General features: G+C 59.3%; 53 protein-coding genes and 1 other RNA gene (2 of these 54 only partly in view). 21 read left to right on the top strand and 33 right to left on the bottom strand.

Annotated elements, in window-relative coordinates:
• The 7 genes from ssuC to QFW87_RS28190 all read right to left on the bottom strand — a co-directional run.
• On the bottom strand, positions 1–97 hold the start of the coding sequence (gene ssuC / locus QFW87_RS28160) for an aliphatic sulfonate ABC transporter permease SsuC (RefSeq protein WP_283189366.1). 686 nt of this gene lie to the left of the window's left edge; the window shows 97 of its 783 coding nt (coding positions 1–97); it begins with the start codon at positions 95–97; its stop codon lies beyond the left edge, outside the window.
• Positions 98–105: 8 nt separating this feature from the next.
• Positions 106–1254 (bottom strand): FMNH2-dependent alkanesulfonate monooxygenase, encoded by a 1149-nt coding sequence (ssuD, locus tag QFW87_RS28165; RefSeq protein ID WP_008026018.1) that lies wholly within the window; start codon positions 1252–1254, stop codon positions 106–108.
• A 25-nt stretch (positions 1255–1279) separates the two neighbouring features.
• Positions 1280–2245, bottom strand: a complete 966-nt coding sequence (locus tag QFW87_RS28170; RefSeq protein ID WP_283189367.1) for a sulfonate ABC transporter substrate-binding protein — start codon at positions 2243–2245, stop codon at positions 1280–1282.
• Positions 2246–2335: 90 nt separating this feature from the next.
• On the bottom strand, positions 2336–2929 hold the full coding sequence (ssuE, locus tag QFW87_RS28175; protein WP_008150435.1) for an NADPH-dependent FMN reductase: 594 nt from the start codon (positions 2927–2929) through the stop codon (positions 2336–2338).
• A gap of 332 nt (positions 2930–3261) precedes the next feature.
• A complete protein-coding gene (locus QFW87_RS28180) occupies positions 3262–3900 on the bottom strand; it encodes a peroxiredoxin (protein WP_283189368.1) in 639 nt (212 codons plus the stop codon).
• Positions 3901–4193: 293 nt separating this feature from the next.
• Positions 4194–5567, bottom strand: a complete 1374-nt coding sequence (locus QFW87_RS28185; protein WP_283189369.1) for an OprD family porin — start codon at positions 5565–5567, stop codon at positions 4194–4196.
• A gap of 350 nt (positions 5568–5917) precedes the next feature.
• A complete protein-coding gene (locus QFW87_RS28190) occupies positions 5918–7255 on the bottom strand; it encodes an OprD family outer membrane porin (protein WP_283189370.1) in 1338 nt (445 codons plus the stop codon).
• Between the two features lie 351 nt (positions 7256–7606).
• Between QFW87_RS28190 and tauA the strand changes: the two genes are divergently transcribed.
• Positions 7607–8596, top strand: a complete 990-nt coding sequence (tauA, locus tag QFW87_RS28195; protein ID WP_283189371.1) for a taurine ABC transporter substrate-binding protein — start codon at positions 7607–7609, stop codon at positions 8594–8596.
• 125 nt (positions 8597–8721) lie between these two features.
• Here the strand turns inward: tauA and argA are convergent, their stop codons facing one another.
• A complete protein-coding gene (gene argA / locus QFW87_RS28200) occupies positions 8722–10020 on the bottom strand; it encodes an amino-acid N-acetyltransferase (RefSeq protein WP_283182106.1) in 1299 nt (432 codons plus the stop codon).
• A 136-nt stretch (positions 10021–10156) separates the two neighbouring features.
• The gene (gene argE / locus QFW87_RS28205; RefSeq protein ID WP_283182107.1) at positions 10157–11314 is read right to left on the bottom strand and encodes an acetylornithine deacetylase; all 1158 of its coding nucleotides are present in this window, start codon (positions 11312–11314) and stop codon (positions 10157–10159) included.
• Positions 11315–11471: 157 nt separating this feature from the next.
• Here argE and QFW87_RS28210 point away from each other — a divergent pair, with 157 nt between their 5' ends.
• Complete coding sequence (locus QFW87_RS28210; RefSeq protein ID WP_283189372.1) at positions 11472–12839, top strand: CYTH domain-containing protein; 1368 nt, start codon at positions 11472–11474, stop codon at positions 12837–12839.
• A 109-nt stretch (positions 12840–12948) separates the two neighbouring features.
• Here the strand turns inward: QFW87_RS28210 and QFW87_RS28215 are convergent, their stop codons facing one another.
• Positions 12949–13413 (bottom strand): Lrp/AsnC family transcriptional regulator, encoded by a 465-nt coding sequence (locus QFW87_RS28215; protein WP_046045137.1) that lies wholly within the window; start codon positions 13411–13413, stop codon positions 12949–12951.
• 126 nt (positions 13414–13539) lie between these two features.
• Here QFW87_RS28215 and QFW87_RS28220 point away from each other — a divergent pair, with 126 nt between their 5' ends.
• The 4 genes from QFW87_RS28220 to QFW87_RS28235 all read left to right on the top strand — a co-directional run bounded on the left by QFW87_RS28220 (position 13540) and on the right by QFW87_RS28235 (position 17074).
• Positions 13540–13878 (top strand): hypothetical protein, encoded by a 339-nt coding sequence (locus QFW87_RS28220; RefSeq protein ID WP_283182109.1) that lies wholly within the window; start codon positions 13540–13542, stop codon positions 13876–13878.
• Between the two features lie 90 nt (positions 13879–13968).
• Entirely contained in the window at positions 13969–15753 is a 1785-nt protein-coding gene (locus QFW87_RS28225; RefSeq protein ID WP_283189373.1) for a GspE/PulE family protein, read from the top strand.
• Positions 15754–15878: 125 nt separating this feature from the next.
• A complete protein-coding gene (locus tag QFW87_RS28230) occupies positions 15879–16196 on the top strand; it encodes a DUF2388 domain-containing protein (protein WP_283182111.1) in 318 nt (105 codons plus the stop codon).
• 212 nt (positions 16197–16408) lie between these two features.
• The gene (locus QFW87_RS28235) at positions 16409–17074 is read left to right on the top strand and encodes an outer membrane beta-barrel protein (RefSeq protein WP_283182112.1); all 666 of its coding nucleotides are present in this window, start codon (positions 16409–16411) and stop codon (positions 17072–17074) included.
• A 66-nt stretch (positions 17075–17140) separates the two neighbouring features.
• On the opposite strand, the gene gcvP is transcribed toward QFW87_RS28235, so the two are convergent.
• The 10 genes from gcvP to QFW87_RS28285 form a co-directional block, all read right to left on the bottom strand.
• Positions 17141–20014 carry an aminomethyl-transferring glycine dehydrogenase gene (gene gcvP, locus QFW87_RS28240; protein WP_283189374.1) on the bottom strand — a complete coding sequence of 958 codons (2874 nt, stop codon included), beginning with the start codon at positions 20012–20014 and terminating at the stop codon, positions 17141–17143.
• A gap of 132 nt (positions 20015–20146) precedes the next feature.
• Positions 20147–20530 (bottom strand): glycine cleavage system protein GcvH, encoded by a 384-nt coding sequence (gene gcvH, locus QFW87_RS28245; RefSeq protein ID WP_283189375.1) that lies wholly within the window; start codon positions 20528–20530, stop codon positions 20147–20149.
• 50 nt (positions 20531–20580) lie between these two features.
• Positions 20581–21663 (bottom strand): glycine cleavage system aminomethyltransferase GcvT, encoded by a 1083-nt coding sequence (gcvT, locus tag QFW87_RS28250; RefSeq protein WP_283189376.1) that lies wholly within the window; start codon positions 21661–21663, stop codon positions 20581–20583.
• Between the two features lie 156 nt (positions 21664–21819).
• The gene (locus QFW87_RS28255) at positions 21820–23436 is read right to left on the bottom strand and encodes an iron ABC transporter permease (RefSeq protein ID WP_283189377.1); all 1617 of its coding nucleotides are present in this window, start codon (positions 23434–23436) and stop codon (positions 21820–21822) included.
• Between the two features lie 260 nt (positions 23437–23696).
• Positions 23697–24701, bottom strand: a complete 1005-nt coding sequence (locus QFW87_RS28260) for an extracellular solute-binding protein (RefSeq protein WP_283189378.1) — start codon at positions 24699–24701, stop codon at positions 23697–23699.
• Between the two features lie 118 nt (positions 24702–24819).
• Positions 24820–26037 (bottom strand): 2-octaprenyl-3-methyl-6-methoxy-1,4-benzoquinol hydroxylase, encoded by a 1218-nt coding sequence (locus QFW87_RS28265; RefSeq protein ID WP_283184649.1) that lies wholly within the window; start codon positions 26035–26037, stop codon positions 24820–24822.
• A gap of 9 nt (positions 26038–26046) precedes the next feature.
• On the bottom strand, positions 26047–26199 hold the full coding sequence (locus QFW87_RS28270) for a hypothetical protein (protein ID WP_283182117.1): 153 nt from the start codon (positions 26197–26199) through the stop codon (positions 26047–26049).
• Complete coding sequence (ubiH, locus tag QFW87_RS28275) at positions 26192–27379, bottom strand: 2-octaprenyl-6-methoxyphenyl hydroxylase (RefSeq protein WP_283182118.1); 1188 nt, start codon at positions 27377–27379, stop codon at positions 26192–26194. Before ubiH ends, QFW87_RS28270 begins: the two co-directional genes overlap by 8 nt.
• Positions 27376–28710: a Xaa-Pro aminopeptidase gene (gene pepP / locus QFW87_RS28280; protein ID WP_283189379.1), complete on the bottom strand. Its 1335-nt coding sequence runs from the start codon at positions 28708–28710 to the stop codon at positions 27376–27378. The genes ubiH and pepP overlap by 4 nt, the downstream gene beginning before the upstream one ends.
• A 27-nt stretch (positions 28711–28737) precedes the next feature.
• On the bottom strand, positions 28738–29298 hold the full coding sequence (locus QFW87_RS28285) for a YecA family protein (protein WP_283182120.1): 561 nt from the start codon (positions 29296–29298) through the stop codon (positions 28738–28740).
• Between the two features lie 128 nt (positions 29299–29426).
• Between QFW87_RS28285 and QFW87_RS28290 the strand changes: the two genes are divergently transcribed.
• The 4 genes from QFW87_RS28290 to QFW87_RS28305 all read left to right on the top strand — a co-directional run bounded on the left by QFW87_RS28290 (position 29427) and on the right by QFW87_RS28305 (position 30851).
• The gene (locus QFW87_RS28290; RefSeq protein WP_007982902.1) at positions 29427–29636 is read left to right on the top strand and encodes a TIGR02449 family protein; all 210 of its coding nucleotides are present in this window, start codon (positions 29427–29429) and stop codon (positions 29634–29636) included.
• Positions 29633–29950: a cell division protein ZapA gene (locus QFW87_RS28295; RefSeq protein ID WP_007942435.1), complete on the top strand. Its 318-nt coding sequence runs from the start codon at positions 29633–29635 to the stop codon at positions 29948–29950. The genes QFW87_RS28290 and QFW87_RS28295 overlap by 4 nt, the downstream gene beginning before the upstream one ends.
• A gap of 30 nt (positions 29951–29980) precedes the next feature.
• Positions 29981–30159: non-coding RNA, 6S RNA (gene ssrS, locus QFW87_RS28300), on the top strand.
• An 86-nt stretch (positions 30160–30245) separates the two neighbouring features.
• Positions 30246–30851, top strand: coding sequence for a 5-formyltetrahydrofolate cyclo-ligase (locus QFW87_RS28305; RefSeq protein WP_140675317.1), 606 nt, complete (start codon positions 30246–30248; stop codon positions 30849–30851).
• Positions 30852–30883: 32 nt separating this feature from the next.
• On the opposite strand, the gene QFW87_RS28310 is transcribed toward QFW87_RS28305, so the two are convergent.
• Entirely contained in the window at positions 30884–31036 is a 153-nt protein-coding gene (locus QFW87_RS28310; RefSeq protein ID WP_283189380.1) for a hypothetical protein, read from the bottom strand.
• A gap of 201 nt (positions 31037–31237) precedes the next feature.
• Between QFW87_RS28310 and QFW87_RS28315 the strand changes: the two genes are divergently transcribed.
• Positions 31238–31690, top strand: coding sequence for an EVE domain-containing protein (locus tag QFW87_RS28315; protein WP_283182122.1), 453 nt, complete (start codon positions 31238–31240; stop codon positions 31688–31690).
• A gap of 125 nt (positions 31691–31815) precedes the next feature.
• On the opposite strand, the gene QFW87_RS28320 is transcribed toward QFW87_RS28315, so the two are convergent.
• Complete coding sequence (locus tag QFW87_RS28320) at positions 31816–32223, bottom strand: flagellar basal body-associated protein FliL (protein WP_283182123.1); 408 nt, start codon at positions 32221–32223, stop codon at positions 31816–31818.
• A gap of 150 nt (positions 32224–32373) precedes the next feature.
• Here QFW87_RS28320 and QFW87_RS28325 point away from each other — a divergent pair, with 150 nt between their 5' ends.
• Both QFW87_RS28325 and glpT read left to right on the top strand, forming a co-directional pair.
• On the top strand, positions 32374–33351 hold the full coding sequence (locus QFW87_RS28325; RefSeq protein ID WP_283182124.1) for an NADPH:quinone oxidoreductase family protein: 978 nt from the start codon (positions 32374–32376) through the stop codon (positions 33349–33351).
• A 386-nt stretch (positions 33352–33737) separates the two neighbouring features.
• A complete protein-coding gene (gene glpT, locus QFW87_RS28330) occupies positions 33738–35087 on the top strand; it encodes a glycerol-3-phosphate transporter (RefSeq protein WP_283189381.1) in 1350 nt (449 codons plus the stop codon).
• On the opposite strand, the gene QFW87_RS28335 is transcribed toward glpT, so the two are convergent.
• From QFW87_RS28335 to QFW87_RS28360, 6 genes are all read right to left on the bottom strand, one after another.
• A complete protein-coding gene (locus QFW87_RS28335; RefSeq protein WP_033060635.1) occupies positions 35063–35731 on the bottom strand; it encodes a gamma-glutamylcyclotransferase in 669 nt (222 codons plus the stop codon). The two genes, glpT and QFW87_RS28335, sit on opposite strands and share 25 nt — an antisense overlap.
• A gap of 221 nt (positions 35732–35952) precedes the next feature.
• Complete coding sequence (locus QFW87_RS28340; RefSeq protein WP_283189382.1) at positions 35953–36921, bottom strand: CDP-6-deoxy-delta-3,4-glucoseen reductase; 969 nt, start codon at positions 36919–36921, stop codon at positions 35953–35955.
• Positions 36921–38387 (bottom strand): 4-hydroxy-3-polyprenylbenzoate decarboxylase, encoded by a 1467-nt coding sequence (ubiD, locus tag QFW87_RS28345; protein ID WP_056738783.1) that lies wholly within the window; start codon positions 38385–38387, stop codon positions 36921–36923. Before ubiD ends, QFW87_RS28340 begins: the two co-directional genes overlap by 1 nt.
• Before the next feature lie 139 nt (positions 38388–38526).
• A complete protein-coding gene (gene rho, locus QFW87_RS28350) occupies positions 38527–39786 on the bottom strand; it encodes a transcription termination factor Rho (protein ID WP_007942421.1) in 1260 nt (419 codons plus the stop codon).
• Between the two features lie 248 nt (positions 39787–40034).
• Positions 40035–40364 carry a thioredoxin TrxA gene (gene trxA / locus QFW87_RS28355; protein ID WP_008150340.1) on the bottom strand — a complete coding sequence of 110 codons (330 nt, stop codon included), beginning with the start codon at positions 40362–40364 and terminating at the stop codon, positions 40035–40037.
• Between the two features lie 120 nt (positions 40365–40484).
• Positions 40485–41192, bottom strand: coding sequence for a FadR/GntR family transcriptional regulator (locus QFW87_RS28360; RefSeq protein WP_283182127.1), 708 nt, complete (start codon positions 41190–41192; stop codon positions 40485–40487).
• A gap of 256 nt (positions 41193–41448) precedes the next feature.
• Between QFW87_RS28360 and QFW87_RS28365 the strand changes: the two genes are divergently transcribed.
• From QFW87_RS28365 to ppx, 5 genes are all read left to right on the top strand, one after another.
• Positions 41449–42234: a transporter substrate-binding domain-containing protein gene (locus QFW87_RS28365; protein WP_283189383.1), complete on the top strand. Its 786-nt coding sequence runs from the start codon at positions 41449–41451 to the stop codon at positions 42232–42234.
• Between the two features lie 21 nt (positions 42235–42255).
• Complete coding sequence (locus tag QFW87_RS28370) at positions 42256–42936, top strand: amino acid ABC transporter permease (protein WP_283189384.1); 681 nt, start codon at positions 42256–42258, stop codon at positions 42934–42936.
• A complete protein-coding gene (locus tag QFW87_RS28375) occupies positions 42933–43583 on the top strand; it encodes an amino acid ABC transporter permease (protein ID WP_283182130.1) in 651 nt (216 codons plus the stop codon). Before QFW87_RS28370 ends, QFW87_RS28375 begins: the two co-directional genes overlap by 4 nt.
• Positions 43570–44307, top strand: a complete 738-nt coding sequence (locus tag QFW87_RS28380) for an amino acid ABC transporter ATP-binding protein (RefSeq protein WP_283189385.1) — start codon at positions 43570–43572, stop codon at positions 44305–44307. Before QFW87_RS28375 ends, QFW87_RS28380 begins: the two co-directional genes overlap by 14 nt.
• Positions 44308–44523: 216 nt before the next feature.
• A complete protein-coding gene (ppx, locus tag QFW87_RS28385; RefSeq protein ID WP_283182132.1) occupies positions 44524–46026 on the top strand; it encodes an exopolyphosphatase in 1503 nt (500 codons plus the stop codon).
• A 64-nt stretch (positions 46027–46090) separates the two neighbouring features.
• Here the strand turns inward: ppx and ppk1 are convergent, their stop codons facing one another.
• Positions 46091–48313 carry a polyphosphate kinase 1 gene (gene ppk1 / locus QFW87_RS28390; RefSeq protein ID WP_283182133.1) on the bottom strand — a complete coding sequence of 741 codons (2223 nt, stop codon included), beginning with the start codon at positions 48311–48313 and terminating at the stop codon, positions 46091–46093.
• Positions 48314–48331: 18 nt separating this feature from the next.
• Entirely contained in the window at positions 48332–49345 is a 1014-nt protein-coding gene (gene hemB / locus QFW87_RS28395) for a porphobilinogen synthase (protein WP_008150323.1), read from the bottom strand.
• Positions 49346–49553: 208 nt separating this feature from the next.
• Here hemB and QFW87_RS28400 point away from each other — a divergent pair, with 208 nt between their 5' ends.
• The gene (locus QFW87_RS28400) at positions 49554–50177 is read left to right on the top strand and encodes a DedA family protein (protein WP_283189386.1); all 624 of its coding nucleotides are present in this window, start codon (positions 49554–49556) and stop codon (positions 50175–50177) included.
• Here QFW87_RS28400 and QFW87_RS28405 read toward each other — a convergent pair.
• Positions 50158–51393 carry a sterol desaturase family protein gene (locus QFW87_RS28405; RefSeq protein ID WP_283189387.1) on the bottom strand — a complete coding sequence of 412 codons (1236 nt, stop codon included), beginning with the start codon at positions 51391–51393 and terminating at the stop codon, positions 50158–50160. The two genes, QFW87_RS28400 and QFW87_RS28405, sit on opposite strands and share 20 nt — an antisense overlap.
• A 115-nt stretch (positions 51394–51508) precedes the next feature.
• On the opposite strand from QFW87_RS28405, the gene elbB reads away from it, so the two are divergent.
• Positions 51509–52177, top strand: coding sequence for an isoprenoid biosynthesis glyoxalase ElbB (elbB, locus tag QFW87_RS28410; RefSeq protein ID WP_095126974.1), 669 nt, complete (start codon positions 51509–51511; stop codon positions 52175–52177).
• 118 nt (positions 52178–52295) lie between these two features.
• Here the strand turns inward: elbB and QFW87_RS28415 are convergent, their stop codons facing one another.
• A complete protein-coding gene (locus QFW87_RS28415) occupies positions 52296–52751 on the bottom strand; it encodes a YaiI/YqxD family protein (protein WP_084320266.1) in 456 nt (151 codons plus the stop codon).
• A gap of 64 nt (positions 52752–52815) precedes the next feature.
• Positions 52816–54714, bottom strand: a complete 1899-nt coding sequence (locus QFW87_RS28420) for a cytochrome c/FTR1 family iron permease (RefSeq protein WP_283189388.1) — start codon at positions 54712–54714, stop codon at positions 52816–52818.
• Between the two features lie 330 nt (positions 54715–55044).
• On the opposite strand from QFW87_RS28420, the gene QFW87_RS28425 reads away from it, so the two are divergent.
• On the top strand, positions 55045–56159 hold the 5' portion of the coding sequence (locus tag QFW87_RS28425) for a hypothetical protein (protein ID WP_283182137.1). It continues 280 nt past the right edge of the window; 1115 of the gene's 1395 nt are visible here — the first part of the coding sequence; the start codon lies at positions 55045–55047; its stop codon lies off the right edge, out of view.

Consider the following 56159-nt stretch of genomic DNA (forward strand, 5'->3'; position numbering starts at 1 on the left):
GTGTCGACAACCAGCCCGCCGACACCGACAACTGCCACACCGCCAGCAGCAAAACAGGTAACGCCCAGGGCGCAAGGCTATGGATAAGTTTCTTCATGGCGCGCCTCAGCTCTGCGACGCGGCTTTGGGAAGAATGTCGTTAGCGACCATCTCACCAAACGGGCTGACGTAACCGGCGCTTTTCGGCAATTCCGGACGTTCGATGTCCAGATGCGGGAACAGCAATTCGGCGACGCGGTACGACTCTTCCAGGTGTGGGTAACCGGAGAAGATGAACGTGTCGATGCCCAGGTCCGCGTATTCCTTCACGCGAGCGGCCACGGTCGGACCATCGCCCACCAATGCTGTACCGGCACCGCCACGCACCAGGCCAACACCGGCCCACAGGTTGGGGCTGACTTCCAGGTTGTCACGGCTGCCGCCGTGCAATGCGGCCATGCGTTGCTGACCGACCGAGTCGAAGCGCGCCAGAGAAGCCTGGGCGCGAGCGATGGTGTCGTCGTCCAGATGAGAGATCAGCCGATCCGCCGCTTGCCAGGCTTCGGCATTGGTTTCACGAACGATCACATGCAAACGAATGCCGAAGCGCACGGTGCGCCCGAGCTTCGCGGCTTTGGCGCGCACTTGTTCGATCTTCTCGGCAACGGCTGCCGGAGGTTCGCCCCAGGTCAGGACCATCTCGACCTGTTCTGCCGCGAGGTCTTGCGCCGCTTCCGAAGAACCGCCGAAGTACAGCGGCGGACGCGGTTGCTGAATCGGCGGGTAGAGCAACTTCGCGCCCTTCACGCTGATGTGCTGACCGTCGTAATCGACGGTTTCGCCTTCCAGCACGCGGCGCCAGATGCGGGTGAATTCCACCGAGGCTTGATAGCGCTCTTCGTGAGTGAGGAACAAACCGTCGCCGGCCAATTCTTCCGGATCACCGCCGGTGACCAGGTTGAACAACGCACGACCGCCGGACAGGCGATCCAGCGTCGCAGCCTGACGCGCTGCCACCGTCGGGGAAATGATCCCGGGGCGCAGGGCGACGAGGAACTTCAAACGCTGGGTCACCGGGATCAGCGACGCGGCCACCAGCCACGAATCTTCGCAAGAGCGACCCGTAGGAATCAGCACCCCGCCGAAGCCCAGCCGATCCGCCGCTTGCGCGACTTGTTGCAGATAACCGTGATCGACGGCGCGAGCGCCTTCGGCGGTGCCAAGGTAATGGCCGTCACCGTGGGTAGGCAGGAACCAGAAGATATTGAGGCTCATGGAGTGGTCTCCTTAGGGATTCGAATTACTGAGCTTTGGCAACGGCCGCCGGTGGCGTCCAGATCACGTCTTTGATGCTCAGCGGCTTTGGAATCAGCTTGAGCTGGTAGAAGCTATCGGCGATTTTCTGTTGCGCGGCGACCACTTCAGGCGTGAGGAACAGCGCGCCGTAGCCCTGGCGTTTCACCGACGTCAGGGTGATGTCCGGCGGCAGGCCGAGCAGTGGCGAGACTTGTTTGGTCACGTCTTCGGGATTGGCCTTGGACCATTCGCCGACGGCGCGCACTTCTTCCACCAAGGTCTTGATCACCTCAGGATTTTTCTGCGCATAAGGCTTGGTCGCGAGGTAGAACTGATGGTTGTCGACGATGCCTTGGCCATCACGCAGGGTGCGTGCCTGCAGCTGTTGTTCGGCGGCGGCCTGGTACGGGTCCCAGATCACCCAGGCATCGACGCTGCCACGTTCGAACGCAGCGCGAGCATCGGCCGGCGGCAGGAATACGGTCTGGATGTCGGTGTATTTGAGGCCGGCATCTTCCAGTGCGCGGACCAACAGGTAGTGCACGTTGGAGCCTTTGTTCAGGACGACTTTCTTGCCCTTGAGGTCCTGCACCGATTTGATCGGTGAGTCCTTCGGCACCAGGATCGCTTCGCTGTGAGGCGCAGGCGGTTCGTAGGCGACGTAGAGCAGATCGGCGCCGGCGGCTTGAGCGAATACCGGTGGAGTTTCACCCGTAACGCCGAAGTCGATGGAGCCGACGTTCAGGCCTTCGAGCAGTTGCGGGCCGCCGGGGAATTCAGTCCATTGCACGTCCACGCCTTGGGCGGCGAGGCGCTTCTCGAGTGTGCCTTTGGCTTTTAGCAGCACCAGCGTGCCGTATTTTTGATAGCCGATTCGCAACTTCTCGGCTTGAGCTTGAGAAACAACGCCGAAGGACACAGCCGCAGCAAACAGAGCGACCAGACCACGACGCAAAATGACAGTGCGCATGGCGCTCTCCTTTTTGCAGTTGGGTTTTGGCTGCACCTGCTTGCCCGTTAGCGGGCCAGTAAGGTGAGTACTTCAAATTCGGGTAAGGGTTTAAATGCTCCAGCGAGCACTCAACAAACGTTCATTCAACAGGTTCGGATCGATCGGCTTGGGCCGTCGGGCCATGGCGCTGAAAAACAGCTCCAGTGATTCATTCAGTCTTTCTTCCAGCTCCGGTGCCAACTGCGCCTGGACGCTGCCTTCGCCGTAAGCGATCTGGCTGTCTACGGCGAAAATCCCGTGGAGCATTTCCTGGGCTTTCAACGCCGACAACACCGGCTTGAGCGCGTAATCCACCGCCAGCATGTGAGCGATGCTGCCGCCGGTGGCCATTGGCAAAACCACTTTGTGAGCCAGAGCACGCTCGGGCAGCAGGTCCAGCACGGTCTTCAAGGCGCCGGAGAACGACGCCTTGTACACCGGCGTGGCGATCAGCAGGCCATCGGCGTTTTCAATCTGTTGCAGCAGGTCGATCACCTTCGGGCTGTCGAAGCGTGCATGCAGCAAGTCTTCGGCCGGGAAGTCCCGTACCTGGTAACTCACCACTTCCACACCTTGCTCCTGCAACCAGCGTTGGGAGCGCTCCAGCAGCACCCCGGAACGGGAGCGTTGGCTGGGACTGCCACCGAGTGAGACAACCAGCATTCAGACGATTCCTTGAACGGTGTTGGCGATTCGCGGTTTGCGATCTCGCTTTGATAGAAGTGACCTTAACAGGTGATTGTTATATCCATAAATCATATTTATTCATTTGGTTATTCCTTACAGATCTATACGGAATGTCTTTTCCCAGGCAAAAAAATAGGCCGTAAAAACGGCCTGAAATCCCCCTGCTTAATGGATACGGTTCAATCTGAATTATGCGGCGCCTGTCATGCCGTCTTCGCGAGCAAGCCCGCACACATTGGATCGAGCTTTACCTGTGGGAGCGGGCTTGCTCGCGAAGGCGATTTCAGCCACACCTAAAATGCTATGGATTACCTGTTCGGCTGTGGCGTCAGACGCAGGTACGGCTTCACCTCGCGATAACCCTTGGGAAAGCGTTTCTTGATTTCGTCTTCATCCTTGAGTGACGGCACGATCACTACTTCATCCCCGTCCTGCCAGTTGGCCGGGGTGGCCACCTTGTAGTTGTCGGTGAGTTGCAGCGAGTCGATCACTCGCAGAATTTCATGGAAGTTACGGCCGGTGCTCGCCGGGTAGGTGATGGTCAGCCGAACCTTTTTGTTTGGGTCGATCACGAACAGCGAACGCACGGTCAGGGTGTCGTTGGCATTCGGATGGATCAGGTCGTAGAGGTCCGAGACCTTGCGGTCGGCGTCGGCAATAATCGGGAAGTTGACGAGGGTGTTCTGGGTTTCGTTGATGTCTTCGATCCACTTGTGGTGCGAATCCACCGGATCCACGGACAGGGCAATGGCTTTCACACCGCGCTGGGCAAATTCGTCCTTGAGCTTGGCAGTGAAGCCCAACTCGGTGGTGCACACCGGGGTAAAGTCCGCTGGGTGGGAAAACAGCACGCCCCAGCTATCGCCCAGCCATTCGTGGAAACGGAGGGTACCGGCGCTGGAATCCTGTTCGAAGTCGGGGGCGATATCGCCCAGTCTGAGGCTCATGGTGCTGCTCCTGGTGAGTGCTTGTTGAGGTCAACTGTGCCTGCATTTCTTATTCATTAAAAAGAATAGATATCGATGTGTTTAGATTAAATGAATATTAAAAATGTGTTCACTGGACCTCGGCGACGATCAGGACGACTATCGCTCGCAAGGTTCGAGAAGGCCTTGAGTTGCTGCACAAAGAGGGAAATTTCGAGGAGGGTTTACGGGGGTGAGCCTGACTTGAAAACGCAAAAGCCCCGCCCGGCGTGATACCGGGCGGGGCTTTTTTTACTTCGGTTACGCGAGTGCTATTACAACAGCGGGATCGAGTAGCTGACGATCAGACGGTTTTCGTCCTGGTCGCGTTGGCCCGGGACGTCGTTGCGCCACATGGCATTTTTCCACGTGAGGCCCAGGTTTTTCAGTGGGCCGCTCTGGACTACATAGGCCAGGGTCAGGTCGCGTTCCCATTCGGAACGGCCGGAGCCGGCCACTGCGGTGCTGGAGCTGCTGATGGTGTCGATGTTGTCACCGCGCAGGTAAACGATGCCAGCAGTTGCGCCTGGCAAGCCAACCTTGGCGAAGTCATACGAGTAGCGTGCCTGCCAGGTACGTTCACCGGCACGGGCGAACTTGGCGATCTGGCTGTCGGTAGTCAGGTAAGCCGACGAGCCGTCACCCTGGTTCAACCAAGGGAAGTCGCTGCTGCCGTTGCTGACCTGATAGCCGCCGCCGAAGGTGTGGCCGGCAACGGTATACAGGAACAAGCCGCTGTAAAGGTTGTTGTCAACTTTGCCCCGGCCAGCGCGGAAGCCCTGATAGTTACCGGAACTGAAGTAAGTCGAGTCGTGGCCGTTGGCACCATCGTCAGAGCTGTTGAAGTAACGCAAGTCAGACTTCAGTACACCAGGACCGATCGACCAGTTGTGAACCAGACCCAGGAAGTGTTGTTTGTAGAAGTCTTCCAGGTTGCCGTAGTAGTACTGGGCAGTCAGGTCTTTGGTGATTTTGTAGTCGCCACCACCGTAGATGAACTTGTTGCTGTCACGGCCATTTGCAGTACGACCGTTAGCACCAGCGATCGACAACTCTTCGTTGTTGCTGGAGTTACGACCCTTGACGTGCTCGATCTGACCACCGACCAGTGTCAGGTCCTTGATCTCGTTCGAAGTGATCTGACCGCCCTGGAAGGTTTGCGGCAGCAGACGACCGTCGTTGGTCACGATCACCGGCAGTTTTGGCTGCAGGGTGCCCAATTTCAGTTCGGTCTGGGAAATCTTGGCTTTAGCAGTCAGGCCCAGGCTAGAGAAGTTATCAACTGCTTCGCCGTTGGACTTGCTTGGAAAAACAGTACCGCCATAAGAACCATAGTTCGATGCGGTTGCAGGGCTCGCACCATTAGTGCCACCACCAGAATCCAGACGCACACCCAGCAGGCCGATAGCATCGATACCGAAGCCGACAGTGCCTTGGGTGTAACCGGAGATGAAGCGCAGGTCGAAGCCTTGGCCCCATTCTTCAGCTTTGCTCTGGGTGGTATGAGCACCGGAATCACGGTTATCGTTGTTAATGTAGAAGTTACGCAGCCCCAAAGTAGCCTTGCTGTCTTCGATGAAACCGGCGGCGCCTGCCTGCTGCGCCAAAACCCCTACGGCCACAGCCAGGGCCAAGGTGGACTTGTTCATTTGTTTCGCTCCTATCGTTTCTAATTCTTGAGGTCCTGGGTCGAATGCCCTGGATCCTGAAATGCTCGGTTAGCGCCAGACCTTGTGACTACGGCGATGGCCTGACCCTGTGATTTTGGCCCGCATAATAAACACAAAAGGAATTATTTCATCATTTTTCATGCCATTCAGGAATATAGCTTCGCACTATTACTCTGAGTCGGGACACAAGGTATCGGCTCATAAGCCACCCACTTTAGGCGCTTGGCCTAAAAGCCAAAAAGAATAAAAAATTACTACGTAAGCTCTATTTGGAATATTGAAAAACACAAAAAAAGCGTCGCTTGCGGACGAGGCTTTTCCTGGTGGCTTTAGAGGAAGCTGTAGGTGTAGTTGAAGATCAGACGGGTCTGGTCCTTGTCGGCGAGGCCGGCTGCGTCGCCACGGTAGACGCCATGACGCACCGTTGCGCCTAAGCCTTTGAGCGCGCCCTGCTGAATGGTGTAGTCCACCCGCATGTCGCGCTCCCACTCGGACGCATCGCTGCCACCGGTTGCGGATTTGATGTTTTCGCCCTTCAAGTAAGCCACGGACGCTTTCAGACCCGGCACACCCGCAGCGGCGAAATCGTAGGTGTATTGACCGAAGGTGGTGTTTTCACCGGCACGGACAAAACCGTTGATCATGGCATCGGTGAACAGGTAGAAGCTGGTACCACCGTTACCTTCCGGACGACCATTGCCGTCAACCACGCTGCCCTGGTTCAGATAGACGAAACCGCCGTAATCGCTGACGCGCTGGTGACCGAGCAAGAAAGCATTGCCACCCAAGGTGTAGGTGAACATGGCGCTCCAGGTCTTGTTATCGACCTCGCCCGGGGTCTTGGCGAAACCACCGTTGTTGTTGAAGCGGTAACCGGCGTCGCCGTTCTTGCCATCGGAGCTGCTGTCAAAATAGCGCAGGTCTGTCTTGAAGGACTGTTTGGCGTCGATCGGGAAAACGTGAATCAAGCCAAGGAAGTCCTGCTTGTAGTAATCCTTCAGATTCGAGTGGTAGTACTGCAGGGTGAGGTCCTTGGTGACCTTCCAGTCAGCACCGGCGTAACGGAACTGGTTGCTGTCCTGAGTTCCGCCAGCCACGGCCAGGCCGGTGGAGTTTGAAGAGGCGCGACCTGCCGAGTGCTCCAACTGACCCAGGTTAAAGGTCACGTTGTCGATCTCCTTCGAGGTGATGGTGCCACCGTCAAAGGTCTGTGGCAGCAGGCGGCTGTCGTTCGCGACCAGGATCGGCATGTTCGGTTGCAGAGCGCCACCCAGGTGGGCTTCGGTCTTCGAGGAGCGGGCCTTGACGTTAGCGGCCACACGGCTCCACTCGTCCACAGCCGAACCATCGGTGTCGCTTGGGAAAAACGTGTTGTTGTTGGCTGGGTGGTGACCTTTGCCGCCGTCCAGATGGATACCCACGAGGGCCTGGGCGTCGATACCGAAGCCGACAGTACCTTGGGTGAAACCGGACAGATAATCGAACTTGAGGCCTTCAGCGGTCTCTCTCTGATCCGTACCACCGGAATCGCGGTTATCGTCGTTGTAATACATGGTGCGAGAACTGACGGAAGCTTTGCTGTCTTCGATGAAACCCGCGGCGCCTGCCTGCTGCGCCAGAACCCCGACGGCCACGGCCACACCCAGAGCCAAGGTGGACTTGTTCATTGTTTCGCTCCTCTCGTTTCTAATTCTTGTGTTCCTGGTCCTGGGTCGTATGCCCGGGCTCCTAAGATCCGCGATTAGCGCCAGACCGTGACTCACAAGTCAATCGTAACTATGTGTGTCTACGACCATGGTCTAACCCCCAACAAATTCCTTCCTAAGCCGGGCCATAAACCCAAAAAGAATCACCCAGTTCTTTTTCATACCGTTTAGGAATTTAGCTCCGCACTATTCCTTGAGCCGGGACACGGGCGCCGGCTCATAAGCTAATTCCTAAAGGGTATTTGTTAGCCTTTTTTTAGATCGATTAGCTTTGATGCAATTCACGATCAATACCTATCGAAAGGCAGCGCCATGACGACCAAACGCGCACTATCCGGCCCAATTGTTACAGTTTGTGTATCGCTAATAATTTCTTTTAGCGCTCACGCGGCGAACCTTACGATCGGTTATCAAACCGGTATCGACCCCAGCAAAGTCCCCCAGGCAGACGGACTGTACGAGAAAACCATCGGCCAGAAAATTGACTGGCGTCGTTTCAATAGCGGCCCGGAAGTGGTTACGGCCATTGCTTCCGGCGACGTGCAGATTGGCAACCTCGGCTCGAGTCCGCTGGCAGCCGCTGCTTCGCGCAATCTGCCAATCGTTGCGTTCATTGTTTCCGCCCAGATCAACGCCGCTGAAGCCCTCGTGGTACGCAACGGCAGTGGCATTGATAAACCGGAAGATATGATCGGCAAGACCATCGCCACACTCTTCGTTTCAACCTCCCACTACAGTTTGCTGGGTGCGTTGAAGCACTGGGGCCTGGATGCCTCGAAAGTCAAAGTGGTGAATTTGCAACCGGCGGAAATCGCGGCGGCGTGGAAGCGTGGTGACATCGATGGTGCGTTTGTCTGGTCACCCGCCTTGGGGGAAATTCGCAAGACCGGCAAGACTTTGACCGACGCGGCACAGGTCGGCCAATGGGGTGCACCGACCTTCGAAATCTGGGTCGCGCGCAAGGATTACGCCGAGAAGCACCCAGAGGTTGTGGCCAAATTTGCCAAGGTCACGGTGGACTCGTTCGCCGACTATGCCGCGCATAAAGACAGCTGGACTGCTGACTCGGTACCGGTGCAAAAAATCGCCAAACTGACCGGCGCCAATGCCGTCGATGTGCCGGAGTTGCTGGCCGGCTCCACGTTCCCGGATGCTAAAGCCCAACAGACCACCGCGCTGCTGGACGGCGGCACGGCCAAGGCGATTGGCGAGACGGCGAAGTTCTTGAAGGAACAAGGGAAGGTCGAGACGGTGCTGCCGGATTATTCGCCGTATGTCAGCGCGAAGTTTGTCACTGAGTGATTGCTGACGGCTGCTGCGCAGCCGATCGTCGGAACGCCGCCCGAAGCAAGCTGGCTCCCCCAGTGGTTTTGTAAACGCCAAAGATCCGTGTGGGAGCGAGCTTGCTCGCGATGGCCGCACCGCGGTTACAAGGTCTTTTCGAAGATCTTCGAATTACGCTGAAAGTTGTATAGCGATGCCCGTGCCGACGGCAGGCGTTCGACGCTGCTCGGCACGAAACCACGCTCGCGAAACCAGTGAGCGGTCCGGGTCGTCAGTACAAACAAGGTTTTCAACCCTTGCGCCCGGGCGCGGGTTTCGATGCGCTCCAGCAGCTCATCACCACGACCGCCATGGCGGTATTCCGGGTTCACCGCCAGACACGCCAACTCCCCCGCATCCGAATCAGCAATCTGATACAGCGCCGCACACGCGATGATCATGCCTTCGCGCTCGACCACACTGAACTGCTCGATCTCACGCTCCAGCACCTCACGGGAACGCCGCACCAGAATGCCCTGCTCTTCCAGCGGGCTGATCAAATCCAGCAAGCCGCCGACGTCTTCGATGGCCGCTTCGCGCACAATCTCGAATTGCTCCTGGGCCACCAGCGTACCGCCACCGTCACGGGTGAACAGTTCGGTCAGCAGCGCGCCGTCTTCGGCGTAGCTGACGATGTGACTGCGCGCCACGCCACCGCGGCAGGCCTCAGCGGCGGCATCCAACAGCTCAGCTTGATAGTTGCTGCCCAAGCGCTGCAGATGCGCCGGCACTTGTTGCGGACGCAACTCACGAACCAGCCGACCGTTTTCATCGATCAGCCCCAGGTCGGCGCCGAACAACAGCAGCTTGTCCGCCCCCAGATCGATGGCCGCGCGAGTGGCGACGTCTTCGCAGGCGAGGTTGAAAATCTCACCGGTCGGCGAGTAACCCAGTGGCGACAACAGCACGATGGAGCGTTCATCCAGCAGACGATTGATGCCCTTGCGGTCGACCCGACGCACTTCGCCGGTGTGGTGATAGTCGACGCCTTCGAGCACGCCGATCGGCCGCGCCGTCACCAGATTGCCGCCGGCCACCCGCAGACGCGAGCCCTGCATCGGCGATGAAGCCATGTCCATGGACAGTCGCGCTTCGATGGCGATACGTAGCTGGCCGACCGCATCGATCACGCACTCAAGGGTCGCGGCATCGGTGATGCGCATCCCATGGTGGTAATGCGGGGTCAGGCCGCGCGCAGTGAGGCGGGTTTCAATTTGCGGACGGGAACCGTGAACCAGCACCAGTCGCACGCCCAGGCTGTGCAACAGCACCAGGTCATGGACGATATTGCCGAAGTTCGGGTGCTCCACGCCGTCGCCGGGCAGCATGACGACGAAGGTGCAATCGCGGTGGGCGTTGATGTAAGGCGAAGCATGACGAAGCCAATTAACGTAGTCGGGCATGAACCTGGGCCTGTAATAAATAGCAGCCAAAAAATGGGCGAAACAGAAAAACGCACAGCGGGCTGATGGTTATCGTCGGAACAGGCTTGGCGACACGCGCGCTCTCCTCATGAATACGGGTTGGGATGCTGGCAATTTATACGGCTTGGGCCGGTGTGAGGCAGTAATGTTCAATCAGTTGTCGTAATAGATGCACCGTAGGCTGCAAACGTGACATTTCGAGGTATTCCCCCGGTTGGTGCGCACAGGCGATGTCGCCAGGGCCGAGCACCAGGGTTTCACAGCCAAGACGCTGAAGATAAGGCGCTTCGGTGCCGAACGCCACTGCTTCGGCACGATGGCCGGTGAGCTTTTCCGCGACCCGGACCAATTCTGCATCCTCGGCCTGCTCGAACGGCGGCACTTCGGGGAACAGCGGCGCGTAATCGATCTTCACCTGATGCCACTCGGCAATGGGCTTGAGCTTCTGCAGAATTTCCGCGCGCAGGGCATTTGGGTCCATGCCTGGCAACGGGCGCAGATCAAACTCCAGCGAACACTGACCGCAAATACGGTTGGGATTATCGCCGCCATGGATGCAGCCGAAATTCAGGGTCGGCGTCGGCACGCTGAACTGTGGATTACGGAATTCACGCTGCCACGCCAACCGCAAACCACGCAGTTCACCGATGGCATCGTGCATGGCTTCAAGAGCGCTGTGGCCGAGGCGTGGATCCGAGGAGTGGCCGCTCTGACCAAGGATGTCGATGCGCTCCATCATGATGCCTTTGTGCATGCGGATCGGTTTCAGCCCGGTCGGCTCGCCGATCACCGCCGCACGACCGAGTGGACGCCCGGCTTCGGCCAAGGCACGAGCGCCGGACATCGAGCTTTCTTCATCACAGGTGGCGAGGATCAGCAGCGGTTGCTTGAACGGCTGATCGAGCAGCGGTATGACGGCTTCGATGGCCAGCGCGAAAAAGCCCTTCATGTCGCAACTGCCCAGCCCGACCCAGCGACCGTCAACTTCGGTCAGCTTCAGCGGATCGGTCTGCCACAGCGCGCCATCGAACGGCACCGTGTCACTGTGACCGGCCAGCACCAGGCCACCGGGGCCGGAACCGAAACTGGCCAGCAGATTGAATTTGCCGGGGCTGACCTGCTGGATGTCGCAGGTAAAACCCAGATCGCCGAGCCACGTCGCCAGCAAATCAATCACCGGACGGTTGCTTTGATCGAGGCTGGCCTGCGTACAGCTGACGGACGGCGCAGCGATCAGCGCAGCGAACTGATCTTTCATGGACGGCAAAGGCATCGCTGACTCCCAACTCCCGATTTGAACTCCATCATAGAACCATCCGGCGACAGGAATAAACCGTCGCGGCGCGTAGGTTTGGTCAGTGCTGTACACTGCACGGCCTTGGCAGCCACACATTCCCCCGGCTGCGCTCCCGATCCTGGATTTTCCGGCCATGCAGAAAGAAACCGAAATCAAACTCCGCGTCAGCCGAGAAACTCTCGCTGCCCTGCGCGAGCACCCGCTCCTGAAAAAACGCAACAAAAGTGGCTGGGAACGCCGTGAGTTGATGAACCAGTACTTCGACACGCCTGAGCGCGACCTGGCCCGCGCCAAGGTTGCCCTGCGCCTGCGCCGCGATGGCGAAGAAGTGATTCAAACCCTCAAGACCCGTGGCCAGAGCGTCGCCGGTCTGTCGGTGCGTAACGAATACGACTGGAACCTGCCCAAAGCCAAGCTCGACGTGAAGAAACTCGACGGCGAATGCTGGCCTGAAGAGTTGGCCGAGCTGGACAAGAAAACCCTGAAGCCGATCTTCACCACCGATTTCGTCCGCGAACGCGCTGAAATCGCTTGGGGCCGTGGCAAGACCAAAGTGGTCATCGAAGCCGCGCTCGACCTCGGCCACGTCGTGGTCGGCAAGCAGAAAGAAGAAATCTGCGAACTGGAGCTGGAACTGCGCGAAGGCGAGCCGGCCGCTTTGCTGGAACTGGCCGCCGAACTGGCCGCGACCCTGGCCCTGATGCCATGTGACATCAGCAAGGCCGAACGCGGTTATCGCTTGTACGACGCCAACAGCTACTCGCTGAGCCTGCCGGCGCCGCAGATCACCGCCGAAACCCCGCTGGACGACGCTTTCGCCGCGCTGAGCTGGCACTTGCTGAGCAGCAGCCAGCGTCTGGCCGAGCAGTATCGCTTCAACGGCCACTGGCGCCTGCTGCAGGACTGGGTCGAAAACCTGGCTGAATTGCGCGCGCTGCTCAGCAGCCTGGGTCAAGCCGCACCGCGTCAGTCGACGCACGATCTGCGCATCGCGCTGGATGCCTTGCTGGAAGACTGGCGTCCGCTGGTTCAAGCCGGGGTAGATGACGAAGACGTGCGCAAAGCCGCGCCGGAGCAGTTCCTCGAAGAATTGGAAGACCCGCGTTGGGGCTTGTTCTCGCTGAACACTTCGCGCTGGTTGCTGGCCCGCACCTGGGCTGCCGATCGCAACGTCCGTGGCAATCGCCAGGGCGCTGCGCAATTGGGTAGCTGGCTGCCGCGTTTGCTGGGTGAAGAAGCGACTTCCCTACAACTGCAGCGTTATCAGCAACAGCCGGAAGATCTGGCCGAGCAACTTCCGCGCATCGAGCGCATCCAGGCTTGGCTGCACCACGCCCGCAGCGTGCTGGACATCCCGGAAATGGATCGCCTGTACGGTGAGCTGAAACAGCTTGCTCTGCTAGCGAACGAGCCGATCACCGATGAATCGCTGGATGCGCGCAAGCAGCAAGCGATTGCGGTGTATCAGAATCGTGCGTGGAAGATGCTGTTGCGCATGTGATACCGCCTTCGCGAGCAGGCTCGCTCCCACAGGGGGATCTGTGCCAGACACACATCCCCCTGTGGGAGCGAGCCTGCTCGCGAAGAGGCCAGCCCGGTCACCGAAAAACTCAGACCGGCAAACTCGTCGTGGATTTGATTTCCGACAACGCCACGATCGAGTTCACCTCCTGAATCCCCGGCACCATCGACAGCTTCTCGAAGAAGAAGCGCTCATACGCCTCAATGTCCGCCGTCACAATCCGCAGCAAAAAATCCACCGACCCCATCAGCACATAACACTCCAGTACTTCGGGAAAGCCGCGAATCGCCTCGGTGAATTCAGTGAAGTTCGAACGCCCGTGAGCGTTGAGTTTGATTTCAGCGAAGATCTGCGTGTTAAGCCCGATTTTCTTCCGATCGAGCAAGGTCACCTGCCCGCGAATGATCCCCTCCTCCTTCATCCGCTGTATCCGTCGCCAGCACGGCGACTGCGACAACCCCACCTGTTCCGCAATCTGCGCACTGGAAAGTGAAGCGTCCTCTTGCAGCAACGCGAGAATCTTGCGGTCGTAGCCATCCAGCTCGCTATGCATAAAAAAACCTTTGATTGATAACTTGTCGAATCAAGCAATTCAAATAATCGCCAATAAGCCCAATCATAGATAAGAAATGCCCGGCACCGAATGTAAAAATTCCTCCAGTGATTTTGGAGTCCGACCATGCCGCATCTAGAAGCCGTAAACACCCCGCACACCCGCGCCGATGTCTGGAACGTCAGCAACGCCCACTGCCGCGTTCACTATCAAGTGCTGGCCGAGGCCGAACCGGATCTGCTGTGCCGGGCGCTCAACCTGTTCGCCTTGCAGTTTCTGACGCCGCAACAGGTCAACGTGCAGCGGATGGACGATCTGCTGTCGATCGACATCGTGATGGACGGCCTGAGCTGGCACCGCGCCCAGGTGATCGCAGAAAAATTACGTAACCTGATCAGCGTCTGTTCGGTTGAGCTGCAAGCCGCTGATTGCGCGTGGGATGAACCGGCTCAGGCGGCGGGCTGAAAAAATTCGACACGGCTTCGTCGGGTAGTGGCCCAACGGTCTGCGGCTCCGCGACTATCCTTTGCGAACTGTTGTTCATGAGGAGCCCGCATGTCCGTTCAACTTGCCATTCAGGACCGCTGGCTGGATCTCAATGATTTGCTGCGTGAACTGGTCGCTCAAGGCTTTATCAGCCAGGACTCGGCCGAACACGCGCTCAATGCCCGACGCCGCCACGCCGCCAATGGCCAGATGCACCCACTGGAATTCATCGCCAGCCAACACCTGGACGACCTCAGCCGCCCCGGTAAACCCCTCGATCTGGAAAGCCTGACGCTTTGGCTGTCGCAGCAGGCCGGTCAGCCTTATCTGCGTATCGACCCGCTGAAAATCAACGTTGCGGCGATTACGCCGCTGATGTCCTACGCGTTCGCCCAGCGCCACAAGATTCTTGCGGTGTCTATCGACCGCGAAGCAGTCACCGTGGCCAGCGCCCAGCCTTACGTCACCGGTTGGGAAGCCGACCTGACCCATGTGCTGAAGCTGCCGATCAAGCGTGTGGTCGCCAACCCGGTCGACATCCAGCGCTTCAGCGTGGAGTTTTTCCGTCTGGCCAAATCGGTCAGCGGTGCGACCAACGCCGATCAGCAGATGAACACATTGGGCAATTTCGAGCAGCTACTGAACCTCGGCGCGAGCGATCAGGAACCGGACGCCAACGACGCGCACATCGTCAACATCGTCGACTGGTTGTTCCAGTACGCGTTCCAGCAACGCGCCAGCGATATCCACATCGAACCCCGGCGCGAACAAGGCACGGTGCGCTTTCGTATCGACGGCGTGCTGCACAACGTCTATCAATTTCCGCCGCAAGTGACCATGGCCATCGTCAGCCGCCTGAAAAGCCTCGGGCGGATGAACGTCGCGGAAAAACGCAAACCCCAAGACGGCCGGGTGAAAACCAAAACCCCGGACGGTGGCGAAGTCGAGTTGCGGCTATCGACATTGCCTACTGCATTCGGCGAAAAAATGGTCATGCGGATCTTCGACCCGGAGGTACTGCTCAAGAATTTCGATCAGCTGGGCTTCTCCGCCGACGACTTGCGCCGCTGGAAGGACATGACGAGCCAGCCCAATGGCATCATTCTGGTCACCGGCCCGACCGGTTCCGGCAAGACCACCACGCTGTACACCACCCTGAAAAAACTGGCGACGCCGGAGGTCAACCTCTGCACCATCGAAGACCCGATCGAAATGGTCGAGCCAGCCTTCAATCAGATGCAGGTCCAGCACAACATCGACCTGACCTTCGCCGCCGGTGTGCGCGCGCTGATGCGACAGGACCCGGACATCATCATGATCGGTGAGATCCGTGATCTGGAAACCGCTGAAATGGCGATCCAGGCTGCGCTCACGGGCCACCTGGTGCTGTCGACGCTGCACACCAACGATGCGCCGAGCGCCATCAGCCGCTTGCTGGAACTGGGTGTGCCGCATTACCTGATCAAAGCCACGGTGCTCGGCGTCATGGCCCAGCGCCTGGTCCGCACCTTGTGCCCGCATTGCAAGGCACCGCTGACCCTGGGCGAAGAAGACTGGCAAACCTTGACCCGGCCCTGGCAGGCACCGTTGCCGAACAACGCACAGCGCGCCATTGGTTGCCTGGAATGCCGCGATACCGGTTACCGCGGCCGCGCCGGGGTCTACGAAATCATGCAGCTGACGGACGGCGTCAAAGCGCTGATCAACCCCGACACCGATTTGCTGGCGGTGCGGCGTCAGGCGTTCAAGGAAGGCATGCGCAGTTTGCGATTGTCAGGGGCGCAAAAAGTCGCAGCGGGTTTGACGACGATTGAGGAGGTATTGCGGGTGACGCCGCAGAGTGAGCAGAAATAGCTGCGCTACCAGTCGGCCAGGCCCAATCCGGTATTGGGCAAACGAATCTGTTGATGAGCCGCTATGGAACTCGATTGGGGGATTGGCAATCAAACGCCGTAGTTAACCCAGTGGAGTCACCCAATATGCGTCTCAAACTTGCTGTCGCTACCATCGCCTTGTTGTCCCTTCCTGTTGGTTCGGCGATGGCCGATAGCTTTTGGCGTAACGTCATCTCATCCGGTGCGACCACCGGTTCGACCTACCTGACCTTCAAGGATCACAAGCTGATCGTTGCCGCCCAGGACGATGCTGGCAGCTTTGTCGCCAGTGACGGCGGCATTCGCGGCCCATACCTGGAGGCCGCGATGCAGAAAGTCCGCGCCGACAACCCTGGCCTGCAGGCCACGGACATGGAACTGGCGAACGCAATCCTGGCGAAGAATGCCGTCGCTTCGAATTAAGATGTACTGCTGAACAAAAATGCCGCTCTCAATGAGCGGCATTTTTTTGAACCAGAGAAATTGCACAGCTATTTCCTACGTAGGCTAACGCCAAAACACTGACATACAGACGAGTTTTCACCGACCTACTGATGAAAGCTCTGATATGAGCGCCAGACGTGCGAACTCAAACTTTGTCGATTCGGATTACCCCCACAAGCGAATCGACTCACATGAAAAAACCAGTCTTATCTTTACTTCTGCTGGCCGCCTACAGTCACGTTTCCCACGCGGAAGGCCTGTACGGCTCGATAAAAATCCAGAGTGTCCAGCAAGACCTTGCCGACGCCCTGCTCACAAGTCCCAGGGTGAACAGCCGTATCGTCAGTCCGGAGCGCAACAAAGATGTCGGCGGCTCCGTTGCGCTCGGCTATGAGTTCATAGGTGGCTGGCGCCTGGAAAGCGAGTACACCATCAAGCAGGACTCGGAGTTCATGAGTTACTGGGCGCCATTCAACGCCAACGTTAACAACATGCAGGTCTCATCCAAGCGTCTGATGTTCAATGCCTATAAGGACTTCCGCTTGACCCAAAGCCTATCGCTGTACGCCATGGCCGGCGCAGGCGTGGCCCATATCAAATCCGAAGGCTATCAGTCCAACCCTTCACGTCGATTTGCCAACAATACCCAAAACAATTTCGCCTACACCCTGGGCGTCGGTGCAGACCTCAAACTGACCCGGCAAATTACCGTCGGCACCGGCTACCGCTATGTCGACATGGGTAAGGTTGAAACCGGCTATAACACCTTCGCCAACCGCATCAATGCGCGGGACGAACAACTAAAGGGCAAGCTTCGAGAGCAGAATCTTTACGTTGAAGCGCGGATGTCGTTCTGATTCATGACTCAAAAAAATGCAGCTCTCCATGAGCGGCATTTTTTTGCCCGAATACAAAACGGTGCGTCAGCGGTAATCATCCACCGGGACGCAAGCGCAAAACAGGTTCCGATCGCCGTAGACATTGTCCACCCGGTTCACCACCGGCCAGTACTTATGCGCCTTGGTGTGAGCATCCGGCGTCACCGCCTGCTCGATGCTGTAGGGTCGCTCCCACACCCCGGTGATATCCGCCAAGGTGTGCGGCGAACGTTTCAGCGGGTTGTCATCGGCCGGCCAGTTGCCGTTCTGCACCTCGGTGATTTCCGCGCGGATACTCAGCATCGCCCCGATAAACCGGTCCAGCTCCGCCTTCGATTCACTTTCGGTGGGCTCAACCATCAACGTCCCCGGTACCGGAAACGACATGGTCGGCGCATGGAAGCCATAGTCCATCAGCCGCTTGGCGACGTCCTCCTCGCTGATCCCGGTCAGCGCCTTGAGTGGCCGCAGGTCAAGAATGCATTCGTGAGCCACCCGCTGGTTGCGCCCGGTGTAAAGCACCGGAAACGCCCCGGACAAGTGCTGCGCCAGGTAATTCGCGGCGAGGATCGCCACCTCACTGGCATCCGCCAATTGCGGCCCCATCATCGCGATGTACATCCAGCTGATCGGCAGGATGCTCGCACTGCCCCAGGGCGCCGCGCTGACTGCACCGTTTTGCGCCAGTGGCCCGTCGATCGGCACCACCGGGTGATTGGCCACGAATGGCGCCAGATGCGCCCGCACACCAATCGGCCCCATGCCCGGCCCGCCGCCACCATGTGGAATGCAGAAAGTCTTGTGCAGGTTCATGTGGGACACGTCGGCACCAATGTCCGCCGGGCGCGCCAGTCCGACCTGAGCGTTGAGGTTGGCGCCATCCATGTACACCTGGCCGCCGTGGCTGTGGATAACTTCGCAGATTTCGCTGATGCCTTCCTCGTATACACCGTGGGTCGAAGGGTACGTCGCCATCAGGCAGGCGAGTTTGTCTCCGGCCTCTGCGGCTTTGCCTTTGAGGTCATCCAGATCAACGTTGCCCGCCTCGTCGCATTCGACGATCACCACCCGCATCCCGGCCATCTGCGCCGACGCCGGGTTGGTGCCGTGGGCCGAGGACGGGATCAGGCAAATATCCCGCGCGCCCTCATGACGACTCTCGTGATATTTGCGGATCGCCAGCAACCCGGCGTACTCGCCTTGGGCGCCAGAGTTGGGTTGCATACAGATCGCGTCGAAACCGGTAATCGCGCAGAGCCAGCGCTCCAACTCTTCGATCATCAACGAATAACCGACCGCCTGCACTTTCGGCACAAACGGGTGCAGGTTGGCGAACTGCGGCCACGTGATCGGGATCATCTCACTGGTGGCGTTGAGCTTCATGGTGCAGGAGCCCAGCGGGATCATCGATTGATTGAGCGCCAGGTCCTTGTTCTCCAGTTGCTTGAGGTAGCGCAGCATCTCGGTTTCGCTGTGATGGGCGCTGAAGACCGGGTGGCGCAGATAAGGCGAGGTACGCAGCAGACCTGCGGGAATGCCGGAAGCAAGGGCTTCAGCGTCCAGTTCGTCGACGTTAAACCCGTGATCGGAACCGAGGAACACATCGAACAACTTCGCGACGGTGGATTCGTCAGAGGTTTCGTCGAGGCTCAGCCCCAACTGCCCACGCCCGAGGATGCGCAAGTTGATCTGTGCGGCTTGGGCGCTTTCGATGATTGCCGTCTGAGTACCACCGACCTCCAGCGTCAGCGTGTCGAAAAAGTGTGTGTTGAGGCGGGTGATGCCGCGGCGCTCCAGGCCAGCGGCGAGGATGCTGGTCAGCCGATGGACGCGTTGGGCAATGCGTTTGAGCCCTTCCGGACCGTGATAGACCGCATAGAAACTGGCGATGTTGGCCAGCAGCACTTGAGCCGTGCAGATGTTTGAGTTGGCCTTCTCCCGGCGGATATGTTGCTCGCGGGTTTGCAGGGCCATGCGCAAGGCGACATTGCCGCGAGCATCTTTCGACACGCCGATGATCCGCCCGGGAATCGCCCGTTTGTACTCATCGCGACTGGCAAAAAACGCCGCGTGAGGGCCGCCGTAACCCATGGGCACGCCGAAACGCTGGGATGAACCGAACACCACGTCAGCGCCCAACTCCCCCGGCGGCGTCAGCAACAGCAGACTCAGCAGATCGGTTGCGACACACGCCAAGGCTTGCTGCGCATGCAGATGATCGATCAAGGGACGAAGATCGCGGATTTCGCCGTGGGTGTCGGGATATTGCAGGAGCGCGCCGAACACCTGGTGCTGCTTCAAGTTATCCACAGTGTCGATGATCAGCTCGAAGCCGAACCCTTCTGCTCGTGTCTGCACCACGGAAATGGTCTGCGGATGACAGTTTTCGTCGACGAAGAACAGATTGCTTCTGGACTTGGCGACACGCTTGGCCAATGCCATGGCTTCCGCCGCCGCCGTGGCTTCGTCCAGCAGCGAGGCGTTGGCCAGTTCCAGGCCCGTGAGGTCGATGGTCAATTGCTGGAAGTTCAGCAGCGCTTCGAGCCGCCCTTGGGCGATCTCTGGTTGATACGGCGTGTATGCGGTGTACCAACCGGGATTTTCCAGCACGTTGCGCACAATAACGGTCGGCGTAAGGGTGCCGTGGTAGCCCATGCCGATCAGACTGGTCCAGACCTGGTTTTGCTCGGCGTAACCGCGCAGTTTGGCCAGTGCGGCTTCTTCGTCGAGCGCGGGAGGCAGGTCGAGCGGTCTGTTCAGGCGGATTCCCGGCGGCACCGTCTGCTCGATCAACTCGACCCGGCTGCCGAGGCCGAGGCTGTCGAGCATCGCCTGTTGCTCGGCGGCATCGGGCCCGAGGTGGCGGCGAAGGAAGGCATTGGGGTCGCGTAACTGGCTCAAGGACGGCAACTGGGACATGACGGGCTCTCTCTTGACTGGCGCTCAGCGTCGATGCAACACGGTCAAACCAGCATAGCAGTCGATGTCGCTGTACCCCTTGATAATGAAAAAGCCCCGACTAGTCGGGGCTTTGGGGGTGACGCTAAACGCTTACTCGCCGATGGCGGATTTGTAGCCAGCTGCATCGAGCAGCTTGTCCAGATCGCCAGCGTTGCTTGGCTTGAGCTTGAAGATCCAGGCACCGTACGGGTCGGAGTTGAGCAACTCAGGGTTGGCGCTCAGTTCTTCATTGATGGCAATCACTTCACCGGCAACCGGGGAGTAGATGTCCGAAGCGGCTTTAACCGACTCCACCACACCGGATTGATCACCGGCAGCGAAGACTGTTCCGACTTCGGTCAGCTCAACGAACACCACGTCACCCAAGGCTTCCTGAGCGTGATCGCTGATGCCAACGGTGATGGTGCCATCGGCTTCGAGACGGGCCCACTCGTGACTTTCGGCAAAACGCAGGTCGGCAGGAATATCGCTCATCTTCTATGTCCTCAAGAGAATTGTCAGCGGTCGTTGCCCGCCAGAAAAGGTTAGATCAAGGTTTTGCCATGGCGTACGAAGGTCGGTTTGACCACTCGGACCGGGTACCACTTGCCACGGATTTCCACTTCTGCGCGGTCGGCTGTCGCCATCGGCACGCGCGCCAGGGCTATCGACTTGCTAAGCGTAGGAGAGAAACTACCACTGGTGATCTCCCCTTCGCCAACATTGGCGATGCGGACCACTTGATGAGCGCGCAAAACCCCACGCTCCTCTAGGACCAGACCGACCAGTTTGTGCTGCACGCCACCCGCCCGTTCGGCTTCCAGAGCACTGCGACCGATGAACTGGCGAGTGGCCGGCTCCCAGGCAATGCTCCAGGCCATGTTGGAGGCCAGCGGTGAAACGTCTTGGTGAATGTCCTGACCGTAGAGGTTCATGCCGGCTTCGACCCGCAGAGTATCGCGCGCCCCGAGGCCGATCGGCGAGATGCCCGCGCCCACGAGATCGTTGAAGAATCCTGGCGCTTGACTGGCCGGCAGAACGATTTCCAAGCCATCTTCGCCGGTGTAACCCGTACGCGCGATGAACCAGTCACCATCGGCCTGGCCTTCGAAGGGCTTGAGCATCTGGATCAGGTTGCCGCGGGACTGGGTCACCAGTTCGGAGATTTTATGCCGGGCCTGGGGACCTTGAATGGCCAGCATCGCCAGCTCGGAGCGCTCGTTGAGCCGCACCTTGAAACCATCGATATGGGCCTGCATCCAGGCGAGGTCCTGATTACGGGTGGAGGCGTTGACCACCAGCCGATAACCTTCGTCGAGACGGTAGACGATCATGTCGTCGACGATGCCGCCGCGCTCGTTGAGCATGGTGCTGTACAAGGCACGGCCAGGGCTGTGCAGACGTTCGACGTCATTGGCCAGCAAATGCTGGAGCCAGGCCTTGGCCTGAGGGCCGCTGACATCGATCACGGTCATGTGGGACACATCGAAAACCCCGCAATCGCGACGCACCTGATGGTGTTCCTCGACCTGCGAGCCGTAATGCAAAGGCATATCCCAACCGCCAAAATCGACCATCTTCGCGCCGAGGGCGAGATGAAGGTCATACAGAGGCGTGCGCTGTCCCATGGGTTTCTCCTTCCGGGCGTGGCGAAGGTGCGGGCCGGTGCTGCACGGGGTGAAAGCCTTGAAATAGAAGGCTTTCAGCCGATTTCAGCTACCTGATCCGTAGGACGGACCGCACCGAATGCCGCGCATTGTAGCCTCAAGGTGTAGGACTGGCACCTAGGCGTTTCGATGCGCTGAACGTCGAATCAATCCGATGACCGGTAGCAGGCCGACCAAAACCAGAGTCAAGGCCGGCAAAGAGGCCCTCGCCCACTCGCCTTCGCTGGTCATTTCGAAGATCCGCACCGCCAGCGTATCCCAGCCAAACGGGCGTATCAGAAGGGTCGCGGGCATTTCCTTGAGCACATCGACGAACACCAGCAACGCAGCGCTCAACGTTCCTGGCAGCAATAACGGCAGATACACTTTGAAAAACAGTCGTGGCCCACTGACGCCAAGGCTACGTGCCGCTTCGGGCAAAGATGGCCGTATTCGCGCCAGACTGCTTTCCAGCGGCCCATAAGCCACCGCGATGAAACGCACCAGATAGGCCAGCAACAACGCCGAGAGGCTGCCCAGCAACAATGGCTTGCCGGCGCCGCCCAACCAACCCGATATCGGGATCACCAGTTCACGATCCAGGTAACTGAACGCCAGCATGATCGATACCGCCAGCACCGAACCCGGCAAAGCGTAGCCGAGGTTGGCCAGGCTGATGCCGGTGCGGATCGCTCGGGTCGGGGCCTGGCGCCGGGCAAACGCCAGCACTAAAGCAACACTGACGGTGATCAGCGCCGCCATGCCGCCCAGGTACAACGTATGGACGATCAACCCCGCGTAACGCTCATCCAGGTCGAAGCGCCCGCGCTGCCAGAACCACACCACCAGTTGAAGCACTGGAATGACGAAGGCACACGCGAACACCAGACCGCACCAACTCATGGCCGCCAGCGCTTTGAAACCGCGCAGGTGATACAGCGCCTTGACCCGAGGTCGTTCGTTACTCGCCCGGTTGGCCCCGCGAGCACGACGCTCGCCGTACATCACGACCATCACCACCAGCAGCAACAGGCTGGCGAGTTGCGCGGCGGTGGAGAGGCTGAAAAATCCGTACCAGGTCTTGTAGATGGCGGTCGTGAACGTGTCGAAGTTGAACACCGACACCGCACCGAAGTCTGCCAGGGTTTCCATCAACGCCAGCGCCACGCCAGCGCCGATGGCCGGGCGCGCCATGGGCAGCGCGACTCGCCAGAACGCTTGCCACGGGGATTGCCCCAGGACTCGCGCCGCTTCCATCAGGCCTTTGCCCTGAGCCAGGAACGCGGTTCGCGCCAACAGGTAAACGTAAGGATAGAAGACCAGCACCAGCACCAGAATCACACCGCCGGTGGAGCGCACGCGCGGCAACCTCAAGCCCGTGCCGAACCATTCGCGCAACAGGGTTTGCACGGGGCCGGCAAAATCCAACAGGCCGACGAAGACGAATGCCAGCACATAAGCGGGAATGGCGAATGGCAGCATCAGCGCCCAGTCCAGCCAACGCCGACCGGGGAATTCGCAGAGGCTGGTGAGCCAGGCGAGGCTCACACCCAAGAGCGTCACGCCGATACCGACGCCGAGCACCAGGGTCAGGGTATTGCTTAGCAAGCGCGGCATCTGGGTATCCCAGAGGTGGGACCAGATTTGATGATCGATGGTTTGCCATGACAACAGCAAAACGCTAAGTGGCAGCAGGACCAGCGCAGCGATGGCGAAGACCAGGGGATACCAGCGGCGTTGGGCGGGGTGGGCCACGTTAAGGTCTCTGAGACGGTGAGTTTGGTGTCTGGGCTCCAAGATCGCCCCCTCACCCTAACCCTCTCCCCAAAGGGGCGAGGGGACTGACCGCGGCGTTTAGTTGAAATCCTGCGACTTGAAATTTCAAAGTCGAACTCAGGAATTGAAAAGCATAAAGATCAGCTCCCTTTCCCCCTCTCCCCCGTGGGGAGAGGGATGGGCGGGCGGCGTTCCGATGAGGGGTGGATCTTGAAGCTAACGATAGAATACCGCCAGATTCAGTTCCAACCCGCCCGATCCATCATCCGAATCGCTTCAGCCTGACGCTTGCCGGCAATTTCCACAGGCAAGGTATCGGCGACAAACTTGCCCCAACTCGCCACCTCAGCAGACGGCTGAACGGCAGGGTTGGCCGGGAATTCCTGGTTCACGTCAGCAAAGATCTTCTGCGCTTCAGGTGTGGTCATCCATTCCACCAAGGCCTTGGCTGCTTCCGGGTGCGGAGCATGTTTGGTCAGGCCGATGCCCGACAGGTTCACGTGCACGCCACGATCACCCTGGTTCGGCCAGAACAGCTTCACCGCCAGATCAGGCTTCTGCTTGTGCAGACGACCGTAGTAGTACGTGTTGACGATGCCGACGTCGCATTGACCCGCGTTGATGGCCTCCAGCACCGCGATGTCATCCGAGAACACGTCGGTGGACAGGTTACTCACCCAGCCCTTGAGAATTTTCTCGGTTTTGTCGGCGCCATGGACTTCGATCATGGTGGCGGTCAGTGACTGGTTGTAGACCTTCTTCGCTGTGCGCAGGCACAGGCGACCTTCCCAGTTCTTGTCGGCCAGACCTTCGTAGGTGGTCAACTCACCGGGTTTCACCCGATCGGTGGAGTAAGCGATGGTCCTCGCCCGCAGGCTCAGGCCAGTCCAGGCATGAGCGGATGAGCGGTATTGCAGCGGGATGTTGGCGTCGATCACCTTGGAGGTGAACGGTTGCAGGATGCCCATTTGCTCGGCCTGCCAGAGGTTGCCGGCATCGACGGTCAGCAGCAGATCCGCGGTGGAGTTCTCGCCCTCGGCCTTGATCCGCTGCATCAGCGGCGCTTCCTTGTCGGTGATGAACTTCACCTGCACGCCGGTTTTCGCGGTGTAGGCATCGAAGACCGGTTTGATCAGCTCGTCGATACGCGAGGAGTAAACCACCACCTCGTCAGCGGCCTGGGCTGCGGTGCTGCCAATCAGGGTCAGGGCGAGTGCGGTCAGTAGACGCTTCGGTACCAGCATGGGAGCGATCTCTCGATTGGAAAAGTGAGGTCAAATGATATGGACTCACATTTACGTTCTCAATCGAACAGTTGGCGGAGGCGTTACCAGATGTTGCGCGCAGCCCTGCAAGGGTGAGTCAGGCCTTGGCGAGTGCCGGTAGATCCCCGGTCAATCCCAGTGCTTCGCGCACGAATAGCGCCTTGGCTTCGGGCATCTGGTCGACCATCTTCAACCCGGCATTACGCAACCAGCGAATCGGCAACGGATCAGCCTGGAACAGGCGTTCGAAGCCTTCCATCGCCGCCATCAATGCCAGGTTGTGGGGCATGCGCCGACGTTCGTAACGGCTGAGCACTTTCACATCCGCCAGACGCTCGCCACGCACGGCCGCTTGCAACAGCACTTCGGCCAGCACGGCCGCATCGAGAAAACCAAGGTTCACGCCCTGCCCGGCCAATGGGTGAATGGTGTGCGCTGCATCACCGATCAACGCCAAACCTTCAGCCACATAACGCTTGGCATGACGCTGCCGCAGCGGTACGCACAGACGCGGGTCTGCGCTGATCACTGTGCCCAGTCGGCCTTCGAAGGCCCGCTCCAGCGCTTTGCAGAAACCTTCGTCGTCCAGCGCCATCAGGCGTTCGGCTTCGCTCGGGGTGGTCGACCAGACGATCGAACACCAATCCTGCTGACCATCACGCTCCAGCGGCAGAAACGCCAATGGACCGTTGTCGGTGAAACGCTGCCAGGCGGTCAGTTGATGAGGTTTGGAGCTGCGCACGCTGGTGACGATCGCATGGTGCAGATAATCCCACTCGCGAGTCGCCACACCGGTCAGTCGCCGCACTGCGGAGTTGGCGCCATCCGCCGCAATCACCAGCGGTGCGCGTAGCGTGCGCCCATCGGCCAGGGTCAGCAGCCAATCGTCGCCGGAGCGACGCATTTGCTCCAGGCGCGCGTTGGCCAGCATTCCCAGATCACAGTCATGCAAACGGTCGAGCAAGGCATCCTGAACCACGCGGTTCTCGACGATATGCCCCAGCACTTCAGCATGCACACTGGTCGCCGAAAAATGGATTTGCCCGGTGCCGCTGCCGTCCCAGACGTGCATGTCGGTATACGGGCTGCTGCGCCGGTTGGCGATACCGTCCCAGACACCGAGGCGTTCGAGAATCCTATGGCTGGCCGTCGACAAGGCGCTCACTCGCGGTTCGAACGGCGATTGCTCGTCGAAGGGTTTGACGCTCATCGGGCTGCCGTCCAGCAGCAGGACTTCCAGCCCGCTGTCCTGCAACGCCAGCGCCAGGGTGCTACCGACCATTCCGGCCCCGACAATCAGCAGATCTGCGCGCATTTCCATGCTTTAAGCCTGTCTCGCTTGCGGCTTGAGCCGCATATAAAGGGTTTTCCCGACCCGCGCCACCAAAGTGTCGGCGCCGAGGTACGGCGAATAGAAGCTCATCACCCAACACATCAACCGCGCTTTGCCGAACTTGTTGGTCAGCCACTTAAGCATCGGGACGCGTACCCAAACCCATGGCCTGCCGGGCGAACCAGCGTTTGGCCGGCGGCAGCAGATCGAGACCGAGCAGACCGATGTTACGGCCGAGGGAAACCAGCGGTTGAGTGCTGCCGAATAAACGGGTGACCTGATCGGAGAAGCCCACGGTCAGGTTCTGATCCAGACGCTGACGCTCGCGGTAAGCCTGCAAGGTCGCAAAATCGCCGGGAGATGTTTCGCTGGTCAACAACGCATCGGCCAAAGCTTGAGCATCACGCAAGGACAAGTTGAAACCTTGCCCTGCAATCGGGTGCAGGCTGTGGGCAGCATTGCCGAGAATCGCCAGATGCGGACGCACCTGCTCTTCGGCCTCGATCAATGTCAGCGGGTACAAATGCCGCGCGCCAACCTGCTTCAAAGTGCCGAGGCGATAACCGAACACGCCTTGCAACTCACTAAGGAAGCTCTTTTCATCGAGGTTCGCCAGCCGTTGCGCATCCATCCCCAGACGGGTCCAGACCAGTGCGCAGCGGTTTTCCGGCAACGGCAACAACGCCATCGGCCCGTCATCGGTGAAACGCTCGAAGGCCATGCCGTTGTGCGCTTCACTCGGCGTGATGTTGGCAATCAACGCGCTCTGGTTGTACGGGCGCTTTTTGATGCCGATCCCCAGTTGCTCGCGCAGGCCGGAACGGCCGCCATCAGCCAGCACCGCAAGATCGCATTCCAGAGTGGTTTCGTCGTTGAGGGTCAGGCGATAGCCGCCGGTCATTGGCTCCATTCGCGTGACTTCCGCCGGGCAACGCCAGCTGATCACGTCCTTGTCCAGACCTTGCCAGAGGCATTGGCCGAGCCAGGCGTTTTCCACCACATAGCCCAGCGCCGGAACGCCCTCTTCCATCGCCGACAACCGTGCCGTGGAAAAACGCCCACGGTCGGACACATGAATTTGCTTGATCGGCTCGGCGCGACGGGAGATTTCCTGCCACACGCCCAACCGTTGATAAATCTGCTTGGCGCCGTAGGACAACGCCGAAGAACGGGCATCGTAGCTCGGCTGATAAGTGTCACCCGGGGCAAACGGTTCGATCAGCACGATCTTCCAGCCACGAGCCTTGGCTCCGGCCTGCAATGCCAACGCCAGGCTGGCGCCGACCAGACCACCACCGATGATTGCCAGATTGACTCGACTCATGCCGCTTGTGCCCGCGCGGCGGCCATCAAGGCCTCGATCTCGGCGACCGTTTTCGGTACGCCTTTGGTCAGGATTTCACAGCCGGTTTTGGTGACCACTACGTCGTCCTCGATGCGCACGCCAATGCCGCGCCATTTCTTCGCCACGTTCTGGTTGTCCGGGGCAATGTAGATGCCCGGCTCCACGGTCAGCGCCATGCCGACTTCCAATACACGCCATTCACCGCCGACCTTGTATTCGCCGACATCATGCACATCCATGCCCAGCCAGTGGCCGGCGCGGTGCATGTAAAACGCTTTATAGGCTTCGCTGGCGATCAACTCGTCGACGTCGCCCTGCAACAGGCCCAACTTCACCAGACCGGCAGTAATCACCCGAACTGTGGCTTCGTGGGCTTGATTCCAGTGTTTGTTCGGGGCGATTTCCGCAAACGCAGCTTCTTGCGACGCCAGCACCAACTCGTAGATTGCCTTCTGTTCCGCTGAATACTTGCCGTTGACCGGCCAGGTGCGGGTGATGTCGCTGGCGTAGCAGTCGATCTCGCAACCGGCATCGATCAGCACCAGATCGCCGTCCTTGAGCACCGCGTCATTCTGCTGGTAATGCAGGATGCAGCTGTTGCGTCCAGCGGCGACGATCGAACCGTAGGCCGGCATTTTCGCCCCGCCCTTGCGGAACTCGTAGTCGAGTTCGGCTTCGAGGCTGAACTCATGCAGCCCCACACGACTGGCCTGCATCGCGCGGATGTGTGCCTGGGCGGAAATCCGTGCGGCTTCGCGCATCACCTTCACTTCTGCCGCCGATTTATACAGGCGCATGTCGTGAAGCAGGTGATCCAGGGCAACGAATTCGTTCGGCGGCTGGGCGCCGAGGTGCGCTTTAGAGCGGATCACGTTGATCCAGTCCATCAGGTGCCGGTCGAATTCCGGGTTGCTGCCCATGGCCGAATACACCCGGTCGCGACCTTCAATCAGGCCCGGCAGGATGTCGTCTATGTCGGTGATGGGGAAGGCGTCGTCGGCGCCAAAGTCGCGAATCGCGCCTTCCTGCCCGGCGCGCAGGCCGTCCCACAACTCTCGTTCGGCATTGCGTTCACGGCAGAACAGTATGTATTCGCCATGTAAACGCCCAGGCATCAAAACGATGACCGCCGAAGGCTCGGGAAAACCGCTGAGGTACTGGAAGTCGCTGTCCTGACGGTAGACGTGCTCGACGTCGCGGTTGCGGATCGCAACGGCGGCGGCGGGCAGGATGGCGATGCTGTTGGGTTCCATCTGCGCCATCAGGGCCTTGCGGCGACGGCTGTATTCCGATTTCGGGATATGAATCATGGGCAGATGGCTTTCCCTGGCACGCGATTAATGCAACGACGGTTTGGCGGCAGCCGGCGCGTCCGGCTTTTTGTTTTCGGTGAACAGCAGCAGCGGCGCGACGCGCAGGTACTCCATCACTTCCATGTAGTCGCTTTCGCCGTCGTCGGACTCTTCCAGGGCGTCTTGCACCTGTGAAATAGCCGCCAGGTCCTGAAGTACTTCGGTGGCCTCGGTGCTCAGCATGCTGCTGTCACGGCAGTTCAGGCCAAAACCGCTGAGGAAACCCTGGCACCATTGGCCCAGTGCGGCGGCGCGGTCGGCCAGTGGTTCGTCATCGGTCGGCAGCAGCAGAACGACGGTCACATCGTCGCCGGTGAGCTCGCCCTTGACCATCTCCTGCAAGCCGATCAAGGCGTTGCGGACATTATCCTGCGGCTCGCTTTCGAGCAGCTCGGCGGCATCGACCAGCCAGCCTTCGGCATCGAAACCGGCACCGGCGCAACTGCGGCCGAGCAGCAGGCCATGCAGTTCGGCAGGCGAGACATTATGACCGCTGGAAGTCAGCAGTGTGGCGAAGGCTTGGTACGGGGAATTCTGAATGGGCATGGGCAGCTAGGCGCCAGACGGCGCTATGTCTAGAATGAAGGCCTTGTATCCTACATCGACAGACTCGCCAAGACTATTAAAGGCTGTCCGCCAGCTATCACCCATCTGACACAATTTCAGTGGACCCAATGGAAGACACCGACCTGCAAGCGCTAATGGCCAGACTCGAACTGCTAATTACTCGCGTCGAGCAACTAAAGAGTCAAAACGGACTCCTATTAGCTCAGGAAAAGACCTGGCGCGAGGAACGCGCTCACCTCATTGAAAAGAACGAAATCGCCCGGCGTAAGGTCGAATCAATGATTTCGCGCCTCAAGGCCCTGGAGCAAGACTCATGAGTTCAAGCAATAGCGTTACCGTGCAGATCCTCGATAAAGAGTATTCGATCATCTGCCCGCAGGAAGAGCGCAGCAATCTGGTGAGCGCCGCCCGTTACCTGGACGGCAAAATGCGCGAGATCCGCAGCAGCGGCAAAGTCATCGGCGCCGATCGCATCGCCGTGATGGCCGCCCTGAACATCACCCACGATCTTCTGCACAAGGAAGAACGCCCGGATGTGCAGGCCAGCGGATCGACCCGTGAGCAGGTTCGCGACCTGCTGGACCGCGTCGATCTGGTGCTCGCCACCGATCCGGACGTCACCAAGGGCTGAAACACGAAACCGCTTGGGGTATACTCGCAACACTCCCTGGGGTGCTTGCCAGTTGGCGATGTCCCTGAGCCGATTTGCTATACCCTGGAGGTTGCACGTTGGGCTGGTGTGCATGTCCGCTAGACGGAAAGCCTTAAAGCCTACTGCATCTTCCACCTTGAACTTTCGGGTTCAAGGGCTAAGTCGACAGCGGTACATCCGGGGAGCCTGATTCCAGTCCGATGCCGGTTTAAATACCGGCATCGGCTTTTTTACGGGTACGCTTTATGTACCCGCACTGCCGAAGCCCGAATTCATGACCGAACCTGCGCTGCTGCCCCGCCCGCAACTTCGACGCATGCTGCGCAAGGCCCGCCGCGCACTGACACCCAGTCAGCAACGCCAGGCTGCTCGCGGGCTGTACAAACAATTGGCCCAGCAGCCGCTGTTTCGCCGCGCAAAACATATCTCTTTGTATCTGCCCACTGACGGTGAAATCGACCCGCGTGTTTTGCTGCGTGCCGCTCAACGTCGGGGCAAGGCGACTTATCTGCCGGTGCTCAGCGCCTGGCCACGAACCAAAATGGTGTTCCAGCGAATTCGCCCCGGCGAAAAACTCAAACCCAACCGCTTTCGTATTCTCGAACCCCGGCACAACCTCGCCCGGCAACGCAAAGTCTGGGCGCTCGATCTGGTGCTGTTGCCATTGGTGGGATTTGACGATGTCGGCGGACGCCTGGGCATGGGCGGTGGTTTCTATGATCGAAGCCTGGCGTACCTGGCACGACGTAAAAACTGGCGCAAGCCGACGCTATTGGGGCTGGCCCATGAATGTCAGAAGGTCGAGCGATTGGCTCAAGCGAGCTGGGATGTGCCGTTACAGGGAACGGTGACAGACAAAGCGCGGTATTTCGCCGGCTAGACGCCACTGAAATCAGCGGCGTCCGAAGAGATTCAGCGCTTTAAGGCCGAAGGCTGCTGTTGCTGAGCGATTTCGATCGGAGCGTCAGTCTTGTTGCTCCACAGGCTTTGGGCATAGCCAGTTGTCACGACGCCGAGGCCGAACAAAATAACCAAAATCCATAGTAAATCCGGTTTGCGTTTCATCGATTGCCCCCCAAAGGCACATCAACACGATGACAGCAGCGGTTTCCGTTGTAGGTGTAGGCCGTGCAGCAGCGTCAAGCTTAGAAGGCCGGCATTTTGCGACAACGTGAACCGACACGCAAACGCTGGCGTCAACCGACCGTCGGTTTGTCATAAAATTCCCCGACAACTTGCCCACTCACCTCGCAAGGAGCAAAAACCATGGCTTATTGGCTGATGAAATCCGAGCCCGACGAGCTCTCGATCAAGGGCCTGGAGACGCTTGGCAACGCGCGCTGGGACGGGGTTCGCAACTACCAGGCGCGTAATTTTCTGCGGGCCATGGCCGTGGGCGACGAGTTTTTCTTCTATCACTCCAGCTGCCCCGAACCGGGGATCGCCGGGATCGGAAAGATCGTCGAAGCCGCGTATCCGGACCCGACGGCGCTGGAGCCGGAGAGTCATTACTACGATCCGAAGGCCACGGCAGAGAAAAACGCCTGGAGCGCGATCGATGTCGCGCATGTCGAGACGTTTCCCAACGTGCTTAAGCTGGATTACCTGAAACAGCAGGCGGCGCTGGCCGAGATGCCGCTGGTGCAGAAAGGCTCGCGACTGTCGGTGATGCCGGTGACGGCCGAGCAGTGGGTGGCGGTGATTGCATTACGGGCTTAAGCCATGCAGTGACTGCATGAATGCCTTCGCGAGCAAGCCCGCTCCCACAATGGTTCTGCATTCACTGAAGATCCCCTGTGGGAGCGGGCTTGCTCGCGAAGAGGCCCGCCCGGACAGCGAAAAACTTACTGGATAATGAGGTTGTTGAACAACAAATCCTCGACCACTGGATTGCCAGTTTCGTCGTTCATGATTTGCTGGGTCTGCTTCAGGGCTTCCTGCCGCAGCTTTTCCTTGGCCTCGACGTTGTTCATCGCTTCAGTGGTCTGCTGGGCAAACAACGCCACCAGTTGATTACGAATCAACGGCTCATTGGCTTTCACCAGTTTGGTCGCCTCATCACCGGTCACTCGCAATGCCACATCGGCCTTGTAGACCTTCAGCTTCGACGTCCCGTCCAGCCCGTAGTTGCCCACGAACGGCGGGCTCAGGGTGATGTAATTGACCTTCGGAGCTGCACCTTCTTTGGCTTCTTCGGCCATCGCTGCCACAGGCAGAGACAGGGCCAGCAACAACATGATCCACGCTTTCACAATTCGCTCCTTATCCGGTTTGCGGCCTAGCATAACGACCCGCCGCTCAAGCACAAGCTTATGGCTGACTATCAGGGCCGGGCATGCTCGTTGACCCATCGACTCACACACCTACACTTATCGGCCATCACTCCCAAAGGAATAGCCCTGATGAAAGCCGTGCTGTGCAAAGCCTTCGGCCCTGCCGAATCGCTGGTGCTGGAAGACGTCGCCAGTCCTGTCGCGAAGAAGAATGAAATCCTGCTGGACGTGCACGCCGCCGGGGTGAATTTCCCGGACACGCTGATCATCGAGGGCAAATATCAGTTCAAGCCGCCCTTCCCGTTTTCCCCGGGCGGCGAAGCGGCTGGCGTGGTCAGCGAAGTAGGCGAAAAGGTCAGCCACCTCAAGGTTGGTGATCGGGTCATGGCGCTGACTGGCTGGGGCAGTTTCGCCGAACAGGTCGCGGTGCCGGGCTACAACGTGCTGCCCATCCCGCCATCGATGGACTTCAACACCGCCGCCGCGTTCAGCATGACTTACGGCACTTCGATGCACGCGCTCAAGCAACGGGGCAACCTGCAACCGGGTGAAACCTTGCTGGTACTCGGCGCTTCCGGCGGTGTCGGTCTGGCCGCCGTGGAAATCGGCAAAGCCATGGGCGCCCGCGTGATCGCCGCCGCCAGCAGTGCCGAAAAACTCGCGGTCGCCAAAGCTGCCGGCGCCGATGAGCTGATCAACTACAGCGAAACCAGTCTCAAGGACGAAATCAAGCGCCTGACCGATGGCCAGGGCGCCGATGTGATTTACGATCCGGTGGGCGGCGACCTGTTCGACCAGGCCATCCGCGCCATTGCGTGGAACGGCCGTCTGCTGGTGGTCGGTTTCGCCAGCGGACGCATCCCTGAATTGCCGGTCAATCTTGCGCTACTCAAAGGTGCAGCGGTGGTGGGTGTGTTCTGGGGCTCGTTTGCCCAGCGCCAGCCTCAAGACAACGCGGCGAACTTCCAGCAATTGTTTGGCTGGTTTGCCGAGGGCAAGTTGAAGCCGTTGGTGTCGCAGGTATATCCACTGAGCAATGCGGCGCAGGCGATCAATGATCTTGGCCAGCGCAAGGCGGTTGGGAAAGTGGTGGTTCAGATTCGCTGAGCCCAATGCAGCGGTCTGGACTTCGAATGAAGTTGTTCAGACCGCTTTTTTTGTCCAGGACTAAAGCAACCCCGCAACTGAAATGCCAGAGCTGGCAGCTGCGTAAAGGTTAAGACTCGACGACTGGGAACAGAACGCCACGACTTCCCATTCATGCGAAGGACATTTCCCAAAGCCTCGTCCTACCCTGGACCGAAATGCGGCACGTAGACCTGCAAGTAACGTTTCCCACAACGCCCTACATTTATACCTGAGCGACATGTTCATAAAAGAACATGCAATCTCCAGAATTTCCTCTATTTGGCCGATGCGAAGCGGTGCTATTTTCGGTAACGAAACTGTAACATTCGCATCCGCAGTCAAAACAAGAAATCTGGAGCTCTTGAATGTTTGCTTTCTTTCGTCCTGCCGCACATCAGGCTCCATTGCCTGAAGAAAAAATAGACAACACCTACCGACGCCTTCGCTGGCAGATCTTCGCCGGGATTTTTATCGGCTACGCCGGCTATTACCTGCTGCGCAAAAACTTTTCCCTGGCCATGCCCTATCTGATCGAAGAGGGCTATACCCGCGGTGAGCTGGGCCTGGCGCTGTCGGCCATCGCCATTGCCTACGGCCTGTCCAAGTTCCTGATGGGCATCGTGTCCGACCGTTCCAATCCGCGTTTCTTCCTGCCCTTCGGCCTGTTGGTATCGGCCGGTGTGATGTTCATTTTCGGCTTCGCGCCCTGGGCGACGTCCAGCGTGACCATCATGTTCATCCTGCTCTTTATCAATGGCTGGGCCCAGGGCATGGGCTGGCCGCCGAGTGGGCGGACGATGGTGCACTGGTGGTCGCAGAAGGAACGCGGTGGCGTAGTGTCCTTGTGGAACGTGGCGCATAACGTCGGTGGCGGCCTGATCGGCCCGCTGTTCCTGCTCGGCATGGGTCTGTTCAATGACTGGCACGCAGCGTTTTACGTGCCGGCGGCGGTCGCCATGGCGGTGGCGGTGTTTGCCTTCGTCACCATGCGCGACACCCCGCAATCGGTGGGCCTGCCGCCCATCGAGAAGTACAAGAACGACTACCCGGAAGGCTACGACGCCAGCCACGAAGAAGAATTCAGCGCCAAGGAAATCTTCGTCAAATACGTGCTACGCAACAAAATGCTCTGGTACATCGCCCTGGCCAACGTCTTCGTCTACCTGTTGCGCTACGGCGTGCTGGACTGGGCACCGACCTACCTCAAGGAAGCCAAGGGCTTCTCCGTGGATAAAACCTCGTGGGCCTACTTCTTCTACGAATGGGCAGGTATTCCGGGCACGCTGTTGTGCGGCTGGATGTCGGACAAGATCTTCCGTGGCAACCGTGGCCTGACCGGCATGGTGTTCATGGCATTGGTGACTGTTGCGACCCTGGTGTACTGGCTCAACCCGGCGGGCAACCCGACAGTCGACATGATCGCGCTCGTCTCGATCGGCTTCCTGATTTACGGCCCGGTGATGCTGATCGGCCTGCAAGCACTGGAATTGGCACCGAAGAAAGCCGCCGGTACGGCAGCGGGCTTCACGGGTCTGTTCGGTTATCTGGGTGGTTCGGTCGCGGCCAGTGCAGCGATGGGCTACACCGTGGACCACTTCGGCTGGGATGGCGGTTTCGTGCTGCTGATTAGCGCATGCTTACTGGCGATGGCCTTCCTTGCGCCGACGCTGTGGCACAAACAAGTCGCCAGTCAGAGTCGCGAAGCAATCGCCTGATCGGCCTTTGATTTGCAGCGCTTGAGCCGCGCCTCCAGATTTCGGTCTGGCATGGCGTGGCTACGCAGGGCGTGGGCGGTCTGCTCGACATAATCGCGAGTAGTGCCGTAACGCCCGCAAGCGTTTTCGAACACGTGGCTCAGCACGTGATCCGGCAAGTTGCCCGCATAGCTGGGCAGATGCCGCTCCAATACAAACCCCAACGCCTGAACCTGACTTCCGTCTTCAAGACGGCAGTTGAGCCAGTGTGGGCGATAGGACGGGAATGGCATTTCGCGCTGCCAAAGTGCGTAAAGAGATGCTTCGAGTTGTTCTTCAGGCAGGCGATAGGCGAAGCCGCTGCAAGAACCACCGCGATCCAGGCCGAACACCAGCCCAGGCACTTCGGGCGTGCCGCGATGTTCGTGGGACCACAAATACAAACCGCGATGGTAGCCATGCACACGACCACGCACTCGCTCCACCGCTGCACATTCAGGACGCCAGATCAGCGAACCGTAAGCGAACAGCCACACCGGCCCGCCCTTGTGGCGCGCCATCGTCGACTGCATTGAGTTGAGCAATTGTTCGTGAGTGAGCTGCGGCCCCAGATCGAGCCGCGGAGGGTAAGCCAGATTCAAAAAAGCAGATTCGATGGCGCTCATGGCGATTAGCGTTCAGCTCCCCGCGGGTGAAGAATTACTTAATAGAACGCACCGCTGTAACAATAAGGCACATATGTTTTAAGGCAATTTAAGTGCCATGGCACAGTTCTTAAATATTTGCCTGGATGACATATAACCTACCGGCATTTATAAGATTTTATAAATACCGATCGGCTATATAGAGAGTTATAACGATTAAGATCGAGGATCAAAATCGCGGATCAAGATCGCGGAGCGTATGCAAATACATCCGCACGCATTTGATGAGCGTCCATCCCCGCCTCAACCAAAGCATCCAGCGTGCCGTAGACCATGGCCGGAGAGCCGCTAGCGTAGACATGCAAGGGTTTCAGATCCGGGAAGTCCTCACACACCGCCTCATGCAACATCCCGCAGCGCCCCTGCCAGCCGCATTGATCGCTGACGACTTTATGCAGGAATAGATTGGGCAGTTTCAGCCATTCATCCCAATGTTCGATGGCATAAAAATCTTCAGGACGACGCACGCCCCAATACAGGTGCACCGGATGTTTGAAGCCCGCGGCACGGCAATGTTCGATCAGGCTATGGATCTGGCCCATGCCGGTGCCCGCAGCGATCAGCACCAGCGGACCCTCCGGCAGTTCCGCCAGATGGGTGTCGCCGAACGGCATTTCGATCCGCACCATCGGGTTGCGTTGCAACTGGTCGATCAGGCTCAGCGCACTGCTTTCGCGCGCCAGCACATGGATTTCCAGATCACGCCCGCCATGTGGCGCCGAGGCCAGGGAGAACGCGGATTTCTCGCCGTTCTCGCGCTCGATCATCAGGTACTGACCGGCGTGATAGCGCGGCGGCTTGCCGGCCGGCGCTCGCAGACGCACACGCCAGGTATCGCCGCCGACGTCCCTGCATTCAATGACCTGACACGACAAGCTGCGCACCGGCAATTCTCCCAGCGCAAGCACGCCATCCCACAGCACGATGCAGTCTTCCAGCGGCTCTGCAATGCAAGTGTAGAACTCGCCATGGTCGCGCACACCGCCTTCCTGTTCGACCCGCCCTTCCACCAGCAGTGCGGCGCACACATGGCAATTGCCGTTTCGACAGCTTTGCGGGCATTCATAGCCCAGACGCCGCGCGCCATCGAGAATCCGCTCGCCGGGCAGAATCTGTAGCACTGCTCCGGAGGGCTGCAAGGTTACACGCATCAATCTATTCCTAACTGATTCCAGATGGCATCGATCCGCTGGGTCACGGCTTCGTCCTTGACGATCACCCGGCCCCACTCGCGAGTGGTTTCGCCCGGCCATTTATGCGTGGCATCGAGCCCCATCTTCGAACCCAGGCCGGAGACCGGCGAGGCGAAGTCCAGGTAATCGATCGGCGTGTTGTCGATCATCACCGTGTCGCGCTTGGGGTCCATGCGCGTGGTGATGGCCCAGATCACGTCGTTCCAGTCGCGTGCGTTGATGTCGTCATCAGTGACGATAACGAACTTGGTGTACATGAACTGTCGCAAAAACGACCAGACACCGAGCATTACCCGCTTGGCATGGCCGGGATACGACTTCTTCATGGTCACGATGGCCATGCGGTACGAGCAGCCTTCGGGCGGCAGGTAGAAGTCGGTGATCTCGGGGAACTGCTTCTGCAGGATCGGCACGAACACTTCGTTCAGCGCCACGCCGAGAATCGCCGGCTCATCCGGTGGACGGCCGGTGTAAGTGCTGTGGTAGATCGGTTTGATGCGGTGGGTGATGCGCTCGACGGTGAACACCGGGAAGCTGTCGACTTCGTTGTAGTAGCCGGTGTGGTCGCCGTACGGGCCTTCATCGGCCATTTCGCCCGGATGGATCACACCTTCAAGGATGATCTCGGCAGTGGCCGGGACCTGCAAGTCGTTGCCACGGCACTTCACCAGTTCGGTGCGATTGCCGCGCAACAAGCCGGCGAAAGCATATTCGGAAAGGCTGTCCGGCACTGGCGTCACCGCGCCGAGAATGGTCGCTGGGTCAGCGCCCAGCGCCACGGACACCGGGAACGGCTGTCCAGGATGCTTCTCGCACCACTCGCGGTAATCCAGCGCGCCGCCACGGTGACTGAGCCAGCGCATGATGACCTTGTTGCGGCCAATCACTTGCTGACGGTAAATGCCGAGGTTCTGGCGATCCTTGTTCGGACCTTTGGTGACGGTCAGGCCCCAGGTGATCAGCGGGCCGACGTCGCCCGGCCAGCAGGTCTGCACCGGCAGCATCGCGAGGTCGACGTCGTCGCCTTCGATGACCACTTCCTGACACACTGCGTCTTTGACCACCTTCGGAGCCATGGCGATGATCTTGCGGAAGATCGGCAGCTTGGACCAGGCATCCTTCAGGCCTTTCGGCGGCTCGGGTTCCTTGAGGAACGCCAGCAGCTTGCCGATCTCGCGCAATTCGCTGACCGCCTCTGCGCCCATGCCCAGCGCCACGCGCTCAGGGGTGCCGAACAGGTTGCCGAGCACCGGGATGTCATAACCCGTGGGTTTTTCGAAAAGCAGGGCCGGACCTTTGGCACGCAGGGTGCGGTCGCAGACCTCGGTCATTTCGAGCACTGGGGACACTGGAACCTGGATGCGCTTGAGTTCGCCGCGCTTTTCCAGACCGCTGATAAAGTCGCGCAAGTCGCGATACTGCATGCGTGAGCCTCGTTTTGGCCGTGCCGTTCGGGGGTGGCAGTTTAGCGCCGAACCCCTCTATTCAGAACCACGAACTGCCATTGATCAAAAATCAGATAGCAAAAAGCCGGGTTTCCCCGGCTTTTGCTAGCCTATCGACTTACTTGCGTTTCATCGACAGGAAGAACTCATCGTTGGTCTTGGTCGTTTTCAGCTTGTCGACCAGGAACTCGATGGCAGCGATTTCGTCCATCGGGTGCAGCAGCTTGCGAAGAATCCACATGCGTTGCAACTCGTCGTCGGCTGTCAGCAACTCTTCGCGGCGGGTGCCGGAACGGTTGATGTTGATGGCCGGGAAGACACGTTTTTCAGCGATGCGGCGATCCAGCGGCAGTTCCATGTTGCCCGTGCCTTTGAATTCTTCGTAGATCACTTCGTCCATCTTCGAGCCGGTTTCAACCAGCGCGGTGGCGATGATGGTCAGCGAACCGCCTTCTTCGATGTTCCGCGCGGCGCCGAAGAAACGTTTCGGTTTCTCCAGGGCGTGAGCATCGACACCACCGGTGAGTACTTTGCCGGAGCTCGGGATCACGGTGTTGTAGGCGCGAGCCAGACGGGTGATGGAGTCGAGCAGGATCACCACGTCCTTCTTGTGTTCGACCAGGCGCTTGGCCTTCTCGATCACCATTTCGGCAACCTGCACGTGGCGGGTTGGCGGCTCGTCGAACGTCGAGGCAACCACTTCGCCGCGCACGGTGCGCTGCATTTCGGTTACTTCTTCCGGACGTTCGTCGATCAGCAAAACGATCAGATGAACTTCTGGGTTATTACGAGCGATGTTCGCTGCGATGTTCTGCAGCATGATGGTTTTACCGGCTTTCGGCGGTGCAACGATCAGACCGCGCTGGCCTTTACCGATCGGGGCGCACAGGTCGATGACACGACCGGTCAAGTCTTCGGTGGAACCGTTGCCGGCTTCCATCTTCATGCGCACGGTCGGGAACAGCGGGGTCAGGTTCTCGAAGAGAATCTTGTTTTTCGCGTTCTCAGGACGATCGTAGTTGATCGTGTCGACCTTGAGCAGCGCGAAATAACGCTCGCCTTCCTTTGGAGGACGGATCTTGCCAACGATGGTGTCACCGGTGCGCAAGTTGAAGCGACGGATCTGACTCGGCGAGACGTAGATATCGTCTGGGCCGGCGAGATAGGAAGCGTCAGCGGAGCGAAGGAAGCCGAAGCCGTCCTGGAGAATCTCCAGCACGCCATCACCGGAGATTTCCTCGCCGCTTTTAGCGTGCTTTTTGAGCAGGGAGAAAATCACGTCCTGCTTGCGCGAACGGGCCATATTTTCTATGCCCATCTGTTCGGCCAATTCGAGCAGTTCGGTAATCGGCTTTTGCTTGAGTTCAGTCAGATTCATATAGGAATGACGTAATCATTTATGGAGGGGGGGAAATTAAGCTTTTGGCTTAATGAGGCCGCGCCGCAGAGAAGGCGACAGGATCGCGTACTTATTCGAAAAGGAGTGCGTCGGCGACGGCTAGCAGGGGGCATTGGAGAAACCAGTGCGGGGCCGAATGTACCACCTGAGTTTCGGAGCGTCTAGCCCTCAATAACGAAAAGGCCCCGCGATGTGCGGGGCCTTTTTGATGACGCTTTAAACGACGCTTAGATGTTGGCGTCGAGGAAAGCAGCCAGTTGCGACTTCGACAGTGCGCCGACCTTGGTCGCTTCAACGTTGCCGTTCTTGAACAGCATCAGAGTCGGGATACCACGCACGCCGTGCTTGGCCGGGGTTTCCTGGTTCTCGTCGATGTTCAGTTTGGCAACGGTCAGCTTGCCTTTGTAGGTTTCAGCAATTTCGTCCAGAACAGGAGCGATCATTTTGCAAGGGCCGCACCATTCAGCCCAGTAGTCGACCAGTACAGCGCCTTCGGCCTTGAGGACGTCGACGTCGAAGCTAGCGTCGGTGACGTGTTTAATAAGATCGCTGCTCATGGAAGTCTCCAGGTTGTAAGCAAAAAAACGTGGCCCATCATAGCCGCCCTTCCCTCGTTCAGGAAGGTGCAGATGATTGAGTCTCGCTATGGTGCCGCATGAGTTTGGGTATAGACCAAGTCACGAGGTGGCGGGAGCGACGAAGGCAATTCCGGTGCGCAGTGCCGCATTACGCACGTGTTCGTGCATGGCCTTCTGCGCTGCCCCGGACGCCCGCCGGGCCAGTGCGCGGAGGATTTTGCGGTGTTCCTGCCAGGTTTCCATGGCCCGCTCTGCCCGGATGAACGGTAGTTTCTGGCTCTCTAGAAAGATGTCGGCGCTGGCCGTCAGAATGCTCAGCATCGCCTGATTGCCGCTCGCCAGCAGGATGCGCCGGTGAAACTCGAAATCCAGTCTCGCCGCGGCCTCGAAGTCGCCGGCCTTCAACTCGATGCGCATGGCGGCGACGTTATCTTCCAGTGCATCGAGCTCGTGAGTACTTAGGGTCACCGCCGCCAAACCGGCCGCAAAGCCTTCCAGGGCATAGCGCAACTGAAAGATGTCCAGCGGCGAGGCTTGTGCCGCAAATGGCCAACTCAGCGCCGCATCACCTCGCGGCAAATCAACCGGTGACTGCACGAACACGCCTTTGCCCGGCTGGATGCTGATCACCCCCAACGCACTCAATGACGACAACGCTTCGCGCAACGACGCCCGACTGACCCCCAATTGCACCGCCAAATCCCGTTGCGAGGGCAAGGCATCGCCCGGCCCGAAACCTTGCTCGGTGATCAGTTTACGGATGGCTTGCAGCGCCACTTCAGGTACGGCGCGAAAGATCGAGTTCATGGTTTTTCAGACGAACCAGGCCAATGAGCGGTTAGTTGTAAAGCTATTCGCGACGCCCGGCAAGACGTGCCCCATGGGGGTTCGGAGATTTTTATGGATGCGCTATCGGGGTGCGAAACGCCGCCCAACTGTTCAGACCAGTAAGACCGAGAGACACCAGCAAAACCGTGGCCTTGCGCCTCCACAACCCGATATTGGCACGGCCCATGCTCTGTCGATACGCAGAATTCACTTCTCGCCGATTCGGAGATTTGCCATGACCCAGCGTTACAGCGCCCTCATCAAAGCCCTGTTTGCCAGCCTGATGCTGAGCCAGGCGCCCGCCCACGCCGACGGTCTGGAGGATGTGGTCAAGCGCGGCGTCCTCAAGGTTGCCGTGCCTCAGGACTTCCCGCCGTTCGGTTCGGTCGGCCCGGACATGAAGCCGCGCGGCCTCGATATCGACACCGCCAAGCTGCTGGCCGACCAACTCAAGGTCAAACTCGAGCTGACGCCGGTCAATAGCACCAACCGCATTCCGTTCCTGACCACCGGCAAGGTCGATCTGGTGATCTCCAGCCTCGGCAAGAACCCCGAGCGCGAGAAGGTCATCGACTTCTCCCGTGCCTACGCGCCGTTCTACCTCGCCGTATTCGGCCCGCCGGATGCCGACATCAAAGGCCTGGACGACCTCAAGGGCAAAACCATCAGCGTCACCCGTGGTGCCATCGAAGACATCGAGCTGACGAAAGTCGCGCCCGAAGGCGTGACCATCAAGCGCTTCGAAGATAACAACTCGACCATCGCCGCTTACCTCGCCGGGCAAGTTGATCTGATCGCCAGCGGCAACGTGGTGATGGTGACCATCAGCGAGCGCAACCCGAAGCGTATTCCGGCGTTGAAAGTGAAGCTCAAGGATTCGCCGGTCTACGTCGGCGTGAACAAAAACGAGCCGGCGCTGCTGGACAAGGTCAACCAGATCCTCACCACCGCCAAGACTGACGGCGCGCTGGAAAAGAACTCCCGAACCTGGCTCAAAGAGCCGCTGCCGGCCGATCTCTGATCGTCGTTGCGGAGACTAAACATGGCTTATCAGTTCGATTTCATACCGGTGGTGCAAAACACAGACCTGCTGCTGCGCGGTGCGCTGTTCACCCTTGAACTGACAGCCATCGGCGCTGTGCTCGGGGTGGGTCTAGGCATCGTCGGAGCGCTGGTGCGAGCGTGGAACATCCGCCCGTTCGCCAGCATTTTTGGGGTCTACGTCGAGTTGATCCGCAACACGCCGTTTCTGGTGCAGTTGTTTTTCATCTTCTTCGGCCTGCCGTCACTGGGTGTGCAGATTTCGGAATGGCAGGCGGCGGTGCTGGCGATGGTGATCAACCTGGGCGCCTATTCCACCGAGATCATCCGCGCCGGCATTCAAGCAATCCCTCGAGGACAGCTTGAAGCCGCAGCGGCGCTGGCAATGACGCGCTTCGAAGCCTTTCGCCACGTGGTGCTGCTGCCGGCGCTGGGCAAGGTTTGGCCGGCATTGAGCAGCCAGATCATCATCGTGATGCTGGGTTCGGCAGTTTGTTCGCAGATCGCCACCGAAGAGCTGAGCTTCGCCGCCAACTTCATTCAGTCGCGCAACTTCCGCGCCTTTGAAACCTACGCCCTAACCACGCTGCTCTACCTGTGCATGGCGCTAATGATCCGCCAGTTACTGAACTGGATCGGCCGCCGGTTTATAGCAAGAAGCAGCGCAAGGACCAGCCAATGAGCGATTTCACGTTCTGGGACGTCGTACGCAACCTGCTCACAGGCCTGCAATGGACCCTGGCGCTGTCGCTGCTGGCATTTATCGGTGGCGGACTGATCGGCTTGCTGATCATGGTCATGCGCATCTCGAAACAATCCCTGCCCCGCAGCTTCGCCCGCACCTATATCGAACTGTTCCAGGGCACGCCGCTGTTGATGCAGCTGTTTCTGGTGTTCTTCGGTGTGGCGTTGGCCGGGGTGGAGATTTCGCCGTGGATGGCCGCGGCCATTGCCCTGACGCTGTTCACCAGCGCCTACCTGGCGGAGATCTGGCGTGGTTGCGTCGAATCGATCCCCAACGGCCAGTGGGAAGCGTCATCAAGCCTGGCTCTCAATCCTCTGGAGCAACTGCGCTACGTGATCCTGCCGCAAGCGCTGCGGATCGCCGTGGCACCGACCGTGGGCTTCTCGGTGCAGGTGGTCAAAGGCACCGCCGTCACCTCGATCATCGGCTTCACCGAATTGACCAAGACCGGCGGCATGCTCGCCAACGCGACCTTCGAACCGTTCATGGTCTACGGCCTCGTGGCCCTCGGTTACTTCCTGCTCTGCTACCCCTTGTCCCTCAGTGCGCGCTACCTGGAAAGGAGACTGCATGCCTCTGCTTAGAATTTCGGCCCTGCATAAATATTACGGTGACCACCATGTACTCAGAGGCATCGACCTGAGTGTCGAGGAAGGCCAGGTCGTGGCGATCATCGGCCGCAGCGGCTCGGGAAAATCCACGTTACTGCGCACCCTCAATGGCCTGGAATCGATCAACGACGGCGTGATTGAAGTCGACGGCGAATACCTCGACGCCGCCCGTGCCGATCTGCGCAGCTTGCGACAGAAAGTCGGGATGGTGTTTCAACAGTTCAACCTGTTTCCGCACCTGACGGTCGGCGAGAACGTGATGCTCGCGCCGCAAGTGGTGCAGAAAGTGCCAAAAGCCAAAGCGGCGGAACTGGCGCGGGAGATGCTGGAGCGGGTCGGGCTGGGGGAAAAATTCGATGCCTTCCCGGATCGGTTGTCTGGCGGGCAGCAACAGCGGGTGGCGATTGCCCGGGCGCTGGCGATGTCGCCGAAGGTCTTGCTGTGCGATGAGATTACCTCGGCGCTGGACCCGGAATTGGTGAACGAAGTGCTGAGCGTGGTCCGGAAACTGGCCAAGGAAGGGATGACGTTGATTATGGTCACCCATGAGATGCGTTTTGCCCGGGAGGTTGGGGATAAGTTGGTGTTCATGCATCAGGGCAAGGTGCATGAGGTCGGGGATCCGAAGATTCTGTTCGCGAACCCGCAAACGGCGGAGCTGGCGAATTTCATTGGCACAGTTGAAGCGGCGGGCTGAAGGACGCCATCGCGAGCAGGCTCGCTCCCACATTAGTTCTGTGTCGTGCGCAGGATGGGCGGCAACGCAAAACCCTGTGGGAGCGAGCCTGCTCGCGATTGACCGCGCAGCGGTCACCTGCATGACTGCGCTGGATCAACGCTTTGAACACTGCGCGTTGGCGGCAGCGTTTGATCGTGGCACGATGTCGAGGTTATCGACCGAGACTCCCTGACCATGCCGCAATCCCAAGCCAAGAATCTGTCCCTGATCGCCGCAATCGACCTGGGCTCCAACAGCTTTCACATGGTCGTGGCCAAGGCCCAGAACGGCGAAATCCGTATTCTCGAACGACTCGGGGAGAAGGTTCAGCTGGCCGCCGGCATCGACGATGAGCGCCAGCTCAGTGAAGAATCCATGCAACGCGGGCTTGATTGCCTGAAGCGTTTTGCCCAACTGATCAACGGTATGCCGCCCGGCGCCGTGCGGATCGTCGGCACCAACGCCCTGCGTGAAGCCCGTAACCGTGCCGAGTTCATCCACCGCGCCGAAGAAATTCTCGGCCACCCGGTGGAAGTCATCTCCGGCCGTGAAGAAGCGCGTCTGATCTACCTCGGCGTTTCCCATACCCTCGCCGACACTCCTGGCAAACGCCTGGTGGCCGACATCGGCGGCGGCAGTACCGAATTCATCATCGGCCAGCGCTTTGAACCACTGCTGCGCGAAAGCCTGCAAATGGGCTGCGTCAGCTACACCCAGCGCTATTTCAAGGACGGCAAGATCACCCCGGCCCGCTACGCCCAGGCGTACACGGCGGCGCGGCTGGAGATCATGAGCATCGAACACGCACTGCATCGCCTGACCTGGGATGAAGCCATCGGCTCCTCGGGCACCATTCGCGCCATCGGCCTGGCGCTGAAGGCCGGCGGTCATGGCACGGGCGAGGTTAACGCCCAAGGCCTGGCCTGGCTCAAGCGCAAGCTGATCAAGCTCGGCGACGTCGAGAAGATCGACTTCGAAGGCATCAAGCCTGACCGCCGGGCGATCTTCCCTGCGGGCCTGGCGATTCTCGAAGCGATCTTCGACGCACTCGAACTGCAACGCATGGACCACTGTGAAGGCGCCCTGCGCGAAGGCGTGCTCTATGATCTGTTGGGCCGTCATCATCACGAAGACGTCCGTGAGCGCACCCTCAGCTCGTTGATGGAGCGTTATCACGTCGATCTGGAACAAGCGGCGCGGGTTGAGCGCAAGGCGTTGCATGCCTTCGATCAAGTGGCTGAGGATTGGGATCTGGATGACGGCGTATGGCGCGAACTGCTGGGCTGGGCCGCCAAGGTCCATGAAGTGGGCCTGGACATCGCCCACTATCACTACCACAAGCATGGCGCCTACCTGATCGAGCACTCGGACCTGGCCGGGTTCTCCCGCGAAGACCAACTGATGCTCGCGCTATTGGTGCGTGGCCACCGACGCAATATCCCCCGGGACAAGTTTGCCGACTTCGGCGATGAAGGCATCAAGCTGATTCGCCTGTGCGTGTTGCTGCGCTTTGCGATTCTGTTCCATCACATCCGCGGCACCCAGGAAATGCCTCAGGTTGTGCTGCAGGCCAATGGCGACAGCCTGGATGTGTTGTTCCCGGAAAACTGGCTGGACGAAAACCAGCTGACCCAGGCTGACTTCGGTCTGGAAGCGGAGTGGCTGACCCGCGTCGGCTTCGTGCTCAACGTTCGCTGAAACCTTCTGAAAGAAAAAAGGGCGATCCACCTGGATCGCCCTTTTTTTGCCCAAATAATTCGCGTTAACGAACCGTCAGAATCGGACTGCCCAAACGCTCCAGCAAAGTCGCCTGGGCGCTGCGCGGATTCTGGTTACCCGTCGGCGTGTTGCGGATGTAACGGCCGTCCGCCTGCAAGCTCCAGCTGTGGGTGTTATCGGTGAGATAAAGCTCCAGCTCTTTCTTGACCCGCAAGATCAGCTTCTTGCCCTCGACCGGGAAGCAAGTCTCGACGCGCTTGTCGAGGTTGCGCTCCATCCAGTCGGCGCTGGACAGGAACATCTGCTCTTCGCCGCCATTGAGGAAGTAGAAGACCCGGGTGTGCTCCAGGAAACGCCCGATGATCGAGCGCACGTGGATGTTATGCGAAACCCCGGCGATGCCCGGACGCAGGCAGCACATGCCGCGCACCACCAGATCGATACGCACCCCGGACTGACTGGCCTTGTACAGCGCGCGAATGATCTTCGGATCGGTCAGCGAGTTGAACTTGGCGATGATGTGCGCCGGTTTGCCGTCGAGGGCGAACTGGGTCTCCCGGGCAATCATGTCGAGCATGCCCTTCTTCAGCGTGAACGGCGCGTGCAGCAGCTTCTTCATGCGCAGGGTTTTGCCCATGCCGATCAACTGGCTGAACAATTTGCCGACGTCTTCGCACAAGGCATCGTCGGACGTCAGCAGGCTGTAGTCGGTGTACAGACGGGCGTTGGCCGCGTGGTAGTTGCCGGTCCCCAAGTGGGCGTAACGGACAATCTCGCCGGCCTCGCGACGCAAGATCAGCATCATCTTGGCGTGGGTCTTGAAGCCGACCACGCCGTAAATCACCACCGCACCGGCCGCTTGCAGACGGCTGGCCAGTTGCAGGTTGGACTCTTCATCGAACCGCGCGCGCAATTCGATCACCGCGGTGACTTCCTTGCCGTTACGCGCAGCATCGACCAGCGCATCAACGATCTCCGAGTTGGCGCCGGAGCGGTACAGGGTCTGACGGACCGCCAATACATGCGGGTCCTTGGCAGCCTGGCGCAGCAGGTCGACCACTGGGGTGAATGACTCGAACGGGTGCAGCAACAGGATGTCCTGCTTGCTGATCACACTGAAAATGTTCTCGCTGTTCTGCAGCAGTTTCGGGATCTGCGGCGTGAACGGCATGTATTGCAGCGCGCGCTGACTGTCCAGGCCGGTGATGCTGAACAGGCGAGTCAGGTTGACCGGACCGTTGACCTGATACAGCTCGGTTTCGTGCAGGTTGAACTGCTTGAGCAAGTAGTCGGACAGGTGTTTCGGGCACGTGTCGGCCACTTCCAGACGCACCGCGTCACCGTAGCGACGGGAGAACAACTCGCCGCGCAGGGCGCGGGCCAGGTCTTCTACATCTTCGGTGTCGACGGAAAGGTCGGCGTTACGGGTCAGACGGAACTGGTAGCAGCCCTTGACCTTCATGCCCTGGAACAAGTCATCGGCGTGAGCGTGGATCATCGACGACAGGAACACATAGTTGTCGCCAGAGCCGCCCACTTCTTCCGGCAACTTGATGACGCGCGGCAACAGACGTGGCGCCGGAATGATCGCCAAACCGGAATCGCGGCCGAAGGCGTCGATACCTTCGAGCTCGACGATGAAGTTCAGGCTCTTGTTGACCAGCAATGGGAACGGGTGCGTCGGGTCGAGGCCAATCGGGGTAATGATCGGCGCGATCTCGTCGCGGAAATAGCGGCGCACCCAGGTTTTGATCTTGGTGGTCCAGTGACGCCGGCGGATGAAGCGGACCTGATGCTTTTCCAGCTCCGGCAACAGAATGTCGTTTAGGATCGCGTACTGGCGGTCGACGTGACCGTGCACCAGTTCGCTGATGCGGGCCAGGGCCTGGTGCGGTTGCAGGCCATCGGCGCCGGCCTGTTCACGGGCGAAGGTGATCTGCTTCTTCAGACCGGCTACACGAATCTCGAAGAACTCGTCCAGGTTGCTGGAGAAGATCAGCAGAAACTTCAGCCGCTCCAGCAACGGGTAGGACTCATCCAGCGCCTGCTCCAGCACGCGGATGTTGAACTGCAGTTGCGAGAGCTCGCGATGGATGTACAAGCTGCTGTCATCCAGGCCGGGAATGGCAATCGCTGGCGCCGCTATTGCGGGCTCGGCCACCACAGCGGGAGCAGCAGGCTCCAGTTCCGGCGGGGTTTCGGCGATTTGCTCCACCACAGGTTGAGCATCTTTTACGGCAACTTCAGTGAGTCCTTCGGTATTCATCGAATGTTCCTGGGAGGGCTATTTTTGCTCTCGTAACAATTGAGCAGCACGGACGGCAAAGTAAGTCAGGATGCCATCAGCGCCTGCACGTTTAAAAGCGGTCAGGGATTCGAGGATAACCCCTTCGCTCAACCAGCCATTCTGGATTGCCGCCATGTGCATGGCATATTCACCGCTGACCTGATAAACAAAGGTCGGCACTTTAAATTCTTCTTTGACCCGGTAGAGGATGTCCAGATACGGCATGCCTGGCTTGACCATGACCATGTCCGCGCCTTCTGACAAGTCCGCCGCCACTTCGTGCAGGGCTTCGTTGCTGTTGGCCGGGTCCATCTGATAGGAGGCCTTGTTGGCCTTGCCCAGGTTCAGCGCCGAACCGACCGCATCGCGGAACGGGCCGTAATAGGCGCTGGCGTACTTCGCCGAGTAAGCCATGATCCGCACGTTGACGTGATCGGCCAGTTCAAGCGCTTCGCGGATCGCCTGGATGCGGCCGTCCATCATGTCCGACGGGGCCACCACCTGAGCGCCGGCTTCGGCGTGGGACAACGCCTGCTTGACCAGTGCGTCGACGGTGATGTCGTTCTGCACGTAGCCTTCTTCGTCGAGAATACCGTCCTGACCATGGGTGGTGAACGGGTCCAGGGCGACATCGGTGATCACGCCCAGCTCAGGGAACTGCGCCCGCAATGCGCGGGTGGCGCGCTGGGCAATGCCGTTGGGGTTCCAGGCTTCGGCGGCGTCCAGAGACTTGAGCTCCGGCGGCGTCACCGGGAATAACGCCAATGCCGGAATCCCCAGTTCGACCCACTTGGCCGCTTCTTCAAGCAACAGATCGATGGTCAGGCGCTCGACGCCCGGCATCGACGCCACTGCTTCGCGACGGTTTTCCCCGTCCAGCACGAACACCGGCAGGATCAGATCGTCGACGGTCAAAACGTTTTCACGGACCAGTCGACGCGAAAAATCATCACGGCGGTTGCGACGCAGGCGGGTTGCAGGAAACAAACGGTTGGCGGGGGTAAAGCTCACGGCAGACTCCTGAGCCCGCGCTGGCGGGCGAGCGTGACAGTTATAAGTGGCCATTATGACGAACGTATTACAGTTATGTGCACCCCTGTGACAGGTAGCCGCATTCCATTGTCCTTGTAGGAAATGTTCACGTCGAGACACATTTGGACACTTTCATGAATGTTCCCGAAGGGTTAGGCTGCGCGTTCATTTCGCCAGCATCCAGACAATGCTCCAACAATTTCTTCAGGAATTCGGCTACTTCGCCCTTTTTCTCGGCACGTTTTTCGAAGGCGAAACCATTCTGGTGCTCGCAGGCTTCCTCGCGTTCCGCGGATACATGGACCTCAAATTGGTCATGATCGTGGCGTTCCTCGGCAGTTATGCCGGTGATCAGCTGTGGTATTTCCTGGGGCGCAAGCACGGCCGCAAGTTGCTGGCACGCAAACCGCGCTGGCAATTGATGGGTGACCGGGCTCTGGAACACATCCGCAGGCACCCGGACATCTGGGTACTGAGCTTCCGCTTTGTCTATGGCCTGCGCACGGTGATGCCGGTAGCGATCGGCTTGTCGGGCTATCCGCCGGGACGCTATCTGTTGCTCAACGGGATTGGTGCCGCGATCTGGGCCGCGGCGCTGGCTGCGGCCGCCTATCACTTCGGTGCAGTGCTCGAAGGCATGCTCGGCAGCGTCAAGAAATACGAGCTGTGGGTGCTCGGCGCCCTGCTGATACTGGGCTTTTGCCTGTGGTTGCGCCGACGTCTCAAGAACGCCCGTCTGGCGAAGAAGATCTACGCCGACGAGCAGGCCGAACTGGCCAAATCTGCCGAGACTAAGACGCCAACCGAGTGAAACGGTTTCTGCAACAGTAGAGACCGATACCACTGAGCAGACTGTAACTCAGCAGGCCGACCCAGCCCACCGCGCTGGCCGGCCACAGCCCAACGACCGGCGCCAGCCACACCAGCGGCACATTCGATGCCAGGCGCAGCAGCTCCAGCTTCAGCGCCCACGGGCGATTCTCCAGGGCCACGCCCAACGTAAACATACCCAGCGCCACGGCACTCCAGCCGAGCACCAGCGCGGAGGTTGGCAAACTTTGCTCCAGGTTCATCAAGTAGCTGCCCAGCGCGATGTAGACGCAGAACTGCAACACGACGTAAAGCTGCTGACGCCCGTCCAGCGGCACTTCAAATTTACGGAACTGACTCAGGTCTGGCTTGCTCATCGGGTACTTGGCCGCCACATCCGCCGGCCGCCAACCGGTGCGCATGAACCAGATGCGCAGCTTGTCCCATTTGCTTTGCGCACGCCGCGCGTCATCCCACAGCTGCGCGTAGAACTGCACGTTCGCCCACACCGGATTCCAGCTCGCGAGCGGCGTGGTAACACCGAAAATCACCGGTTCGTTATCGTCCTCTTCCTGGAACGAGCCAAATAGACGGTCCCAAATAATGAACACCCCGCCGTAGTTGCGATCCATGTAGAGAGCGTTCTGTGCATGGTGGGCCCGATGATTGGACGGCGTGACAAAGAACCACTCGAACCAGCCGAGCTTGGGAATGTGTTTGGTATGCACCCAGAATTGGTACAGCAAGTTCAGCGAGGCGACGCTGATGAACACCAGCAGCGGCACGCCGAGCACGGCCATCGGCAGGTAGAAGATCCAGCTCAACAGGAAGCCGGTACTGGTCTGGCGCAGCGCCGTGGACAGGTTGTAGTCCTCGCTCTGGTGATGCACCGAATGCGCCGCCCAGAGGATGTTGCGTTCATGGCCCATGCGATGCAGCCAGTAGTAGCAGAAGTCGTAGAGGAAAAAGGCGAAAACCCAGACCCAAACGCTGTCGGCCGAGAGTTCGAGCAGCGCCAGGTGCTTGAGGGCAAACGCATACGTCACCAGACCGACGCCTTTGGTCAACAGGCCGGTGGTGGTCGACAGCACGCCGGTGCTCATGCTGTTGATCGCGTCCGCCACACGATAATTGCTCACTCCGCGCCAACGGTCGGCCAGCAGTTCGACGGCAATCAGCACAAAGAAAAACGGCACCGCATACAGAATGAAGTCCATGACGCGCCCTGATCGGAATCTTGAGGACAGATCCTAGGTGTAGCCGCGAATTAACCCTATGGCAACGAGTGACAAATTAGTGGACATTTAACGCCATGAATCTGGAGAAAAGCCCATGAGCAAAAAAATTGCAGTGATCCTATCCGGCTGTGGCGTGTACGACGGCGCCGAGATCCACGAAAGCGTGATCACCCTGCTGCGTCTGGACCAGCGGGGGGCTCAGGTGCAGTGTTTCGCACCGAACATCGCGCAGCTACATGTGATCAATCACCTGACCGGCGAAGAAATGCCCGAGTCGCGCAACGTGCTGGTGGAATCGGCGCGGATCGCCCGAGGCAACATCAAGGATATCCGCGAAGCGGACGTGGAAGACTTCGATGCGCTGATCGTTCCGGGCGGTTTCGGGGCGGCCAAGAACCTGTCGAACTTCGCCGTCGAAGGCGCCGGCTGCACCGTACAACCGGAAGTCCTGGCGCTGGCTGAAGCCTTTGCCGAGGCCGGCAAACCGGTCGGGCTGATCTGCATCTCGCCGGCGCTCGCGGCGAAGATCTATGGACCGGGCGTGACCTGCACCATCGGTAATGACGCCGATACTGCCGCCGCCATGAACAAGATGGGTGCCACCCACAAAGATTGCGCGGTGAGCGACATCGTCGAAGACAAGGCCCGCAAACTGGTGTGCACCCCGGCTTATATGCTGGCGCAATCGATCAGCGAAGCGGCGTCCGGCATCAACAAACTGGTCGACCGCGTGCTCGAACTGACCCACGAAAACGACGCCTGACCCTGATCAAAATGTGGGAGCGAGCCTGCTCGCGAAGACGTACTGTCAATCGACATCATCGTTGAATGTGCTGTCCCCTTCGCGAGCAGGCTCGCTCCCACAGGGTCCAGCACAAGGCTCAAGATTTACGGGAAAGCCGCGTGAGGATCCGGTCCAGCGCATTGGCAAACGCCTGCTTCTCTCGCTCACCAAACGGCGCTGGCCCGCCGCTCATCTGCCCCTGCTCACGTAGATCGGTAAACAGATTACGCACCGCCAACCGATCGCCCATGTTCTGTGCATCGAACTCTTTGCCCCGTGGATCAAGCGCCGCAACGCCCTTTTTCACCAGTCGGTCGGCCAGCGGCACATCGCTGCAGATCACCAATTCGCCAGGGACCGCGTATTCCACCAGGTAGTCGTCGGCGGCATCCGGACCGCTTGGCACCACGATCAGCTTCACCAGGGCCAAACCCGGTTTGATCTGCGGCTGTCCGGCCACCAGCACCACTTCGAACTGACGCTTGAGGGCGAACTTCACCACCAGATCCTTGGCCGCCCGAGGGCAGGCGTCGGCATCGATCCACACACGCATTGTGTTTTCCTCGGTTCAAAAAGCTTCGCGAGCAGGCTCGCGATTGTGAGCGCAGCGAATGCTTTTAAGAAACCTGCACCCGCCGCTTCTCAGCCAGCCGACTACGGCTATACAGCACGATGATCGCGATAATCGCCACCGCCTGCGCACTCAGCGAATACGCATCAGCGTGGATCCCCAGCCAGTCGAAGTCAAAGAACGGCACCGGCCGGGTGCCGAAAATCCCGGCTTCCTGCAGCGCCTTCACGCCATGCCCGGCAAACACCACCGACAACGCGCACAGCAGGCCGGCGTTGATACTGAAAAACAGTGACAGCGGCAGCTTCGCCGAGCCACGCAGAATCACCCAAGCCAGCCCCACCAACAACACCAACGCCGTCGCGCCACCAGCCAACACCGCGTTATGGCCCGCTGGACCTGCCTGCAGCCACAGGGTCTCGTAGAACAGAATCACTTCAAACAGTTCGCGATACACCGAGAAGAACGCCAGCGTCGCAAACCCGAAACGCCCACCGCCGCCCACCAGACTGCTCTTGATGTAATCCTGCCAGGCCGACGCGTGACGACGATCGTGCATCCACACGCCGAGCCAGAGCACCATGACAGCGGCAAACAACGCCGTCGCACCTTCCAACAATTCGCGCTGCGAACCGCTGACATCGATCACGTACGCCGCCAGCGCCCAGGTCGCCAGACCCGCCAGCAGCGCCAGCCCCCAGCCGACGTTGACGCTGTGCACCGCCGATTGCTGGCCGGTGTTGCGCAGGAACGCGAGGATTGCCGCCAACACCAGAATCGCTTCCAGACCTTCGCGCAACAGAATCAACAAACCGGAGATGTAGCTCAGAGACCAGCTCAGGCCATCGCTGCCCAGCAGACCGGCGGATTCCTTCAACTTGGTCTTGGCCGCATCCAGTCGCTCCTGAACCTGGGCCACCGGCAAACCGTCCTGCAACGACTGACGGTAAGCCATCAGTGATTTTTCGGTGTCTTTACGCACATTGGCGTCGACGTTATCCAGAGAACTTTCGACCAGTTCGAAGCCCTCCAGATAAGCCGCCACCGACAGGTCATAAGCCTGATCGTGATCACCGGCACGGTAGGCTGCGAAGCTCTTGTCCAGGGTCGCGGCGGTATAGTCCAGCAATTGCGCCGGGCCACGCTTGACCTGCGGCGGTTGCGCCCGCTGCGCACGGAAGGTCGCCGCAGCTTGCGGCCCCTCGGCAACCTGCACTTCTGCGGGAGTCTGACGGGCCAGGTCGGCGATGTTGTAGGTTTTTTCGGATTTTGCAGCAGCCGGGTCGGCGCTGAAGCTGGCGATGTAGGTCGCCAGGTCCCAACGCTGACGATCATCCAGCTGATCGGCGAAGGCCGGCATGTCGGTGCTTTCGACACCGAGGCCCAGGGTGCTGTAGATCGCGTAGAGGCTCAGGTGATCCAGTCGCGCCGCATCACGCAGATTGGACGGCGGCGGCGTCAAACCAACTCCCGCCGGGCCATCCCCGGCACCCGCGTCGCCGTGGCACACCGAACAATGCTGAGCGTACAACGGCGCACCACGGGTCGGATCCGGCGTAATGATCGGCGCCTGGCTGACTTCATAGGTCACCGCCAGCTTGGCGCCGAGTTGCCGTGCCTGGCGGCCGACATCCGCGCCGTCCTGACGCGCAGCGATCGCGTTGCGCAGCGTGCTGACGCCCTGCTCCAGCCCGGCTTTTTCCGGTTTGTCCGGCATCGCGGCGATCAAGCCTTGCAGCACCTTGATAAATTCCAGCTGCTCTTGGTATTCGGACTCATTGATGACCTTGCCCGCTTGCACCGTTTCCGGGTAATCCGCACCGATGTAATCGAGCAAATGCAGCGCTTGTGGCGCGCCTTCCACGGTGTCGGCCAGCAAGTTGAAACTGCACAGGGCAAACAACGGCAACATCAGCCAGGCCAGGAAACGGGACGGGGCAGTCATGAATGAATCTCAATTGGAAATACGAAGTAACACATTGTTCACTTCCAATGACTTTCACTCAAGCTTTGTTGTGGGGTGCGCGGCAGGCTGGGTGGCCAACGCATCGGGTTCGCGTTTCCGAGCCATGATGGCACGCCGTTAAAATGCGAAATTAAAAAGCCATTACATAGCCAGCATCCTTGCTTATAATGCCGCGCCTTCGTTATTGCGAAACGGTATTTAAGCTCCTCTTTTTATGAGGAATTGGCAGGAGGCCAACATTCCCGCCAGTAGGTCCCATCAGCCCGACCAGCATTTGCGGCTGCTTACATTCAGGGAAGAAGTACCCCAATGGCATCCCGCGCCCTTACCTCGATCGCGCTCAGCGCCGTCACCTTGCTCTCCGGCTGCTCGGCGTTTCGCAACTACGACTCCGAACTGGCCCAAACCAACCAGCAACTGGCCGCCGGCAATGTCGATGCCGCGTTGACCCTGCTGGAAAAGAACAACACCAGCGCGGACAAAGACCTGCTCTATTACTTCGAGAAAGGGGAACTGCTGCGCGCCAAAGGTGACCTGTCCGGCAGCCAGAATGCCTGGACCAGTGCCGATCAGGTGGTGGGCAAGTGGGAAGACTCGGTCAAGCTTGATACCGGCAAATACCTCGCCCAGTTCGGCAGTTTCGTGGTGAACGACAAGGTCCGTCGCTACGAAGGCTACGACTACGAAAAAGTCATGTTGACCACGCAGATGGCCCTCAACCTGCTGGCGGTGAACGACTTCGACGGCGCGCGCATGTCGATCAAGAAGACCCACGAACGCGAAGCAGTGATCGCCGACCTGCGCGACAAGGAATACCTCAAGAGCGAAGAGGAAGCCGAGAAAGAAGGCGTCAAAACCCAGTACAAGGATTTGCAGGGTTACCCGGTCGCGAGCCTCGACGCACCGGAAGTGGTCAGCCTGAAAAACAGCTACCAGAGTGCGTTCAGCCACTACCTGGCCGGCTTCGTCTACGAAGCCCTGGGTGAAAAAGACCTGGCCGCGCCGGGCTATCGCAAAGCCGCCGAACTGCGCCCGAACACTCCGCTGCTCGAACAGGCGCTGGTCAATCTCGACAAGCCAAGTGGCAAGGACGAGGCAAGTGACGTCCTGATCGTCGTGCAAAGTGGTCTGGCGCCGGCGCGCGATTCGATCCGCATCCCATTGCCCTTGCCGATCAGCAACCAGTTGGTGATCACGCCACTGTCGTTCCCAATCATCAAGGCGGACACCTCCACCGCCACGCTCACCCAGATTGGCGTGGACGGTCAGCAACTGAACTTGACGCAACTCAACAGCACCACTGCCATGTCCCGTCGCGCACTGCGTGACGATATGCCGGGCATCATTTTGCGCACCACCGTGCGTGCCGTGACCAAAGGCGTGGCACAGAAGCAGATCAATGAAACCAACCCGCTGGCGGGCCT

It is taken from the genome of Pseudomonas sp. PMCC200344 (assembly GCF_030053095.1).
In the GTDB taxonomy this organism is placed as follows: domain Bacteria; phylum Pseudomonadota; class Gammaproteobacteria; order Pseudomonadales; family Pseudomonadaceae; genus Aquipseudomonas; species Aquipseudomonas svalbardensis.

Excerpts from the sequence above, each read along its gene's own strand:
- ssuD (WP_008026018.1), bottom strand. The coding sequence starts at position 1,254 with ATGAGCCTCAATATCTTCTGGTTCCTGCCTACCCACGGTGACGGCCAT.
- QFW87_RS28170 (WP_283189367.1), bottom strand. The coding sequence starts at position 2,245 with ATGCGCACTGTCATTTTGCGTCGTGGTCTGGTCGCTCTGTTTGCTGCG.
- ssuE (WP_008150435.1), bottom strand. The coding sequence starts at position 2,929 with ATGCTGGTTGTCTCACTCGGTGGCAGTCCCAGCCAACGCTCCCGTTCC.
- QFW87_RS28180 (WP_283189368.1), bottom strand. The coding sequence starts at position 3,900 with ATGAGCCTCAGACTGGGCGATATCGCCCCCGACTTCGAACAGGATTCC.
- QFW87_RS28185 (WP_283189369.1), bottom strand. The coding sequence starts at position 5,567 with ATGAACAAGTCCACCTTGGCCCTGGCTGTGGCCGTAGGGGTTTTGGCG.
- QFW87_RS28190 (WP_283189370.1), bottom strand. The coding sequence starts at position 7,255 with ATGAACAAGTCCACCTTGGCTCTGGGTGTGGCCGTGGCCGTCGGGGTT.
- tauA (WP_283189371.1), top strand. The coding sequence starts at position 7,607 with ATGACGACCAAACGCGCACTATCCGGCCCAATTGTTACAGTTTGTGTA.
- argA (WP_283182106.1), bottom strand. The coding sequence starts at position 10,020 with ATGCCCGACTACGTTAATTGGCTTCGTCATGCTTCGCCTTACATCAAC.
- argE (WP_283182107.1), bottom strand. The coding sequence starts at position 11,314 with ATGCCTTTGCCGTCCATGAAAGATCAGTTCGCTGCGCTGATCGCTGCG.
- QFW87_RS28210 (WP_283189372.1), top strand. The coding sequence starts at position 11,472 with ATGCAGAAAGAAACCGAAATCAAACTCCGCGTCAGCCGAGAAACTCTC.
- QFW87_RS28215 (WP_046045137.1), bottom strand. The coding sequence starts at position 13,413 with ATGCATAGCGAGCTGGATGGCTACGACCGCAAGATTCTCGCGTTGCTG.
- QFW87_RS28220 (WP_283182109.1), top strand. The coding sequence starts at position 13,540 with ATGCCGCATCTAGAAGCCGTAAACACCCCGCACACCCGCGCCGATGTC.
- QFW87_RS28225 (WP_283189373.1), top strand. The coding sequence starts at position 13,969 with ATGTCCGTTCAACTTGCCATTCAGGACCGCTGGCTGGATCTCAATGAT.
- QFW87_RS28230 (WP_283182111.1), top strand. The coding sequence starts at position 15,879 with ATGCGTCTCAAACTTGCTGTCGCTACCATCGCCTTGTTGTCCCTTCCT.
- QFW87_RS28235 (WP_283182112.1), top strand. The coding sequence starts at position 16,409 with ATGAAAAAACCAGTCTTATCTTTACTTCTGCTGGCCGCCTACAGTCAC.
- gcvP (WP_283189374.1), bottom strand. The coding sequence starts at position 20,014 with ATGTCCCAGTTGCCGTCCTTGAGCCAGTTACGCGACCCCAATGCCTTC.
- gcvH (WP_283189375.1), bottom strand. The coding sequence starts at position 20,530 with ATGAGCGATATTCCTGCCGACCTGCGTTTTGCCGAAAGTCACGAGTGG.
- gcvT (WP_283189376.1), bottom strand. The coding sequence starts at position 21,663 with ATGGGACAGCGCACGCCTCTGTATGACCTTCATCTCGCCCTCGGCGCG.
- QFW87_RS28260 (WP_283189378.1), bottom strand. The coding sequence starts at position 24,701 with ATGCTGGTACCGAAGCGTCTACTGACCGCACTCGCCCTGACCCTGATT.
- QFW87_RS28265 (WP_283184649.1), bottom strand. The coding sequence starts at position 26,037 with ATGCGCGCAGATCTGCTGATTGTCGGGGCCGGAATGGTCGGTAGCACC.
- QFW87_RS28270 (WP_283182117.1), bottom strand. The coding sequence starts at position 26,199 with ATGCTTAAGTGGCTGACCAACAAGTTCGGCAAAGCGCGGTTGATGTGT.
- ubiH (WP_283182118.1), bottom strand. The coding sequence starts at position 27,379 with ATGAGTCGAGTCAATCTGGCAATCATCGGTGGTGGTCTGGTCGGCGCC.
- pepP (WP_283189379.1), bottom strand. The coding sequence starts at position 28,710 with ATGATTCATATCCCGAAATCGGAATACAGCCGTCGCCGCAAGGCCCTG.
- QFW87_RS28285 (WP_283182120.1), bottom strand. The coding sequence starts at position 29,298 with ATGCCCATTCAGAATTCCCCGTACCAAGCCTTCGCCACACTGCTGACT.
- QFW87_RS28290 (WP_007982902.1), top strand. The coding sequence starts at position 29,427 with ATGGAAGACACCGACCTGCAAGCGCTAATGGCCAGACTCGAACTGCTA.
- QFW87_RS28295 (WP_007942435.1), top strand. The coding sequence starts at position 29,633 with ATGAGTTCAAGCAATAGCGTTACCGTGCAGATCCTCGATAAAGAGTAT.
- QFW87_RS28305 (WP_140675317.1), top strand. The coding sequence starts at position 30,246 with ATGACCGAACCTGCGCTGCTGCCCCGCCCGCAACTTCGACGCATGCTG.
- QFW87_RS28310 (WP_283189380.1), bottom strand. The coding sequence starts at position 31,036 with ATGAAACGCAAACCGGATTTACTATGGATTTTGGTTATTTTGTTCGGC.
- QFW87_RS28315 (WP_283182122.1), top strand. The coding sequence starts at position 31,238 with ATGGCTTATTGGCTGATGAAATCCGAGCCCGACGAGCTCTCGATCAAG.
- QFW87_RS28325 (WP_283182124.1), top strand. The coding sequence starts at position 32,374 with ATGAAAGCCGTGCTGTGCAAAGCCTTCGGCCCTGCCGAATCGCTGGTG.
- glpT (WP_283189381.1), top strand. The coding sequence starts at position 33,738 with ATGTTTGCTTTCTTTCGTCCTGCCGCACATCAGGCTCCATTGCCTGAA.
- QFW87_RS28335 (WP_033060635.1), bottom strand. The coding sequence starts at position 35,731 with ATGAGCGCCATCGAATCTGCTTTTTTGAATCTGGCTTACCCTCCGCGG.
- QFW87_RS28340 (WP_283189382.1), bottom strand. The coding sequence starts at position 36,921 with ATGCGTGTAACCTTGCAGCCCTCCGGAGCAGTGCTACAGATTCTGCCC.
- ubiD (WP_056738783.1), bottom strand. The coding sequence starts at position 38,387 with ATGCAGTATCGCGACTTGCGCGACTTTATCAGCGGTCTGGAAAAGCGC.
- rho (WP_007942421.1), bottom strand. The coding sequence starts at position 39,786 with ATGAATCTGACTGAACTCAAGCAAAAGCCGATTACCGAACTGCTCGAA.
- trxA (WP_008150340.1), bottom strand. The coding sequence starts at position 40,364 with ATGAGCAGCGATCTTATTAAACACGTCACCGACGCTAGCTTCGACGTC.
- QFW87_RS28360 (WP_283182127.1), bottom strand. The coding sequence starts at position 41,192 with ATGAACTCGATCTTTCGCGCCGTACCTGAAGTGGCGCTGCAAGCCATC.
- QFW87_RS28365 (WP_283189383.1), top strand. The coding sequence starts at position 41,449 with ATGACCCAGCGTTACAGCGCCCTCATCAAAGCCCTGTTTGCCAGCCTG.
- QFW87_RS28370 (WP_283189384.1), top strand. The coding sequence starts at position 42,256 with ATGGCTTATCAGTTCGATTTCATACCGGTGGTGCAAAACACAGACCTG.
- QFW87_RS28375 (WP_283182130.1), top strand. The coding sequence starts at position 42,933 with ATGAGCGATTTCACGTTCTGGGACGTCGTACGCAACCTGCTCACAGGC.
- QFW87_RS28380 (WP_283189385.1), top strand. The coding sequence starts at position 43,570 with ATGCCTCTGCTTAGAATTTCGGCCCTGCATAAATATTACGGTGACCAC.
- ppx (WP_283182132.1), top strand. The coding sequence starts at position 44,524 with ATGCCGCAATCCCAAGCCAAGAATCTGTCCCTGATCGCCGCAATCGAC.
- ppk1 (WP_283182133.1), bottom strand. The coding sequence starts at position 48,313 with ATGAATACCGAAGGACTCACTGAAGTTGCCGTAAAAGATGCTCAACCT.
- QFW87_RS28400 (WP_283189386.1), top strand. The coding sequence starts at position 49,554 with ATGCTCCAACAATTTCTTCAGGAATTCGGCTACTTCGCCCTTTTTCTC.
- QFW87_RS28405 (WP_283189387.1), bottom strand. The coding sequence starts at position 51,393 with ATGGACTTCATTCTGTATGCGGTGCCGTTTTTCTTTGTGCTGATTGCC.
- elbB (WP_095126974.1), top strand. The coding sequence starts at position 51,509 with ATGAGCAAAAAAATTGCAGTGATCCTATCCGGCTGTGGCGTGTACGAC.
- QFW87_RS28415 (WP_084320266.1), bottom strand. The coding sequence starts at position 52,751 with ATGCGTGTGTGGATCGATGCCGACGCCTGCCCTCGGGCGGCCAAGGAT.
- QFW87_RS28420 (WP_283189388.1), bottom strand. The coding sequence starts at position 54,714 with ATGACTGCCCCGTCCCGTTTCCTGGCCTGGCTGATGTTGCCGTTGTTT.